The 57,671-nt window shown below is 33.8% G+C and carries 61 protein-coding genes and 5 pseudogenes (1 of these 66 running past the window's edge); 50 read left to right on the top strand and 16 right to left on the bottom strand.

Translation table 11 applies throughout. The features are described 5' to 3' along the window. The 12 genes from BAQ49_RS14305 to BAQ49_RS33545 all read left to right on the top strand — a co-directional run. Positions 1-786, top strand: partial view of a phage distal tail protein gene (locus BAQ49_RS14305; protein WP_071745856.1) — the 3' portion only. 87 nt of this gene lie to the left of the window's left edge; only the last 786 of its 873 coding nucleotides appear in the window; the start codon falls outside the window, past its left edge; the stop codon is at positions 784-786. A 22-nt stretch (positions 787-808) separates the two neighbouring features. After that, a complete protein-coding gene (locus tag BAQ49_RS14300; protein WP_071745855.1) occupies positions 809-1,651 on the top strand; it encodes a structural protein in 843 nt (280 codons plus the stop codon). 11 nt (positions 1,652-1,662) lie between these two features. Further along, a complete protein-coding gene (locus tag BAQ49_RS14295) occupies positions 1,663-2,784 on the top strand; it encodes a siphovirus ReqiPepy6 Gp37-like family protein (RefSeq protein ID WP_071745854.1) in 1,122 nt (373 codons plus the stop codon). Positions 2,785-2,871: 87 nt separating this feature from the next. After that, positions 2,872-4,701 (top strand): SGNH/GDSL hydrolase family protein, encoded by a 1,830-nt coding sequence (locus BAQ49_RS14290; protein WP_244159100.1) that lies wholly within the window; start codon positions 2,872-2,874, stop codon positions 4,699-4,701. Between the two features lie 80 nt (positions 4,702-4,781). Continuing rightward, a complete protein-coding gene (locus tag BAQ49_RS14285; protein WP_071745852.1) occupies positions 4,782-5,765 on the top strand; it encodes a HEPN domain-containing protein in 984 nt (327 codons plus the stop codon). Positions 5,766-6,015: 250 nt separating this feature from the next. Beyond that, the gene (locus BAQ49_RS14280; protein ID WP_071745851.1) at positions 6,016-6,234 is read left to right on the top strand and encodes a hypothetical protein; all 219 of its coding nucleotides are present in this window, start codon (positions 6,016-6,018) and stop codon (positions 6,232-6,234) included. Between the two features lie 75 nt (positions 6,235-6,309). Beyond that, complete coding sequence (locus BAQ49_RS14275) at positions 6,310-7,059, top strand: trypsin-like peptidase domain-containing protein (RefSeq protein ID WP_071745850.1); 750 nt, start codon at positions 6,310-6,312, stop codon at positions 7,057-7,059. 121 nt (positions 7,060-7,180) lie between these two features. Continuing rightward, positions 7,181-7,417: a hemolysin XhlA family protein gene (locus BAQ49_RS14270; RefSeq protein ID WP_084667442.1), complete on the top strand. Its 237-nt coding sequence runs from the start codon at positions 7,181-7,183 to the stop codon at positions 7,415-7,417. Next, complete coding sequence (locus tag BAQ49_RS14265) at positions 7,417-7,656, top strand: holin (protein ID WP_071745848.1); 240 nt, start codon at positions 7,417-7,419, stop codon at positions 7,654-7,656. The genes BAQ49_RS14270 and BAQ49_RS14265 overlap by 1 nt, the downstream gene beginning before the upstream one ends. After that, positions 7,653-8,717, top strand: coding sequence for an N-acetylmuramoyl-L-alanine amidase (locus tag BAQ49_RS14260; protein ID WP_071745847.1), 1,065 nt, complete (start codon positions 7,653-7,655; stop codon positions 8,715-8,717). Before BAQ49_RS14265 ends, BAQ49_RS14260 begins: the two co-directional genes overlap by 4 nt. Positions 8,718-8,871: 154 nt before the next feature. Further along, entirely contained in the window at positions 8,872-9,372 is a 501-nt protein-coding gene (locus BAQ49_RS14255) for a hypothetical protein (protein ID WP_071745846.1), read from the top strand. Further along, a complete protein-coding gene (locus BAQ49_RS33545; protein ID WP_244159099.1) occupies positions 9,362-9,865 on the top strand; it encodes a hypothetical protein in 504 nt (167 codons plus the stop codon). The genes BAQ49_RS14255 and BAQ49_RS33545 overlap by 11 nt, the downstream gene beginning before the upstream one ends. Positions 9,866-9,949: 84 nt before the next feature. On the opposite strand, the gene BAQ49_RS14245 is transcribed toward BAQ49_RS33545, so the two are convergent. Further along, positions 9,950-10,246, bottom strand: coding sequence for a hypothetical protein (locus BAQ49_RS14245; RefSeq protein ID WP_071745845.1), 297 nt, complete (start codon positions 10,244-10,246; stop codon positions 9,950-9,952). Positions 10,247-10,248: 2 nt separating this feature from the next. Further along, complete coding sequence (locus tag BAQ49_RS14240; RefSeq protein WP_071745844.1) at positions 10,249-10,719, bottom strand: hypothetical protein; 471 nt, start codon at positions 10,717-10,719, stop codon at positions 10,249-10,251. 727 nt (positions 10,720-11,446) lie between these two features. Here BAQ49_RS14240 and BAQ49_RS14235 point away from each other — a divergent pair. Then, positions 11,447-13,768, top strand: a complete 2,322-nt coding sequence (locus BAQ49_RS14235) for a DNA integrity scanning protein DisA nucleotide-binding domain protein (protein ID WP_071745843.1) — start codon at positions 11,447-11,449, stop codon at positions 13,766-13,768. Positions 13,769-14,676: 908 nt separating this feature from the next. On the opposite strand, the gene BAQ49_RS14230 is transcribed toward BAQ49_RS14235, so the two are convergent. The 4 genes from BAQ49_RS14230 to BAQ49_RS14215 all read right to left on the bottom strand — a co-directional run bounded on the left by BAQ49_RS14230 (position 14,677) and on the right by BAQ49_RS14215 (position 17,114). Further along, positions 14,677-15,174: a hypothetical protein gene (locus BAQ49_RS14230; RefSeq protein WP_071745842.1), complete on the bottom strand. Its 498-nt coding sequence runs from the start codon at positions 15,172-15,174 to the stop codon at positions 14,677-14,679. A 90-nt stretch (positions 15,175-15,264) separates the two neighbouring features. Further along, entirely contained in the window at positions 15,265-15,522 is a 258-nt protein-coding gene (locus tag BAQ49_RS14225) for a hypothetical protein (RefSeq protein WP_071745841.1), read from the bottom strand. A 60-nt stretch (positions 15,523-15,582) separates the two neighbouring features. After that, a complete protein-coding gene (locus tag BAQ49_RS14220; protein ID WP_425266543.1) occupies positions 15,583-16,026 on the bottom strand; it encodes a DUF7018 domain-containing (lipo)protein in 444 nt (147 codons plus the stop codon). Between the two features lie 254 nt (positions 16,027-16,280). After that, positions 16,281-17,114, bottom strand: a complete 834-nt coding sequence (locus BAQ49_RS14215; RefSeq protein ID WP_071745839.1) for a cytosolic protein — start codon at positions 17,112-17,114, stop codon at positions 16,281-16,283. A 311-nt stretch (positions 17,115-17,425) separates the two neighbouring features. On the opposite strand from BAQ49_RS14215, the pseudogene BAQ49_RS14210 reads away from it, so the two are divergent. The 9 genes and pseudogenes from BAQ49_RS14210 to BAQ49_RS14170 form a co-directional block, all read left to right on the top strand. After that, positions 17,426-17,989 (top strand): annotated as a pseudogene (locus BAQ49_RS14210) (MFS transporter); the annotation flags it as partial. 63 nt (positions 17,990-18,052) lie between these two features. Next, positions 18,053-18,610 (top strand): YdcF family protein, encoded by a 558-nt coding sequence (locus BAQ49_RS14205; RefSeq protein ID WP_071745838.1) that lies wholly within the window; start codon positions 18,053-18,055, stop codon positions 18,608-18,610. Positions 18,611-18,712: 102 nt separating this feature from the next. Next, complete coding sequence (locus tag BAQ49_RS14200; RefSeq protein ID WP_083596022.1) at positions 18,713-19,660, top strand: ABC transporter ATP-binding protein; 948 nt, start codon at positions 18,713-18,715, stop codon at positions 19,658-19,660. Positions 19,661-19,663: 3 nt separating this feature from the next. Then, complete coding sequence (locus BAQ49_RS14195; protein ID WP_071745836.1) at positions 19,664-21,175, top strand: ABC transporter permease/substrate-binding protein; 1,512 nt, start codon at positions 19,664-19,666, stop codon at positions 21,173-21,175. A gap of 213 nt (positions 21,176-21,388) precedes the next feature. Next, a complete protein-coding gene (gene arcD / locus BAQ49_RS14190; RefSeq protein WP_071745890.1) occupies positions 21,389-22,816 on the top strand; it encodes an arginine-ornithine antiporter in 1,428 nt (475 codons plus the stop codon). 76 nt (positions 22,817-22,892) lie between these two features. After that, on the top strand, positions 22,893-23,153 hold the full coding sequence (locus BAQ49_RS14185) for a LemA domain protein (protein ID WP_071745835.1): 261 nt from the start codon (positions 22,893-22,895) through the stop codon (positions 23,151-23,153). Between the two features lie 106 nt (positions 23,154-23,259). After that, the gene (locus BAQ49_RS14180; RefSeq protein ID WP_071745834.1) at positions 23,260-25,077 is read left to right on the top strand and encodes a DUF8727 domain-containing protein; all 1,818 of its coding nucleotides are present in this window, start codon (positions 23,260-23,262) and stop codon (positions 25,075-25,077) included. Continuing rightward, complete coding sequence (locus BAQ49_RS14175; RefSeq protein ID WP_071745833.1) at positions 25,067-26,917, top strand: hypothetical protein; 1,851 nt, start codon at positions 25,067-25,069, stop codon at positions 26,915-26,917. The genes BAQ49_RS14180 and BAQ49_RS14175 overlap by 11 nt, the downstream gene beginning before the upstream one ends. Before the next feature lie 317 nt (positions 26,918-27,234). Beyond that, positions 27,235-27,831 (top strand): hypothetical protein, encoded by a 597-nt coding sequence (locus tag BAQ49_RS14170; protein WP_071745832.1) that lies wholly within the window; start codon positions 27,235-27,237, stop codon positions 27,829-27,831. Positions 27,832-27,932: 101 nt separating this feature from the next. On the opposite strand, the gene BAQ49_RS14165 is transcribed toward BAQ49_RS14170, so the two are convergent. After that, positions 27,933-28,418: a chromosome segregation protein gene (locus tag BAQ49_RS14165; RefSeq protein WP_071745831.1), complete on the bottom strand. Its 486-nt coding sequence runs from the start codon at positions 28,416-28,418 to the stop codon at positions 27,933-27,935. Between the two features lie 363 nt (positions 28,419-28,781). Here BAQ49_RS14165 and BAQ49_RS14160 point away from each other — a divergent pair, with 363 nt between their 5' ends. Beyond that, positions 28,782-30,137, top strand: coding sequence for a hemolysin family protein (locus BAQ49_RS14160; RefSeq protein WP_071745830.1), 1,356 nt, complete (start codon positions 28,782-28,784; stop codon positions 30,135-30,137). Positions 30,138-30,280: 143 nt separating this feature from the next. Then, entirely contained in the window at positions 30,281-31,705 is a 1,425-nt protein-coding gene (locus tag BAQ49_RS14155; protein WP_071745829.1) for an aldehyde dehydrogenase family protein, read from the top strand. 120 nt (positions 31,706-31,825) lie between these two features. Here the strand turns inward: BAQ49_RS14155 and BAQ49_RS14150 are convergent, their stop codons facing one another. Further along, positions 31,826-32,218 carry a YueI family protein gene (locus tag BAQ49_RS14150; protein WP_071745828.1) on the bottom strand — a complete coding sequence of 131 codons (393 nt, stop codon included), beginning with the start codon at positions 32,216-32,218 and terminating at the stop codon, positions 31,826-31,828. Between the two features lie 238 nt (positions 32,219-32,456). Here BAQ49_RS14150 and BAQ49_RS14145 point away from each other — a divergent pair, with 238 nt between their 5' ends. Further along, on the top strand, positions 32,457-33,590 hold the full coding sequence (locus tag BAQ49_RS14145) for a BA2291 family sporulation histidine kinase (RefSeq protein WP_083596024.1): 1,134 nt from the start codon (positions 32,457-32,459) through the stop codon (positions 33,588-33,590). Between the two features lie 33 nt (positions 33,591-33,623). On the opposite strand, the gene BAQ49_RS14140 is transcribed toward BAQ49_RS14145, so the two are convergent. Continuing rightward, on the bottom strand, positions 33,624-34,373 hold the full coding sequence (locus BAQ49_RS14140; protein ID WP_071745827.1) for a DUF4397 domain-containing protein: 750 nt from the start codon (positions 34,371-34,373) through the stop codon (positions 33,624-33,626). A gap of 813 nt (positions 34,374-35,186) precedes the next feature. Between BAQ49_RS14140 and BAQ49_RS14135 the strand changes: the two genes are divergently transcribed. The 10 genes from BAQ49_RS14135 (at position 35,187) to BAQ49_RS14090 (ending at position 44,718) form a co-directional block, all read left to right on the top strand. Beyond that, the gene (locus tag BAQ49_RS14135; RefSeq protein WP_001205875.1) at positions 35,187-36,497 is read left to right on the top strand and encodes an aspartate aminotransferase family protein; all 1,311 of its coding nucleotides are present in this window, start codon (positions 35,187-35,189) and stop codon (positions 36,495-36,497) included. Next, positions 36,494-37,192, top strand: coding sequence for an acetate CoA-transferase subunit alpha (atoD, locus tag BAQ49_RS14130; RefSeq protein ID WP_071745826.1), 699 nt, complete (start codon positions 36,494-36,496; stop codon positions 37,190-37,192). Before BAQ49_RS14135 ends, atoD begins: the two co-directional genes overlap by 4 nt. Then, complete coding sequence (locus tag BAQ49_RS14125; RefSeq protein WP_071745825.1) at positions 37,177-37,839, top strand: CoA transferase subunit B; 663 nt, start codon at positions 37,177-37,179, stop codon at positions 37,837-37,839. Before atoD ends, BAQ49_RS14125 begins: the two co-directional genes overlap by 16 nt. A 15-nt stretch (positions 37,840-37,854) precedes the next feature. After that, positions 37,855-39,123, top strand: coding sequence for a peptidase (locus tag BAQ49_RS14120; protein ID WP_071745824.1), 1,269 nt, complete (start codon positions 37,855-37,857; stop codon positions 39,121-39,123). Continuing rightward, positions 39,120-40,019 (top strand): putative beta-lysine N-acetyltransferase, encoded by a 900-nt coding sequence (ablB, locus tag BAQ49_RS14115; protein WP_071745823.1) that lies wholly within the window; start codon positions 39,120-39,122, stop codon positions 40,017-40,019. Before BAQ49_RS14120 ends, ablB begins: the two co-directional genes overlap by 4 nt. A 192-nt stretch (positions 40,020-40,211) precedes the next feature. Next, a complete protein-coding gene (gene rocR, locus BAQ49_RS14110) occupies positions 40,212-41,597 on the top strand; it encodes an arginine utilization transcriptional regulator RocR (protein WP_084667432.1) in 1,386 nt (461 codons plus the stop codon). 210 nt (positions 41,598-41,807) lie between these two features. Beyond that, positions 41,808-43,226, top strand: a complete 1,419-nt coding sequence (kamA, locus tag BAQ49_RS14105; protein ID WP_071745821.1) for a lysine 2,3-aminomutase — start codon at positions 41,808-41,810, stop codon at positions 43,224-43,226. Further along, the gene (locus tag BAQ49_RS14100) at positions 43,223-43,495 is read left to right on the top strand and encodes a YokU family protein (protein WP_002119088.1); all 273 of its coding nucleotides are present in this window, start codon (positions 43,223-43,225) and stop codon (positions 43,493-43,495) included. The genes kamA and BAQ49_RS14100 overlap by 4 nt, the downstream gene beginning before the upstream one ends. Before the next feature lie 72 nt (positions 43,496-43,567). Next, positions 43,568-43,783: a YozE family protein gene (locus BAQ49_RS14095; RefSeq protein WP_071745820.1), complete on the top strand. Its 216-nt coding sequence runs from the start codon at positions 43,568-43,570 to the stop codon at positions 43,781-43,783. Between the two features lie 272 nt (positions 43,784-44,055). Then, positions 44,056-44,718, top strand: a complete 663-nt coding sequence (locus BAQ49_RS14090) for a germination protein YodN (protein ID WP_071745819.1) — start codon at positions 44,056-44,058, stop codon at positions 44,716-44,718. A gap of 4 nt (positions 44,719-44,722) precedes the next feature. Here the strand turns inward: BAQ49_RS14090 and BAQ49_RS14085 are convergent, their stop codons facing one another. After that, positions 44,723-44,890: a DUF3930 family protein gene (locus BAQ49_RS14085; protein WP_000456534.1), complete on the bottom strand. Its 168-nt coding sequence runs from the start codon at positions 44,888-44,890 to the stop codon at positions 44,723-44,725. Between the two features lie 150 nt (positions 44,891-45,040). On the opposite strand from BAQ49_RS14085, the gene BAQ49_RS14080 reads away from it, so the two are divergent. The 5 genes from BAQ49_RS14080 (at position 45,041) to BAQ49_RS14060 (ending at position 47,784) form a co-directional block, all read left to right on the top strand. After that, positions 45,041-45,220, top strand: a complete 180-nt coding sequence (locus tag BAQ49_RS14080; RefSeq protein ID WP_000658453.1) for a YozD family protein — start codon at positions 45,041-45,043, stop codon at positions 45,218-45,220. A gap of 110 nt (positions 45,221-45,330) precedes the next feature. Beyond that, complete coding sequence (locus tag BAQ49_RS32290) at positions 45,331-45,513, top strand: hypothetical protein (RefSeq protein WP_071745888.1); 183 nt, start codon at positions 45,331-45,333, stop codon at positions 45,511-45,513. Beyond that, positions 45,513-46,334 (top strand): serine/threonine protein kinase, encoded by an 822-nt coding sequence (locus tag BAQ49_RS14070; protein ID WP_071745818.1) that lies wholly within the window; start codon positions 45,513-45,515, stop codon positions 46,332-46,334. The genes BAQ49_RS32290 and BAQ49_RS14070 overlap by 1 nt, the downstream gene beginning before the upstream one ends. Continuing rightward, on the top strand, positions 46,316-47,071 hold the full coding sequence (locus tag BAQ49_RS14065; RefSeq protein WP_071745817.1) for a sporulation protein: 756 nt from the start codon (positions 46,316-46,318) through the stop codon (positions 47,069-47,071). The genes BAQ49_RS14070 and BAQ49_RS14065 overlap by 19 nt, the downstream gene beginning before the upstream one ends. Positions 47,072-47,148: 77 nt before the next feature. Next, positions 47,149-47,784, top strand: coding sequence for a phosphatase PAP2 family protein (locus tag BAQ49_RS14060; protein ID WP_016129318.1), 636 nt, complete (start codon positions 47,149-47,151; stop codon positions 47,782-47,784). Here the strand turns inward: BAQ49_RS14060 and BAQ49_RS14055 are convergent. Both BAQ49_RS14055 and BAQ49_RS14050 read right to left on the bottom strand, forming a co-directional pair. Next, positions 47,774-48,655 (bottom strand): cation diffusion facilitator family transporter, encoded by an 882-nt coding sequence (locus BAQ49_RS14055; RefSeq protein ID WP_071745816.1) that lies wholly within the window; start codon positions 48,653-48,655, stop codon positions 47,774-47,776. The genes BAQ49_RS14060 and BAQ49_RS14055 overlap by 11 nt on opposite strands. Positions 48,656-49,080: 425 nt before the next feature. After that, positions 49,081-49,395 (bottom strand): thioredoxin family protein, encoded by a 315-nt coding sequence (locus tag BAQ49_RS14050; RefSeq protein ID WP_000658777.1) that lies wholly within the window; start codon positions 49,393-49,395, stop codon positions 49,081-49,083. A 630-nt stretch (positions 49,396-50,025) separates the two neighbouring features. Here BAQ49_RS14050 and BAQ49_RS33540 point away from each other — a divergent pair. Next, positions 50,026-50,288, top strand: a pseudogene (locus tag BAQ49_RS33540) (hypothetical protein). 1 nt (position 50,289) lies between these two features. After that, a pseudogene (locus BAQ49_RS34280) lies at positions 50,290-50,473 on the top strand (hypothetical protein). Here the strand turns inward: BAQ49_RS34280 and BAQ49_RS14035 are convergent. Continuing rightward, positions 50,452-51,060, bottom strand: coding sequence for a hypothetical protein (locus tag BAQ49_RS14035; RefSeq protein WP_071745815.1), 609 nt, complete (start codon positions 51,058-51,060; stop codon positions 50,452-50,454). The pseudogene BAQ49_RS34280 and the gene BAQ49_RS14035 overlap by 22 nt on opposite strands. A 55-nt stretch (positions 51,061-51,115) precedes the next feature. On the opposite strand from BAQ49_RS14035, the pseudogene BAQ49_RS14030 reads away from it, so the two are divergent. The 4 genes and pseudogenes from BAQ49_RS14030 to BAQ49_RS14015 all read left to right on the top strand — a co-directional run. Then, positions 51,116-51,538 (top strand): annotated as a pseudogene (locus BAQ49_RS14030) (hypothetical protein); the annotation flags it as partial. Between the two features lie 57 nt (positions 51,539-51,595). Beyond that, positions 51,596-51,931 (top strand): annotated as a pseudogene (locus BAQ49_RS14025) (recombinase RecT); the annotation flags it as partial. A gap of 16 nt (positions 51,932-51,947) precedes the next feature. Then, the gene (locus BAQ49_RS14020) at positions 51,948-52,202 is read left to right on the top strand and encodes a DUF3947 family protein (protein ID WP_071745814.1); all 255 of its coding nucleotides are present in this window, start codon (positions 51,948-51,950) and stop codon (positions 52,200-52,202) included. A gap of 154 nt (positions 52,203-52,356) precedes the next feature. Further along, a complete protein-coding gene (locus tag BAQ49_RS14015; RefSeq protein ID WP_244159098.1) occupies positions 52,357-52,596 on the top strand; it encodes a hypothetical protein in 240 nt (79 codons plus the stop codon). A gap of 16 nt (positions 52,597-52,612) precedes the next feature. Here the strand turns inward: BAQ49_RS14015 and BAQ49_RS14010 are convergent, their stop codons facing one another. Next, on the bottom strand, positions 52,613-53,116 hold the full coding sequence (locus tag BAQ49_RS14010; protein WP_244159097.1) for a hypothetical protein: 504 nt from the start codon (positions 53,114-53,116) through the stop codon (positions 52,613-52,615). Between the two features lie 205 nt (positions 53,117-53,321). Between BAQ49_RS14010 and BAQ49_RS14005 the strand changes: the two genes are divergently transcribed. From BAQ49_RS14005 to BAQ49_RS13995, 3 genes are all read left to right on the top strand, one after another. Continuing rightward, a complete protein-coding gene (locus BAQ49_RS14005; RefSeq protein ID WP_071745812.1) occupies positions 53,322-53,915 on the top strand; it encodes an ABC transporter permease in 594 nt (197 codons plus the stop codon). Between the two features lie 766 nt (positions 53,916-54,681). Beyond that, positions 54,682-55,257, top strand: coding sequence for a C1q-like domain-containing protein (locus tag BAQ49_RS14000; protein ID WP_071745811.1), 576 nt, complete (start codon positions 54,682-54,684; stop codon positions 55,255-55,257). A gap of 138 nt (positions 55,258-55,395) precedes the next feature. Then, positions 55,396-55,953, top strand: a complete 558-nt coding sequence (locus BAQ49_RS13995) for a C1q-like domain-containing protein (protein ID WP_071745810.1) — start codon at positions 55,396-55,398, stop codon at positions 55,951-55,953. Positions 55,954-56,043: 90 nt separating this feature from the next. Here BAQ49_RS13995 and BAQ49_RS13990 read toward each other — a convergent pair whose 3' ends face one another. Then, positions 56,044-56,256, bottom strand: a complete 213-nt coding sequence (locus BAQ49_RS13990; RefSeq protein WP_071745809.1) for a hypothetical protein — start codon at positions 56,254-56,256, stop codon at positions 56,044-56,046. Between the two features lie 253 nt (positions 56,257-56,509). On the opposite strand from BAQ49_RS13990, the gene BAQ49_RS13985 reads away from it, so the two are divergent. Beyond that, on the top strand, positions 56,510-57,013 hold the full coding sequence (locus BAQ49_RS13985) for a MepB family protein (RefSeq protein ID WP_071745808.1): 504 nt from the start codon (positions 56,510-56,512) through the stop codon (positions 57,011-57,013). 355 nt (positions 57,014-57,368) lie between these two features. Here the strand turns inward: BAQ49_RS13985 and BAQ49_RS13980 are convergent, their stop codons facing one another. Continuing rightward, the gene (locus BAQ49_RS13980) at positions 57,369-57,563 is read right to left on the bottom strand and encodes a hypothetical protein (protein WP_071745807.1); all 195 of its coding nucleotides are present in this window, start codon (positions 57,561-57,563) and stop codon (positions 57,369-57,371) included. Between the last annotated feature and the right edge of the window lie 108 nt (positions 57,564-57,671).

The following is a 57,671-nucleotide window of genomic DNA, read 5'->3' as shown; positions in this document are numbered from 1 at the left end:
CTTTCTGGAAGTGAAGCGGATACAGTTCGTACACAAGGGTATATGCAAGAAGGTGTTACAACAGGTGCTGTTACGATGAGAGAAATGCAATATCCAATGGAGTTTTACATTGAGGGAGGAAGTCTTGCAGATGTTTATGGATATCGTAGACATTTAAATAGGATATTAAATCCTAAACTGGGGCCATTTATTATTACTATCACTTTACCACACGGAACTTTTCAAAATACGATTGTTATAGAATCATTACCGAAGTACCGTCCAGAAGATGAACAATTTATGATTTTACAGCAAGGGTTACTTCACATTACCACACCAGACCCGTATTGGAAGAACGAAATAGATATCGAAGTACCGTTATTATCTTGGGAGCCAATATTTAGCTTCCCTTTTTCATTTCGTCCTAAAGTACAGTTCGGGTACAAGGGTGAAAAACAAAATGTAGTCAATAATGGTGATGTTGAAACGCCTGTTAAAATAGAGATATTTGGTCCTTGTACAGATCCGCAAATTACCAATCTTACAACAATGAAGTCTGTAAAAATTAACCGTGATATTCTTGCAGGTGAGCGTTTGGAAATAAATACAGCATATCGACAAAATACAGTTGAACTGGTAGGAATCGATGGGACACGAAGGAATGCATATAACTGGATCGCTCCAGGAGTACGGTTGAATGAATTTAGATTGCAAATTGGCTTGAATATACTAGATTATAGTGCAAATACAGGCAGAGAAAGTGCCACTGTTATAATACGTTTTAGAGAAAGATATATAGGAATATAAAAAAAGGAAGGGGTGAGAACGCATGGCAGGTGAGCGTTCTTTTTTCTTTGATGGTGAAGATAAATTATATAATTCTAATGATTTTGCTCAATTATTTGATATGTTTTTTGGGACTGGGGTCGTAAAAGGCTATTCGGACGAGTTGAGTATGGGACCATTGTCTAATGGGATGAAGGTAGTTATAAACAAAGGATGTGCTGTGATATGTGGTAGAGGGTACATTATAGATGGAGTAAAGATTTTCACTCACGAACCTGCACATACTACGCTGGACCGTATAGATCGTATTGTATTACAGTTAAATCTTGCAACTAGAGCGATTAATCTTACGATAAAAAAAGGTGCAATAGCAGATGTCCCGGTGCCACCAACTTTACAGCAAGATAATATGAACAATGGTGGGATTATATATGAATTACCGATTGCCCAAGTTCGAATTATAAAAGGAAAATCGTTTATTGAAAGTACGCAAATCACAGATGAGCGTACTTTTTGTGATTTACAAGGACAAACAGGTTTATATGCAAAAAAACAATTAACTGGAAAGTTTTTACCGGATTATTTAAATTATTGGTCTGATTTAAAGAAGGATGATTACAGAAACCCTCTTAGGTATTGGGTGGATGGGTACGGGATTTATCACGTAGAAGGTAGTTGCGGAAATGGGGTTTATGGAGCAAATAAAGATATTTGTAAATTCCCTGTGGGACCACCTAAAGCTCAATCTGTATTTGCATGGGGTTCTGACGGGAAAGTACAGTTCTTATATTTACATCCGGACGGATCGCTAAGATTTACAAGTGTTTTTTCAGAAACGAGTACAGTAATTATTCCAGAATTTAGTTTCAGGCCATCAGGATTGTAAGGAGGTAAAACATGATTATATATACACCAGAATTAGAAAAAATCGGAGAAATTAATGATTATGAATCAATGAGCTTTAAGAGAGTGTGGGAAGATGTTGGGACATTTGAGTTCAAAATCCCTAACGATGCTCAATATGCAATAGCTTTATTTGATGACAACTTTGTTTTAATTGACGAAAAGCGTGTGGGTATCATTACTAACTATCATATTGATGAGAATGATAAAAGAACAGTTAAAGGGTATCAACTTAAAGGGATATTGAGAAATCGAATCATTATTCCCCCTTCTCACACAACTCATGATAGGAGGTATGCCGAAGCAGAAACTGTTATGAAACATTATGTAGATAGACATGCTGTGTATCCAGCTGATTCCGCAAGATTGATACCAAATTTAGTTTTAAAAGCAAATCAGAAACGTGGTAATTATCTTCAAGTTGAAAGCCGTCTGAAAAATTTAGCGGAACAACTAAAGGAAATTTCTTTAGCTTCTGGACTAGGGTGGGATATTTATTTAGATGAACAGTCAAGGCAATTTGTATTTGATGTACAAGCAGGAAAAAATCTGACTAGGAATCAACAAACTTATCCGCCAGTTATCTTTTCAACAGGCTTAGAAAATGTATTAAAAAGAGAATTTGAAAAAGATACATCCAGTTATAAAAACACAGCGTATGTTGGTGGACAGGGTGAAGGTGAAGATAGACGAATTGTTGAGACTTATATAGAAGAAACAACTGGACTTGTTCGTAAAGAAGTGTTTATCGACGCTCGAGACATAAGTAATCAAACCGAAGATAAGCAAGAGAAACCTGAATCTGAAATTGTAAAAATGCTTAAAGATCGAGGAAAACAAAAATTAGAAAATGATTTTAGTGAAATTGTTTCATTTTCTTGTTACGTCACTGAAAAACCTGGAATGGAATATGAAAAGGATTGGACACTTGGGGATATCGTAACATGTGAAGATGATAAAATTGGTGTTCAAATGGATGCTAGGATTACGGATGTAGAAGAAGTGTATCAGAACAATAAACGGGAGTTAAAAGTGACTTTTGGAACAACTCGTTTGGATATTAAAAAGCTATTGCAGCGTGAGTTCGCACAAATAAATAACATTATTAGAAACTAAGACCATAGTAGGGGTCTTTTTTTATTTGAAAGGAATGATATGATGGTTAATTCTATATTTAAGACCTACGAAGTTACTGTAGATACTATGAGGGATTCAATTGTTCCGCAAAATATGCGTTACTCCCAAAATGATTTAAACAGTGCAAAAATACTTATTAATGTTAATCATAATGGGAATGAAGAAGACTTTTCTGACGCAACTGCAGTTCGTGTTTCTTTTGAAAAATCTGATAAGAAAATTGTTTATCAAGATTGTCAGCCGATTAACGCTTTGAAAGGTAAATATCAAACTTTACTTACTACACAGAGCCTTACTTCGGTAGGGTTTGTAACAGCAAATGTTCATATTTATTTTCCAAATGGCAAGAAAGTAGAAACGAGATCCTTTACGTTTGAAGTAGTTGAATCAAAAATGAGTGACGGGGTTATCGAATCTACAAATGAATTTGGTGTTATGCAAAAATGGGTTGAAGCTGCCGAAGTATTAAAAGATGTAGAGATACCACCCCTAATTGAATCGAAAATAACAGCAGAAAAAGCATTAGCAAAATCAAACGAGCTTGGTAATCAATTTGGGATTTTATCAGGAACTAAAACAGATAAGGCATATGTTGATACAAAAGTATCAGCAGTAGCAAGTGGCGCACCTAAAGGAGTATACGCAACTTTAACTGCATTGCAAACCGCAAAACCTACTGGAGACAGTGGGGTTTATTTAGTTACAGCGGATGGGAAATGGTATTACTGGAATGGATCAGCTTGGACGCCAGGTGGAACATACCAAGCAACAGGAATAGCGGATAAAACTATTGATGTTGCTAAGTTGCAATTTTTAAATGTTATAAACTTAAATCTTCATAATCCGGCAACAGATACAGCTGGGTCTTATATATCGCAAGCTGGAGGGCTTATTGCTAATGCGAGTTATAAAGTGAGTGACTATATACCTATTATTCCATTAGGAATGTATAACAATTCTAGTACTTTAAGTTGTGCGTTTTTTGATGTTGATAAAAAGTATATCAGTGGTCTTCCTGCTGGATTCACTAATCCATACACAGCGCCCGCAAATGCTGTATATGTTCGTCATAGTTATAACGCTACTGCAACCGGTGTGTTATGCGAAGGGCCTGTCTTGGTTGATTCATCAGCAACGTTCGGCTCACAAAAAATTGTTGTAACAAAAGCTGAATTTGAAAACATGATCCAAGAAATCGTTGTAAAAACGAATACGAAAACAGAGGGTAAATCACTTTTGATTTTCGCAGATAGTACTGGTCAAACAGCAAATATAGCTGACGACTTTTCTTCTCATGTTGATGGATGGAAAACGAATTGGCCTACATTTACAAAAGAAGCACTTAAAATTGGTGCAATATGGAATTACGGAAAAGATGGTGCAGGTTATAAAGAAAGACCTGGTTTATTACAAACGCAGTGGATTACCAATCAAATAAGAGATGCAATTAGCAAGAATAGACCAGGGGACATTATCGTGGTAGCAACAGGAACAAATGATGGAATCACTGATGTCGGTGATTTTGATACTGCTATGAGTAAAACGAAATTAGAAGACTTAGATAAAACTAAGTTATATGAAGCAATTAGATGGTGCTACTGGACATTACGACAGAACTATCCAAATGCAATGTTCTATGTAGGGATTCCACTTCAAAGAACAAGTTACTCGCCGCAAGTTGCTGAACCGATGGTAACAGCGATTAAGAAAATGGCAAATTACTATAATTTTATTATTGTAGATTGCATGTATGAAAGTGGAATTGTGCGAGAGTTCGAAGTGCAAGGTGGACCAGGTAGAGATTTATCTGATGGGCTTCATCCAAATGATAGCAGCGGAAAGAAAAAACATGCAAATTTATTTACTAGAGTCATCAGAAATACGTATACAGGTTAATTTAAAATATATCCATTCAAATGAGCCTATCACTACTATATACTAATAAATAACGATACAGTGTATGGAGGGGAATTATATTGAATCAATTCGTAATAGGCGATATACATGGTTTTGGTTTTGAAGGAAATTTTAAATTACAAGAAGAGCCTGATATTAATTTTATTAATGATAGTACCGAAATTGATGAGCTAATAAAAGATCCTAATTTTCTTGTCAGTATTGGGAATATTGCTTACAGTCAATTATCAGCAAAAAATCTACACTTTTCTATGAATAGATTAGAATTCAAGGACAAGTCAGAATCAGAAAAACAAGCTCTTACTCTAATAGCACTTCAAAAGTTCCATACTCAAACTTTTCTTACTACCTTGTGGCTGATAAAAGATAACTCTGTGAATACAAATAATTTCTTTTGGTGGGATTATGAAACAAAGCATGTTATAGGAGATTTTCCTAAAATTTTGTTTAGTAATTCAAAAGGAGAATATATAGATACTACATTTTCTGCTGAAGAAATAAAGCAAGCTTTAGAGCTGCAAAAAACAGTAATAAAGTATACATCCAATCGTAAACACGATAATGAGGAAAACCCTAGTATAGGTGCCGAATTAAGTGCGATTAATAACTTTAGTAAAAGAAACTCAGTTTTTGATGATGACCGAATTAGCAGAGCATTCAAAATGACTATAAGCGCACGAAGCCAATCGTTTTTACCTGCAAAAATAGCATCTTATATTAGTGCAATTGAAGCCTTAATATCCTCAAATAGAGAATCGTTATCGATGCAGGTATCTGAGAGAGTACCTAAGGTTATTGGAGGTAGCTTAGAAGAGAAACTCGTAATTCACGATAAACTAAAAGACGCTTATAATATACGTAGCAAGTATGTTCATGGAGATAAATTTCCTGAAAAAGTTGCGAAACGATTAGAAGAAGTGTCGGAGGATATCGACGGGGTTTTAAGAAGCTTACTTATTAAAATTATAAATAATTACGAAGAAATTAAAGATTATAATGAAAACACCATGACAAAATGGTATAAAGAAACCTTTATGTTTTAGTGCATACTTGAATGTAGAAGAGAAAGTTTTTAAACAAAATACGGCATTTAAAGATTTTTATAGATTAAGAGGAGCATATATGGTGCTTCTTTTTTTATTGTCTAAAAGGAGAAGAGAACAGTGGAGGAAATGACATTAAGTATAAATATTGGTATTCATGAATGAGTTAAACCGGTAATCGAAGAGGTTCATAAGGTTATTCAAAAAAAATAAAGGTAAATATCTTGTTGGGGAGGACTACAACCAGCTGATGGATGAAATTATTAAAGGTATCGTAAAACAAGCAATATATGTGGAAGGGAATCATTTAGGAATTCAAATACCTAAGCATAACAATAATATTGAAATACCTTCAGAAGGAGTTAGTATCAAACAGCCAATCGAAGTTGACATGCCATCTATTGATGGTGACCCTGTATGTATTTCTTCGCCATCTTCAGGAAAGGGAACAGTAACTTCTAGAACGTAAATAAAGGAGTAAGTATTTACCTTCATATGGAAAATGAGCTATTATATTTATGAAATTACATATGGAGGGGTGCTTATGATTCGCGCAACAGAATCAGTTAAATCTATTTTAATAAAGATGTATTTTAATGAGACACAACTTTCCTCTGGCACAGCTTTTATAGTAGAATCGCAGGCAGGGCCTGTTTTATTAACAAACAGACATAATGTTACTGGGAAGAACAACGATAACAATAGGTGTCTTTCTGAAAATTTAGCAATACCTAATAAGATTGAAATTTTTCACAACAAAAAGGATTTTTTAGGTTCACATATCATTAAATATGAAAGACTTTATTCTGATGAAGAGTGTCTAAATCCATTATGGATAGAGCACCCTACCTTAGGATCATCCGTAGATTTCGTAGCTTTAAAATTATCAGATGTTGAAGGTATAGAAATATATGCATATTCTCTAAATGAAGGAGAAAGTATGACGGTTGGTGTTGCAGAATCAATAAGTGTTATTGGGTTTCCTTTTGGGCTCCAAGTTGGGAAAAATGCTGCTATATGGGCAACAGGCTTTGTAGCCTCTGAGCCAGAGATTGATTATAGAGACTTGCCACTATTTCTAATAGACTGTAGAAGTAGACAAGGGCAATCAGGATCCGCTGTGATAGCTTATCGTCCAAGCGGAGCTTTTAATGCGTCCAATGGTTTTGCAATGGTAGGGGGGCCAGTGACGAAATTTTTGGGTATCTATAGCGGTAGAATTAACAAAGAATCTGATCTTGGTTTAGTCTGGAAGGCTTCAGCAATACAAGAATTAGTTAACAGTATAGTATAAGTTGAATAGGAGGACTCTATTTAGGGGCAAATTAATAAGCGTTTTTAATAAAATAAGAATTTTATAACAAAAGAGGGACAAATAAATGTCTCTCTTTTTATTTTGGAATGGGGTGGTCAAAGTGGAAGGATTACAAGATGTAAGAAGTGATGTCCAAGAGATAAAGCAAGATATCAAGGACATTCGTTTAGAAATTAAAAGTTTAGAGATGCGAACTACAGGTAACGAAAAAGATATTATCAATATCAACAAACAGTTAGATAAAATTAGCGCCAATACTACCTGGATCTTACGACTTATTGTAGGTGGGATTATAGGCGCAGTGCTCACTTTCTTAATGAAAGGAGGTAGTATGTAATGTTTGAAATTACTGTAATGATTGGAATTGTCGTTGGTCTTTCACAGATTGCAAAAACAATTGGATTACAAACAAAATATGTTCCGTTATTGAATTTAACGCTTGGCATTGTGCTAGGCGTTTTATTTTTGGACGGAGATATCAAAACAAATGTATTTCAAGGAATCATCATTGGACTGTCAGCAAGTGGATTATTTGACCACACAAAAATTATGAAAAAGGATGTTGATGCTAAATGAAAAAGACAATGAAACATATTACCTCGTTTCTTATGATTCTAGTACTTGCTAGTTCTTTTGCTACAAGTGCTTTTGCTGATAGAACACTTATTATTCCTGATTTACCTAAACAACCATATCGTAATGGTGTAGGTGCTTATGAGGGCGTTGTAGCACATTCTACAGCAACTCCAGAAGCGCCAGCTATCAATATTCAAAAATATGAGTCTCGTACATGGAGAACCGCATTTGTTCACTATGCGGTTGACTGGAATGAAACAATCCAAATCGCGGATACAAAGTACATTGCTTATGGTGGAGGTCCTTTTGCTAATAAACGCTTTGTACACGTTGAACTTTGCGAAACCGCAGATTACGATAAATTTAAACACAGCTATGATAAATACGTGAAGTTACTTGCTAAAATTCTACGTAATCGTGGTTTATCTGTGGAAAAAGGATTATGGACTCACTATGATGTAACAAAATACCTTGGTGGAACAGATCATGAAGATCCACTTGACTACTTAAAGTCTCATGGCGTTTCAGAAGCTGGATTTAGAGCAGATGTGCAACGCGCATACAATAATGCTAATGTAGATGTTTCTGTACCTGACAAGCCATCTAAACCAACAGAAGTTCCAACAGCTGTAACAGATGGTATCGCTTATATTGAAGGATACAATGTGAATGTACGTAAAGGACCTGGTAAAAGTTATTCTAAGATTCGTCAACTAAACAAACCAGAATCTTATATTGTGTGGGCGGAAAAGGATGGTTGGTTAAATCTTGGTGGAAATCAGTGGATTAAGAATGATCCATCTTATGTGAAGTTTAGTAAGAAAAGTACAGTGGATTCTTCAATTGTAGGGAAGCGTGTGGTTTCAAAAGTTAACAATCTACGTTTCTATGATGCTCCATCTTGGCAGGATAAGGATGTGGCTGGCTCTGTAGATGCAGGATTAGGATTCACAATTGATGCGAAAGTAAGTGTTAATGGTACGCCACAATATAAAGTACACAATAGTAAAGGTAAAACATACTATGTAACAGCGAATGAAGCCTATGTGTATGTGAAGTAAAAAAGAGCCGTCCTATTGGGCGGCTTTTTTGTGTTTTTAGAATAATTATACTTGCAAATACTGAGTGTTTATTCGTAATAAATGGAGAAATATTGAAAAATAGCCTATGATAGATTAAGATTTAGGTATAAGTATCGGATGAGGAGAGATTATGATGGCCTATGAAAATGGATATGAAATAAAAGATTATTTTCAAAGTAATATGGATAGGTATGCAGAGGATCCATTAATTTTCACAAAAGCTTTATCAATTATAAACACATACTTGAACCGTGTGGATTGGCCGTTTTGTATGGAAGAAATGGAAAATACACTCTCACCTATACTTGGAAGTAGTATTGTAGTCTTAGGATTTTGGGGTCATTATTTTTCAGACACAAGAATGGAATGGCCTGAAGGGGATTTTACTAAATATAAAATTGATGCAACGGCATTTCATAAGACAATAAATCCTATTATGGAGCAATTCTATTCTGGTAGAAATCAACCATTTAAATTATCTAGTATTGTTGCCACAGATGAAACAGAGGGTAACTATATTAGGTTCATACGAAATGACGGTCAAAAATTTGATATTGAAGCAACAGAAAACGATTTAAATAATATTGTGTCTATTCTACAAAGAATAATGGAGCGGAAGAAAATTGCACGCTAAAAAAGTGGATTCTAATCAAACAGCTACAGTTTATGTGTTGAATGACGAGCGTAACAAATTTAGTATTGGTGCTAATAATAAAGGTAGAAAAGAAAGTATACATCGCTATACATTACACCAATCGTTAGAAGAAGAAGTTGCTTATTTAAAAAATGAGCAAAAAGCATTGTATGAAATGCTTGTCTCACGAGAAGAGATAGCATCTTCATTTGAGGGGGACGATAACGATATGGAAGATTTAAAGAATAAAATACATGATATGGATAAAAGGTTAGCTATAATTGAAGAACGTACAAAGAAGTTAGATGATCTACCAACAGCAATGGAAATAAAGCAAATAATATCTGATGTTATTGATGGTAAGAATTTAGCGACTGTTGATAAAGTAGAACTAGAAATTAATAAGAGTCGAAATGTACAACTTACATGGACAATTGGAACAATAATAGCGGTTGTTTCATTAGCAGTAGCAGTTTTGAAATTATTACCATAACATTCTCATATAGTCTCCACATGGCTCATAATAAAGCCGATTCCATAAAAAGGAATCGGCTTTATTGTAGTTACTTATTTTGAATTAACCTGCAAAGAATTTCATATAGGTAAATATTAGCCCAGTAACAGTCAAACCTGTCCCTACAATCCATTTTATTGCTTCATTTTTATTTTTTCTATGATAATCGCGTTCTTCAAGAAACATTAATTTTATGTTTTTTTCGGTGAGCTTTAGGCTGTTATCCAATTTGTCTTTCATATCATCTAACTCTTTATGGGTAACATAGTTATTCATTCCGCCCCCACCTCCACCTCCGAGATTATTTTTATCAGGGACTTTTTGATTTCTATATTGTGGTAATTCTACGATTTCTCCCATAATTATAGCACCTCTTCAATCATAAATGGAATTTTAGTTTCAAATATTTTATTTGTTTGAATTGACTCTGAGACTCCCATTTCGTCCGGTTGTTTGTGGGTAAAACTAACCTGTAAATAGTAATAGTTGTCCACAAAGTTAATTCCAGAGAAATCATCATCTATTGGTATTTCTAATTCAGCATGATCAGTATTAGATTTCATATCGATTTTCTGGGGATCAAATTCAAACAAATATCTTCTAACTATAGTAGTCTCTCTTCCGCCAAATTGGTGGTATAGGGTGAAATATACCGCCACATAATCAAGGGTTTCATGAATCAAAGGGATTGTTCTTTGAAGTAATCCTCCGATGCTACATGAAATATGTAAAATATTAACTCGTCCGTCGGTATATAACACCAGTTCTGGAGATCCCGGGTCTGTTTGTAATTGAATAGATGTTAAGGATGGAAAAAAATTATTGGAACTCATGAAAATTTCCTCACTTTTTTTAAATATTGTTTTATCAATCTCTATATTAGCAAGATAAAAAAAGAATTAGTGTCGAAAAATGTCGTGTGGAATAGAATATCTAAAATTTAATATATAAAGTTTGATTATGTAAGATTAATGTGTTAGTTAGAGGGGAAATAAGTTAATACAAAAGAATAGTTTTATGAACAAAAATAGGAGTCGCCTTGATGGGGGCTTGGTTTGTATTTACTAATTCATAAAATTTAAATGAAGCCTTATGTATGTGTAAAGTGAAAAGAGCAGTCTGCTCAAATATATGAATAGACTGCTTTTGTATTTAAGACTATCGTACTATTTATCAATTCATAAAAAAATATATATTTACATTTATATATTAATTATTTTTTACTACTCCACTGGCAACACCGGAAACATCATAGCATCTGCTGTTATATTATATCTATTAATTTTCCAGGTAGAAATTAAGTAATGTGTTAATATTTATTTTTCAGATTTAGATAATTTCAGTCAAAATCCGCCTTACTATTTGTATTAGCTCTTTGTTTTTATAGAAATATTTAAGCTTTTTTCCTTTGAAAATGCAAAAATTCTATTTACAATAAAAGCTACCTTGTATAATGTTAATATCAAAATTAAATGTTTTTGGTTTGATAAATAGAAATGACGAAGTGATTTTATTTATTAATGATCTATTATGACAATTTTATAAGGGGAGAAGAATTAAGTGAATGAAGCAGAAAATATACAAATCGAAATACAGGGATTAATTAAAAATTATATTCAGACGCTTAATCCGATAGTTAATTTAACAGTTGAAACAATTGAATTTACTGGTAAGGTTAGTGAAAAAGATATAGTAATACCAGATAGACTTATTGAATTAAATATTAATAATATTTCATTTTTGGAGAAACAAGAAGAATTACATAACTTAAATAATAAGTTAAATGAGGCTACATTAATTGAATCTGATGGAGTTTTAAAACAAATTCAATTAGATAATAGTGATGATAAAGAGAATAATTCTTTTACAAATTTCGAGAAGTTGAATTACTTGAACTATTTAGAAATTGAAGAGGATAAATATTTATTATTTTATTTAACTTTTACAGATTTTGAAGATGATACAAAGGAAGTGTTTTTAAATATCCCTCATTTTTCATTTTTTAGATATGTTTTGGGTTGCATATTTAAAAAATGTAAGGATTTAGGGCTAAATAAGCTTTTAGAACAAAATATTGATGATTCTATATCTTCTATGGGGAGAGATTTTATCAATAATTTAATTAACCGTGTATGTAACGAAGAGGGTAATGAAAATCATAATTTGTATGATGAATTAAACGTAATCTCAACTTTAAACTATGAAGGTCAAAGTATAAGTGCCAAATTACTTTTAATAGATGAAAAGATAATAGAGAAACATGTCCGCTTTGTTATTAAATTTGATGATGTAATAGCATACAAAGAACACAGAAAGATAAGAAAATTATTGGAGATGACGGATGATAGTATTTATCTTATAGGTGATAACAAACATATTTATGGATTAGGAAATTTAAGGGATTTATATAACCTGAAATTAAAATCAATCAACAAAGTTTTATTGATTGATTTTTTGGGTAAGTTTGAATATAAAGTAAAAGAAATAAAAATTATTCATAATATTAAGGATGGAAAAACTAAAATGGATGAAATAGTCCATTGGTTCTATAAAGAGAATAATGTGTTAAGTGTAAAGCATGGAAAAATGGAATTGGTAGAAAATACATTTTCTGAAATTAGGTTAAAGAAATCTTTGCAAAATATATTTTATGAGTACTTATCTGAGAAAGAAAATAAAGACACGGTTAAGATAGATAACAAAATTACAAATATTATTGAAGTTGTAAAATGTGCATATAGTCAGAAGCATGGGACAATAATAGTTATCACTACACCAGAAATAGCTGAAACCGAAGTGGAAAGATTAAAAGAGCAATCGATAAAAATTAATGTAATAGATACCAAAGAGAGTAGTTATTTTAGACAGGTGGTTGAAAAGATAACCAATATAGACGGTGCTCTGTATATGGATATTGATGGGCATGTTCATGCGATTGGGGTGATATTAGATGGATATGCAAAAATTGGAGAGGGTGACTCATCAAGGGGAGCCAGGTATAATTCAGCTTTAAGATATAAAAATGGAGATGGAATTGAAGGGAATTGTGTAATTGTAGTAATCTCAGAAGATGGTATGATTGACATTATTCCTGAGAGTGAAATAGAGAAACAAATTAGTGAACTAGCTAAGCAAATAAGTACTTTATATGATGAAGGAAAATTTGAAGAGGCTTTAGAATTAGTTACAGTACTACAAGATTTAAATCCAAGAAGACCTGAAACATTTTTAAGTAAAGCACGTATATTAGTGAATATAGATGGGAAACTGGAAGACTCATTAAAAGCTGCAAACTGTGCTATACAGTTAAAGGAGGATTCCGAACAAGCTCATTATTTGAGAAGTTTAATATATATAAAGTTAGATAAAATAGAAAACGCTGTAGATGACCTTAAGAAAGGTATAGAAATAAAACCAACTGCTGCAAGCTATACTAATTTAGGAGATGCTTTAGTAAAATTAAAAAGTAACGAAGATGCTATGGATGCATATAATAATGCAATAAAATTAGATGAAAAATATATAAGAGGATACGTTAGAAAGGTAAATTTATATATTGAACAAGGGGAATATGAAAAAGCATTGGAAGTTGTAAAACCGATTATTGGTAATAGAGAGCATGATTCATTCCTTTATGCAATGCAAGGTTTCATTTATAAGAAATTAAATAAGGATGAAGAGTCTATTGATTCATATAGAAAAGCTTTTAAAGAATATAAAAACTCATCAAACAATCTTACCTATAAATCAACAGCATTTTATAATAACTTTAAAATCGTATGTAAAAAACTATTGGATAGTGCATCTATCGAAGGTGAGAAAATTGAATATCAAGAGTGGATTGAGAAATGTGATCAAAAATTAATAAATAATAATAGTTAGCCGTATATGTGCTCATAAAAATATCCGACTCAATTGAGTCGGATATTTTTATGAGCTCTATAAGGAAAGAATAAACACTGTAGATCTTGATAATCTAAAGCTAGACTTATATAGTTTCATTTTTCAATAAAAAGTTATAAGACTTAATTTAAATTAAATACATATGGATGAAATGAAAAAGTGCTAACAAGTTTGCAAACGAATTTGCTAACACCTATACAAAATAGACATAAATTATCGCTGATATGTCGTCTTTGAAAATAGCTTTAATCAGTTAAATTACACTTATACGAAATACTCATAAATACAGTCTTAATATTTCTTATTCTGTTTCAGATACAGTTTTTGATGCTACAATGAGAGCGCGAATTGATGCTCATTTTGAACTATTTAGATTAAGTAAATTATATGCTGATAATGCAACACGAGAATTTAATGCTAGGGTGTAGTTATTAATTAAAGAATACAATTCTAATCCTGAAAATAAGGCTTTAGATTATATAAATGATAATATTGAAACATATCAAGATGATAAACTTAATTCTTGGCAAACGAAAATGTTTGAGGCATTAAAAAATTCGCAGTGGTTTATAGAAATAGCACTCCCAGAGGTACAAAATTATTATAGAAAATAAATTTAGAAACTAAAGATAAGTATTCTAGTATTTTATATAGTTTTAGATGTAAATATTTTTATGCTAATAGTATCTCTATTTATTAGATTTAGGTTAAATGAAAACTGGCTCTAAATGAGTCGGTTTTTTATTGTATGATATTTAGAATTTACTTATAGATAATGCTTTAAGTATTGGTTTTATAATTAAACTTATTAAACGGAATCCTTTAAATATAGAGCGTACAACCTTCATGAAGATGCCCCCTAAATTAAATAATATATCAAGTATTTATTATTTCTTTTCTTTAACTTCATATTTTGCTTCAACAAAATTCAATACTTTACCTTTTGGATCATCACCCTCAAATTGAACAGCTGTAACTGTATGTATACCAAGTTTTAATGTATCTTCACTTAAAATAATTGATGTTTGAGTTAATTCTGCGACTTGTAAAGTTTCTTTGAAGATTTTATCAACATAAACAAATGTTTGTTTGTCCCCTTGGAAATTAGCATACTCTATACCAAGATGCACCATTATATCATTATTATTTGCAAACAAAACTGGTGCGTTTCCATTTTTAGAGTTTCCTGCGGGTGTACTAACTGTTATCTTTCCTTCTCCAATTAGTGTTGTTTCTTTAGGGAAGGGATATTTACTTGTTTTTTTAGTACTAGTTTCAGATTTTTCATTTTTTGTGGCTGTGTTCTTTGATTCACTTTTGTTATCTGTGGAAGTACAGCCAGCTAAAAGTCCTAATGCTAATCCTGCTACGATAAATTTCTTCATGTTATTTTTCCTCCTGATGTATATTCTGTTATTGAGTATAACAAATAAATAGATTTGGTAGATTGTTAGTTATAATGAAAATTTGTTTTATTACAAATCAGATATCTTTCTAACTTGTTTTTCCTTCTTCTTAAAATTCTTCTTGTACTGTTTAAATTCTTGTTTATCTACTTTGAATTTCTCTCCAGTAGCAACGTTTTGGACTAAGTATGTTTTAGCAAAAATAGATTTTATCCCAAAATAAAGGGCATAGAGTATAAGTGACCATCCTAAAGTAGGAAGTAATAAAATAAACGCAATAACAATAAACCATATTTCAGCATTTGAATTTATTCTTTTTAGAACCAAACGTTATACTTGATGGGTCTTCCATCTCCTTGATGTGTAATAAGTCCCTTTTATTTTAGCTTACCCATTGCTTCCATTGTTTAATAATGCTTTTTCGTATACATCAGGATATTCACTATGTAAAGATGAAAATACTGGTTTCCACATAGACTCCCCATGTTTAATAACATCCATACCTTCTTGTGCTTTCTCTTTACCCTTGTTTCTATTCTCTACATCGCCTTTTTCGTACAGTTTAATCGAGTCTGCTAGTAAATCTAACCCTTTTCTGATTTCATCTACCCCTGATACGAGGTCTTTGTGACTACTTTCATATTTACTAGGTGCTTGAATCTTATCATATTCATCTAACACATACTCTATACTGTCTATTGAATCCATAATTTGACTTACGTTTGCGCCACCATTAAATGCTGATTTCACTGTACTAGAATAACTATCTAGCTGACTCGTAAAGTCTACTAATAATTCAAACACATAATAAGGATATCTTTCCTCAGAAATCTTTTCCTTCTTATCTTCCTTACTTACTGTTTCTGTCTTAGGTTCAGATGATTTTTCTGATACCCCACAACCAACTAATAATAGAACAGGTAATGCTAATGATACGAGTTTCTTTGCTTTCATTATGTATCCTCCTTTTTAAAAGTGTTGTAATTGATTAACATATGGAACCATAACATAAATTAAATAAATAAAATATGCAAATTTTTCATCCTTACTTTTGGAGTCCCCAATGTTTAGCATTTGGGGCTTTTTTATGCTCCCATGAACTTACTATCAAAGTAAAACTTGTCCATTAAGTTATTTACAATACCGTTGAAATAAGCGAATTTACCATTCTTCATTTTTGTGCCGGACTTAAGTTTCATAACAAACTCTTTAATAGCTTTTAAGCCAATAGTAACCTCTTGGTCCTTATCAAATGCTTTATCACCTGTAGAGAAGTTTGTAACTTTATTGCACTGTCTTACGACCTTCCACAGTTCTTGAATTGTTTTAGATTCACTGTAAAAAGAGCTAACTAAAGAAATAAAACGTTCTGGTACCCAGTGGGCAACAAAATCAGCTTCTTTAATGTTTTCTTCAGGTGTAGCTATATTCTTATTACTATTACGTTTGTTTATATGTTTTATATTTTGTTTTAAGGAAATAGGGGTTGTTTTAATGGTAGGACACTTTGTAGGACTTTTTGTATCTACCTTGTTGGACACTTTTTCCACAATCGGTTGAATGATAATAGCATTTGATGTTTGTAACATATCTTTTGTACGCTTCATTGCTACTTGTTTAACCATCTCTAGATCCACAAGTTTCTTCATTAAACGTTGTACAGTTTTATATGAAACTGCCATCTTTGTAGCAATCCTATTTTTGCATAGGAAACTAACACCTACATATTTACAGCTGTGGTGCTTTAAAATTTCAAGTAATGTAATTAGTTTAGATTGTACGTCAGTACGCTTAATATACATACGGATAATGTCTCTGTATGCATGTACAGCCTTATTTAGTTCTTCCACTTTTGTGAATGATGATAAGTTGTGGAAGGATTCTTTAGTTGCGATAACATCGATACGTTTCTTTTCCATATTAATTGACCCCTTTGTATAAACAAAAAAGCAACAGAATGCCAGATGGTAAGCAAACTGTTGCTAAGGAGCCCTTACGTACTGTAAAATAGTCCGTAAGAGTACAGCAAGTGTTTGCCTATCGTGAGTAGGCGGACGGTATAAGAGTGCTACCAACACTACTTATACACGCTGTGCTTTTTTGTTTTGTGGTAACGTTTTGGTAACAAATGTATAAAACCAAACGACTATTTGTGATTTTTATATTTATAAAAAACGTTGATTTATCAGCTTTTTAGTTGATTTTTAGTACATTTGTTTCTGCAAGTATTTTACTAGCGACTTATATGCCGTTTATCGGTGTCATGATGGCAAATTATTTAATCCCAGTATATATTTCAAATATACTCAAAGCTAGTGCCTCTGTATACGCAATTGAAGGTATGATGTACGGTGTCGGAGCGGTTCTTGCAGGAATAAGTATTCCAATCATGATGAAATATGTCAAAACAGAAGTTTCAATCGTTATGACGATGTTCATTTATGTAATTTCAATTACCGCAATGATTATTGAGCCTTCCATTATGTTATTATATGGACTTGCGATTTTTCATGCGATTGGAAATGCTGGAACGAGAGTGGCGAGAAATGTATTGATGATGGAAGAAATACCAAATGAAGTAATGGGACGTGTGGACAGCTTATTTCGACTAATTGGTACAGGAATTCGAATTGTATTATTAATGTTGTTTACGGCAGGCGTATCTAAAGCAGGGGTGATGATCCCGTTTTACGTACTAAGCTTTATATTGATCCTATCATTAGGGATTGCTTTTTATTATGTAATTTCAAAACGTAAAATGGAAGCAAATGTGTCTAATAAATCCATCGTTTAAAAAACACTTCTTACTCCCTTTCTTTTTCTATATAATAAAAAGAAAGGGAGTGCTAACTTATTTATGAACAAATGGATCTTGCTTATAATCTTATTACTACCTCCGCTATACATCATTTATATGACGTTTCGAATGAATAAAGTTGCTCGTGAAACATTGAGTAACCACTCTCCATACGTTCTTATATTAGGTGCAAAGTTATTTGGAGATAGACCATCCTTATCTCTTCAAAATCGTTTGGATATAGCGTTGGAATATTTACATGCTCACCCTGAGGTGAAAGTAATTGTTTCAGGTGGTCAAGGGGAAGATGAAGATATACCGGAAGCTCACAGTATGAGAAACTATTTAATGGTACATGGTATAGATGAGAATCGTATTTTAATTGAAGACCGCTCTACAAATACGTATGAAAATTTAAAGTTTAGTATGGATTTATATGATGTAAAGCATGCGGTAGTTGTAAGTAATACGTATCATTTATATCGAACGAAAATAATTGCAAAGCGTTTAGGGATAAAGATGGAAGCTTTGGCTGCTGAAACACCGAGGCGCTCTAAGAAAAAAGCGTATGTGCGTGAATATGCTGCAATTATGAAAACATTATTGTTCGACCGTTAGAGCTCAAATGAGAGCTCTTTTTTTGTATAATAAAGCGTATCATTTGAAATGAGTGCTATATTCCATCAAAATAAAGGAAACAACATGAAAGGAGCTGTGTCTGTGATTCAATTTAATCATGTGTCAAAATCGTATGAAGATGGCACAAAAGCAGTGGATTCATTGCATTTAGAAATTAAAAAAGGAGAATTTTTTGTTCTCATTGGTCCGAGTGGTTGTGGGAAAACAACGACAATGAAGATGATTAACCGTTTAATTGAAACGACGGAAGGATCAATTTTAATCGATGGGAAAGATATTCAACAATATAACATAAACGAACTACGTTGGAATATAGGGTACGTGTTGCAGCAGATTGCGCTGTTTCCACATATGACAATTGCTGAAAATATTGCAGTTGTCCCTGAAATGAGGAAATGGACCAAAAAGGAAATAAAAGCACGTGTCGATGACTTGCTACAGATGGTTGGGCTCGATCCAGATGTATATCGTGATCGTATGCCAGATGAATTGTCGGGAGGGCAGAAACAACGTGTTGGTGTCGTACGGGCATTAGCCGCAAACCCGAAAATTGTACTTATGGACGAACCATTTAGTGCGTTAGATCCGTTAAGTAGGGAGCAGCTCCAGAAGGATATTGTACAACTGCAAAAAAAAATCCAAAAAACAATCGTGTTCGTAACGCACGATATGCAAGAGGCTTTATCACTTGGTGATCGTATTTGTGTAATGAAAGAAGGAAAAGTTGTTCAATTAGATACACCAGAAGGTATTATACATAACCCGAAAAATGAGTTTGTTGAGGAGTTCATCGGAAATCGTGGACGACCTTGGTATGAGGGGATGAATATAGAAGATGTATTGCCGCTAGACGATAGTACACGAGTAGAAGGGACTGCTTTATCTTTACATTCTCCTTTACAAGAAGCACTAGTCCGCTTACAAGGTGAAGAGTCAGTGCCAGTTGTAGAAAATGGTCAATATGTTGGAGCGTTAACAAGTCGTCATATTGTCAATTATATTGTTGAACAAATGAAGGGGAGAGGCTAATCAGTGACTGATTTTATTCAAACGTTCCAAGAACGAAAAATGGAATTGCTGAGTGCATTAAGTGAGCATTTACAAATATCGCTTATTTCACTATTTTTTGCAGTAATCATAGCGGTGCCGCTTGGTATTTTATTAACGAGAAAAGAACGAATGGCTGAATTTATAATTGGGACCTCTGCAGTTATGCAGACAGTACCATCACTTGCATTACTCGGACTTTTAATTCCGTTAGTAGGAATCGGAAAACTTCCAGCCATAATCGCATTAGTTGTGTATGCACTATTACCCATTTTACGAAATACATATACAGGAATACGGGAATTAGATGAATCACTTATAGAAGCGGCGAGAGCTATGGGAATGAATAGCTGGAGAAGGTTATGGAAGGTGGAGCTTCCTCTCGCATTGCCAATTATTATGGCGGGTATTCGTACAGCAATGGTATTAATTGTTGGAACGGCTACATTAGCTGCTTTAATAGGCGCAGGTGGGCTTGGTAAACTTATATTACTTGGTATCGATCGAAATGACCATGCGCTTATCATTTTAGGGGCCGTACCAGCCGCGTTACTCGCTTTATTCTTTGATATAGTACTTCGGGCACTCGAGAGCCCAAGACGCTCTTCTAAGCGCGTTATATTGACAATATGTATTGTTGTCGTAATGATTGCTTTGCCATTTCTTTGGAATACACAAAAGAACGACATAGTTATTGCCGGCAAACTTGGATCTGAACCAGAAATTTTAATTCAAATGTACAAGCAACTTATTGAGCAGGATACAGATTTACAAGTGGAATTAAAGCCGGGACTTGGAAAAACAGCATTTGTATTTGAAGCGTTAAAATCAGGTGAAGTAGATATATACCCAGAATTTTCAGGAACAGCTTTATCTACTTTCGTGAAAGAAGAACCGAAAAGTACAAATCGTGATGAAGTATATGAACAAGCTCGCACGGGAATGGAAAAGAAATATAATATGGTTATGTTAAAGCCAATGGAGTATAACAATACATACGCACTAGCTATGCCGAAAAAAATAGCAGATCAAAATAACGTAAATACAATTTCTGATTTAGGAAAAATTGCACAGGAAGCTAAAGTAGGATTTACATTAGAATTTGCTGATCGTGAAGATGGTTATAAAGGAATGCAAAAATTATATAACTATAAGTTTTCAAATGTTAAAACGATGGAACCGAAACTGCGCTATAGTGCAATACAATCGGGGGATGTTAACGTAATTGATGCATATTCAACAGATAGTGAATTGGAGCAATATGGGCTTAAAGTGCTAAAAGATGATAAAGGACTATTCCCACCTTATCAAGGAGCGCCATTATTAAGAAAAGAGACGTTACAAAAATATCCTGAACTTGAAAAAGTATTAAATAAATTATCTGGAAAGATTACAGATGAAGAAATGAGAAAAATGAATTATGAAGTAAACGTAAATGGTAAAAGTAGTGAAGAAGTAGCAAAACAATTTTTACAAAAAGAGAAGTTACTCCATTGATTTTACAAAAAATATACAATTTTATATGTTTGAAATGACCGTTCATTACAAAATGGACGGTTTTTTTGTGCATACTTATACATTTTTTCAAAAAAGTATTCCATTTTTCTTCATTTTCTTTTAGAATAAGTAATGTTTTCCTGAAAAAATATAAGAGAAACGTCTATTAGAGAAAAAGGTGACTTTAATAGTTGAATGAACATAGCACCTAGAATGACAGATGGGGTGGTACAAATAGAAAAGAAGTTAGGATTTTTTCCGTTAATCGCATTAGTAGTTGGAACGATGGTTGGTGGCGGTGTTTTTAGTTTACCGCATGATTTAGCAGTAGGAGCAAATAGTGGTGCAACGATAATTGGTTGGTGTATTACAGCGATGGGAATGATTCCACTTGCGCTCGTATATCAAACGTTAGCAAGACAAAAACCGGAGCTTGAGGGCGGAATTTATAGTTATGCACGAGCTGGTTTCGGTGAATATATTGGTTTTAACAGTGCTTGGGGGTACTGGTTGGCAGGGATTTTAGGAAATGTCGCAACCATTATGTTGTTGTTTAGCACATTAGGTTATTTCTTCCCAATTTTTAAAGGAGGAAATAATGTTGCGTCTATCGTTGGTGCATCCCTTTTATTATGGACACTTCATTTTCTTATCTTATTTGGAATCCGTGAAGCTTCCATTATGAATGTTATCGCAACGATTGGGAAATTAGTTCCGATTTTATTATTTATTGTCGTGATGGTAACAGCGTTTCGCTGGGACACATTTACACATGACTTTTGGGGCGAAGGAACAATCACGGTTTCCTCTGTACTAGGTCAAGTGAAAAATACAATGCTTGTAACTCTTTGGGTGTTCATTGGGGTTGAAGGAGCAGTTGTATTATCAGGAAGAGCTAAAAATAGCAGGGACGTTGGAAAAGCGACAGTACTTGGATTAATTTTAGTAATGTCTATTTATATTTTAATTTCTGTGCTGTCAATGGGAGCTATGACGAGAAATGAGCTTTCGGTTTTAGAAACTCCTTCAATGGGACATGTATTAGAGCATGTTGTTGGACCTTGGGGGGCAGTTGCGATTAACATCGGATTAGTTGCTTCACTTGTAGGTACATTAATTGGCTGGTTTTTACTTGTTTCTGAAATCTCTCACGTAGCAGGAAAAGATGGAGTATTTCCGAAAGTCTTTACGAAAACAAATAAGAAGCAAACGCCGCATATGGCATTATGGATTTCAAATATCGTTGCTCAAATTATATTTATAATCGTCCTGTTTTCACAATCGACATATCAAATTATGTATTTTATTGCGTCAACATCTATATTACTGCCGTACTTATTATCAGCGTTATACCAATTGAAATTAGTCATTACGAAAGAGCTGGAAGTTGCGAGAGTGAAAAATGGTTTGTTAGCTTTAATTGCTTCTGTATATTCTGTATGGCTCATTTACGCAGCTGGTTTAAAGAATTTACTGCTTGTTTCAATCGTATATGGTATTGGGATTCTCGTGTATATGTTTGCAAGAAAAGAAAAAGGGAATCGTTGTTTTGCAGGCAAAGAGCGATATGTGATGTGGGCAATTGTTATCGCAGCTATCACGTCAATTTATATGTTAATGTCAGGAAATATAAAATTGTAAAAGTCCTTTAAATTTAAAGGGCTTTTTTCTTAGTTTAGAGAATATTTAATACATAAGATATTCAGGAGGGATGAAAATGGAAGAAAAAGAACAGTTGACTAGAATTATGGATTTAGCTAGTGATTTAAGGAAAGTATTAGTACAAGAATCTTTTTTTAATCATCATCCTGAACTTCGAGGTGTGATTGAAAATTTAGCGAGTTCTGTAGAGAATTTGGCGAGTCTGCAGCAAAATAAAGATGAAAATGCCGAAGATCGATTACGGTACGTACTTGCTAAAATGAAAATTGCTCATAATGCTATTTTACAAGAAAAAAAAGCATTTCCTTCTCTATAATATACGTTTTAATTTTGAACCTGACGGATGACGTCAGGTTTTTTATTTCTAGTTTTAGATTGTAGTTCATACACTAAGAATAGTATGAAAAAAGAAGGTGACTACGTTGAAATTACATAAAGCTCTTCATCCAAGTTTTATAAAGCGAATGTATTATATGAGGTTTATTGGAACGTTTGCAAAAGCGGAGGGAGAGAAGAATGGAGAAAATTTCTTTGTACAATGCCTTTCTCCATTACCCTTAACTTTACAAGAGTTATTTCCGGCTGGAAAATATTTATTTGAAGGGTTATGCAGTAATAAAAAAAATGAAAAAATCTTTACTGATTTAAAGAAGCGTAAATTAGAAAAGCAATTGGTTATGTTTCGTCTTTATTATGATCGAGGAAATTTATTTTTGGAATTAATATGTACAGAAGAGCCTAGGGAGATAGCATCTTCATATAAATTGATTCCTTCACCAAAGGTCTCGAATTATAAAAAGAGAGCGTCTTTGGAACGGAAGTTAAGCAACGGTTATTTATCATTTCTTATGCCTAAATTACCAAAAGACTTTGAGCCTCCAGAATTATTATGGTATGAAGGAAGACTATATGGGAATTTATCGTTAAAATCATCAATAAGTTCAATTTCATATTTTGAGCAAAGAAAAGAATGCAAATATATTGAAATAAACGATTGGATGAAACATGTAGAAATAGCGGTAGATGATCATTTATATTTTGTAAGTGAGAATGTGTATGAGCAACTAAATAAACGAATTGTTGAAGAAGGTAAGTTAGTTGAAGCAGAGGATATTAAAATGCAAAAGGAGGACTGGGAATGGGATGAGCGTGAATCCTCTTTTTTGCAGTATGTACAAAGTATGGTTCGTAAAAAAGGTCTATATTTGGATGATACAGATATATATAATTTTCACATTAGTGTTAAAACCAATATGTTAACGATTGTTGGCGGTATACCAGGTGTTGGGAAATCACGCTTTGTGCAAGCATATGCAGAAGCGCTCGGCTTACGTTATGGTGAAGAATTAATTTGGATTCCGATTTCACCATCGTATCAAGAACCACATGATATTCTCGGCTACCTTCATCCGAATGGTAATTTTATTGAAAGTGAAACGAAGTTAGTTCGGACATTGCTGCAGGCTAAAGAAAACCCAAATCAATTGTATATAATTGTGTTTGATGAAATGAACATGTCACATATTGAGCATTGGTTTACTCCATTTCTATCCGTTCTTCAACTTGAAAAGCAGAATCGTATTTTGAATTTGTATGAGAAAGTACAAGAAATAGAAAATCAAATTCCGCCTTCAGTGGAAATTGGTGAGAATGTTATTTTCGTAGGCACTGTAAATTTTGATGAAACGACGAAAGAGCTTTCCGATCGATTATTAGATCGAACAAATTTGATTACGTTACAAAAAATTCCGTTTTGCGAGATGAGTATAGAACAAGAGAAAGTAGTTCAGCACCCCCCGCTGAAAGTAACAACGGGAGAATTTCGAATTAATTGGTTTAGGAATAAAGAGATGATTGAAGTGTTTACTGAAGAGGAATTAGAGTTATTGGATAAGTTACATGATGTATTATCATCACACGATATATCAAAAGGAATTTCTTTCCGATGTGCAAACGCAATCGCTACGTATTTGCAAAATATACCGTTCCAAAATAATCAGTCCTATATGATTAGCAGGGAAGAAGGCTTTGACTTGCAAATAAAGCAACGCGTATTAACGAAATTAAGGGGGACAGAAATGACAGTGGGCTCTCTATTTTCTGAAGAAGCAAAAAGGGGGGCGATATTGATACCACTTTTACAGTCTCCGCTTGCAAATCGTGTATCTACATTTGAACATTCTTTAGCTTATATTAGACAAAAGCGTAGAGAACTGGAGCTGTATGGATATGCAAAATGAGGAGCGTTATGAAACAGCAATCGTCGATACGAAAGAAACGCTACCGTTTGTATTGAAGCTAATCATTGGTACTGAGGGGAAAGGCGATTTTATCCTTTTAAATCGCCTTTGTACGTCTACTACAGCACTAGTTCAATGTATTTATAAGGTACAGGAATTAAAACCACTGAAATTGCATTTCCATTATCAAAATCCAATGGATATTACATTCATATGGAATAAAGTATATGAGGGACAAAAGAATATAAAAGAGTCGCAATATGAATTAAATGAAAAAAAACAAAGAGTATTAGTGTATGAACATGGAAAAACTGAATTTTTTTATCCGTGGCGCTGTGGCTTATATCATTTTGAAGTGCGTATAGAAGATAAAACTTATTATGGGGCGTTTCAAGTTGTTCCTAAAAACTTTTTTGATGACCAATTTGAAATGATTCAAGATTATGTGAAGTCAATTTTAAACGAGTTAATTTTAGATAGAGGTTATTACAAGAAAACTTTCTCAGCACTGAGCGATATTGAAGATTCTTCTTATTTGGTATTGTTAAGAAAATTGCCACAAAAAATGAAAAGAATAAAACAAATTTTTAAGAAAGTAGAATCGAATGCGGAATTTGTACACGAATTTAATTGGGAAACGAAAGAGCGGAAGACAACGAGAAAAACTGCCATTATGACAGAAAGAAAGCTTTATGCGAAATATTATAATCGTAAATTTAAGGAGCAAAAAAATAGTATTGAAAATGCATTCCTTAAATTTAAAACAATGCAATTCTATTATTATTTACTTGAAGCAGAAAGTTTTGTACGTAAAACGATTGAAATACTAGAAGGAGAAAAAAAGAAAAAATCAGATGAATTCCAAGCTGTTAAAACAATTATGAAAACGATTGAACGAAATGGATCAGTGACGGACAGAGAAAAACAAAAATATAGAAATATACATTTACTAAAAGAAGCAGATTTACGTAAAAGTTCTGTGAAAATACAAGAATATAAAATATTAGCTCATATCGTACATGAAAGCGTGCAATACTTTCGAAATTTATTGTATTCTCCATTTTGGAGGGGAATTTCTGAAACAGCTAACATTAATTCGCACACTTTATCTATACCACATCAACAATTACTCCATCATTTAGAATTGTTACCGCAGCAAACGGAGCAATCCCCATCTTTATTATTCGTATATAAACCAACGTTTTTAGTGTATGAATATTACGCTTTTTTTATCGTTATTTCTATATTAGAACAAATCGGATTTGAAGATAAGAATCCTATCCGTGAACAAATACAAGAACATTTTTATTTAGACGGATTACAAGATGGAACGACAGTTATCTTGCATAGAGATAATATAAAAGTACACGTCGCATTTAATGATCTAATTGAAACACACCCCCTTATTGCACTTAGTAAAGGAAGTAATTTTTATAATGGAGAGGACACAAAGAAGCCAGATATACGTCTAGATTGTTTTGTAAAGGAAGAAGAGAAGTACGTATATAAATCATCTATAATTATTGAAGTGAAATATAGCCCTATGTATAATATTTTTCAGCCTATTGGTAATACGAAAGCGACGGAGCAAATGTATAAATACTGGTCTATTAAATATGTAGAAGAACAAAGTGGAAAACGAGTTTTTCATCGTAGGGCAATTTATGAAGTGATTTGTGTATATCCAGGGAGTCATATGCATAGTAAAAAAATAGAATCTGGTTGTGGTGTGTTTTTACAATTATATCCGTATAAGACGAAGCAAGGAGAAGAGAAGTTGGCGGGAAAGCACGGAATGATTCAAATTTTTGAAAAATGGTTAAAAAGCAATAAAATGTAAAAGAAATCCTTTTTTATAAAGGATTTCTTTCGGTTAAGAAGAATTATATGCCATAAGGAAAGAAGCATAACATGGGTCGAATTTGAAATGGTAATCATCTTTCATTAGAGAAATTAACTTTCTTTGTATGTACGATTGTATAAGAAAGTAAGAAATGGTACGTGCGGGGGGAACAGAGTGTGAAATAGGAATTTAATTCAATTTGCAGAATATAATAAGACGTAAATATTTTTAGTTGCATACGAAGGTTTGTTCTTATATGATAGTAAGTGAAAGCGTTATCAAAAACAGAGCGGCGATGGGAAAGGCGGGTAAATATGTTCCAGCGTGTTCAAACAAAGGAAGAACATTTTTGGTTCGAGCAACTATGGGGAGATTTTTGTGAAGAAAGAAACTTAATGTTTGTAGAACGTAATTTAAATCCATCACGATTTTTATTAATAGAAGATGAACATCATATCGGTACAGTAGAATGTATTAAGTATACAGTACCTGAACAATCAAATTCGGAGTTTTTCTATCCGTTTTCTAAAAATGATTTAGTGAAAGATTTGAAAAATGTATATGAAATAGGAAAGTTAAGCATTGCGAAAACGTCTCGGGGTAGAGGACATTTCAAAAGGCTGGCAGCGATTTTATTTATGCATGCGTTAGAGACGAAAGCTGAATGGTATATTGCAGCAGTTACAAAAAGAATGTATATGTATTTACTTACACTCGGTTTTCCAATTGAGCCGATAGATAGTCCATTCCAGTTTCATGATACTTTACAAGGTGTACCAGTACGGATTCATGCTCGAAAAGGGGCTACACATTTGTATTCTTTGAAAGAATTCCGTGATATTATTCAAGGGAATGCTCATGCGCAGGCACTTATTGCAGAATACAGTAAAAATATTATGTTAACAAAATAAAAATATATGAATATGTATAATATGAAGAAGGGTATCATGTTACAGCCTTCTTTCTTCATACAAAAAGTAGACCCTTATTCTTGTAATAAGGGTCTACAAGTTTATAGTCCAAATATACTAAAAATCATTTTGCGGCGCTTAGGTTTCTTTTCTCTTTCATATGTTGGTTTTGAATCAGGAGTAATATATATTGGTTCTTCTTTTTTTAAGGCAGCTTCTAGTTTTTGAATTCGCTCTAACATTTCCTCCATTTCACGGCGATGTTGTAAAAGTTGGTATGTAACGACATCATTTGCTTTATCTAGCATTTGTTCTTCCATTCGATCTAGTCTTCTCGTTATTGAATTTAATTGAGCTGCTAATTGCTCAAAATCATTTGATGATGTTGTTTGAGTAGGTTGAATGTTGTGAGGTTGGTCTGCCTGAGAACGATGGTATTCTAACATTTGATCTAAATCACCTTGTGTGAAAATAAAATGACCATATTTATTTTTTTCTATCGTAAGATTTAATTGTTGTGCAATCCGGACAACAGCCTTTGGGCTAACACCTAATTTCTTCGCGATAAATGGTGTTTTATATTCCAAAATAATCCCTCCTATATATATCCTGTTGAATGATTTCTAGTTATGTAGTAAGTTCCCTTCAGGTGTGACAAAAGAAGTGTGGAATCGGCAAAGAAAGTGTTTTTTCACGAAATTGAGCTGTTTAGCATATACGATTTATACAAACTATTTTTATTCATCGAAAAATTTAGATTATTATAGTTTGACGATAATAAGCTAATTAGATTATCATAATTATAAATATCTTTTTTATGTATGCATATAATATATAAAAAGGTGGTTGCTAATGTAGAATTTTATTAGAGTATAAGAATGCTTACTTCACTTGAATAAATTTAAGTAGGAGGTGGCTTCCTTGCTTACACTGTAAGTAAGGAAAAGTATTTGGATATATATAGTATAAGCATAGTGATTGTTTTAATTGCCTTAACGGCATTTTTCGTTGCAGCAGAATTTGCAATTGTTAAAGTGAGGAGTTCACGAATTGACTATTTAATTGCAGAAGGAAATAATCGTGCAATATCTGTCAAAACAGTCATTACAAACTTAGACGAATATTTATCAGCTTGTCAGTTAGGAATAACTGTTACAGCTCTTGGGATTGGGTGGTCTGGTAAACCTGCGCTAAAGCACATGTTTGATGTGTTGTTTGCTAATTGGAATGTCCCCACTCAACTCGCAGATATTCTGGCTATAATTTTAGTGTTTTTGTTTATCACATTTTTTCATGTGGTAGTAGGAGAGTTAGCTCCAAAAACATTGGCGATTCAAAAAGCAGAACAAGTGAGTTTCTTTGTTGTTAAGCCACTCATTTTGTTTTATCGTATTGCATTCCCATTCATTTGGCTTTTAAATGGATCAGCTCGGCTAATTACGAAATTTTTTGGATTGAAACCACCAAAAAAGCATGACGAAGTGCATTCAGAAGAAGAATTGCGGTTGTTGGTTTCAGAAAGTTATAAAAACGGTGAGATTAATCAATCTGAATATAAATATGTAAATAAAATATTTGAATTTGACGATCGTATTGCGAAAGAAATAATGGTACCACGAACAGAAATGAATATTTTAAATAAAGAAATGCCTGCCGAAGAGGCCTTACAAAAAATGTCTCATGAAAAATATACGAGGTATCCGGTAGTTGATGGTGATAAGGACCATGTAATAGGCTTTGTGAATTTTAAAGATATATTTACAGATTTTGTGAAGCATCGAGTTATTAGTGAAAAGACAGTGGAGCAATATATTAGGCCAATTATTCTAGTAATTGAATCTATCCCAATTCATGATCTATTTTTAAAAATGCAAAGGGAAAGGACGCATATTGCTATATTAATTGATGAATATGGTGGTACATCAGGTCTTGTAACCGTTGAAGATATTTTAGAAGAGATTGTAGGGGATATTCAAGATGAGTTCGATACTGATGAACAACCGGAAATCCAACAAGTTAGTGAGACGAAAACAATTTTAGAAGGAAAAGTACTTGTTAGTGAAGTGAATGCATTATTAGGTTTGACTATTGACGACGATGATGTCGATACGATCGGCGGCTGGATACTAACGAAAAATATTGAGATCGCCGAAGGAGATACCATTGAAATTGAAAACTATAAGTTTTGTGTGAAGGAATTAGATGGGCACTATATTAAGAGGTTGGAAGTAACGAAACCTTCAGAATCGATTGTTATTGTGGGGGATGAAAAAAAAATTCCGCTCCAAGAACAAATTAGTTCGTAAACTCTGCTTTGTAGCAGAGTTTTTTTGAGCAAAATGTTTTTTGGGGTGTTAGGGCTATGATACAATTACATAAGGCAGACCTTTCACTAGGTGAAATAAATGTAATGTATTATTGTATACATATATTCGGAAGGAGAACCACTATGAAAAAGCATTTATATATAAATGGGGTATGGAAATCAGTAGGGACGTATAAACCATTGTATGCACCATATTCTGAAGAAATGTTAGCGGAGATCGCGCAAGGTACAGAAGATGTTGTAAAAGAAGCGATAGTTTCGGCTAAAAATGCAATGAAAGAAATGAAAAAATTATCTGCATACGATCGCGCAACTATTTTAGAAAAGGTTGCACAAAAAATGGATGAGAGAAGAGAAGAGTTTGCAGTCATTATCGCAAAAGAAGCAGCAAAACCAATTCGTGCTGCACGGGGAGAAGTAGATCGCACTGTTCAAACATATAAGTTTGCAGCTGAAGAAGCGAAGCGAATATATGGTGAGACGTTACCATTAGATGCGGCGCCAGGAGCAGAGGGTCGTATAGCGTATACAATTCGACAACCTATAGGAGTTATTGGTGCTATTACACCGTTTAATTTTCCACTTAATTTAGTAGCACATAAAGTAGGTCCGGCAATTGCGGCTGGAAATACTATAGTGCTAAAGCCAGCCGACCAAACGCCACTTTCGTCATACGCATTGGTGGAATTATTTGAAGAAGCTGGTTTACCAAAGGGAGCTTTCAATATAATTTCTGGACCTGGACCTGTAGTAGGTGAGGCATTAGTGAAAGATGAGAACGTTGCTTGTATTACTTTTACAGGAAGTCCAAAAGTAGGTATTGGAATTAAGCAAAAAGCTGGATTGAAACGAGTGACATTAGAATTAGGATCAAATGCTGCTGTTATCATTGATGAAGACGTTGAATTGACAGATGAAATAATTGAACGTATAAAATGGGGCGCGTTTGTGAATAATGGACAAGTTTGTATTTCTGTACAACGTGTTTTTGTACATGAATGCAAAATAGGTGAATTTATTACAAAATTAACAAAAGCAATGGAAAACGTTGTAGTAGGAGACCCGCTTCATGAAGAAACAGATGTATCAGCACTTATTTCAAAAAAAGATGTAGAACGTGTAAGTTCATGGGTAGAAGAGGCAGTTAAGGCAGGAGCAAATGTTGTATACGGTGGTAACAAACGTGATGCAAGGATCTTTGAACCAACTGTATTAACAAATGTTCCAGAGTATGTATCTGTTCAGTGCCAAGAAGTATTTGGTCCACTCATGACAGTAAATACATTTAAAGAATTTGATGGGGCTATAGAGCAAGTAAATAATTCACGTTACGGTCTACAAGCAGGTGTATTTACAAACAATTTATGTAAAGCAATGCGTGCCATTGATGAATTAGAAGTCGGTGGTGTCATGATTAATGATATTCCAACGTTCAGGGTTGATCATATGCCTTATGGTGGTGTGAAAGAGAGTGGCACAGGTCGTGAAGGAATTAAATATGCAGTAGAAGAAATGACAGAAATGAAATTAGTGTGTATTAAAAAATAAAGTAGATCGAGCTGAAACATCGCAATAAAAAACGAGCAGGAAATGTTTACGATTCCATACTCGTTTTTTATTGTTTGTTTTACGTTTCTCGGAACGATTTCATTTAATCAAGTGTACCTTTTACTTCATTTCTTGTTTGAAAATAGCATCTTCTACATAAATTTGTTCTTTGTCAACAGCAGTGCTATGAGATAGTACTAAACCGATTGGTGTTTCTGTACCTTTATTTTGAACAATTGTAAAAGGAACATTTTTTTCATTTGCTAATTTAATGTATTTTGATAAATGTGGGTAAGCAATGCTACCATTTAGGAATAGTTGTAATGATTGAGAAGAACGCATGCTACCCGTTACTTCTGTATACACATTACTTTGCATTACTTGACCGATTGTTAAAGCGACTTCTACACGCTCACGTAATGTAGTTAAGTACATATTACGTTCTTCTGGTTTGTTTTGCTTTTGGCCATATATGCCTTCTTGGAGATAATCTTCCACATTTTTATTTACCATATTTTTCACACCTTTCAATTCTTATTGTACGCAAGAATTAAAAAGGATGCAAAAAAAAGTAGTTTTGAACAGAAAAATAATTGAAAAATGAGAAAGAAAAAGAGATATATGAATAAAACTTATTTAATAAGAAAGGAAAAATAAATTTTATCAACAGAAATTAACAAAATGTGACAATAATCTATTAACGAAATGTATTTTTTGTGTTAATATTCAAAATATAAAGGGTATTCGTCGTATGGAAATGGAGGGAATGGAGGTTTTTCCAATCGATAAGGATATTAAAGAAGTATTTTGTTCGCACTTGAAAAACAACAAGCACCAATTCGTAGAGAACTGGAAAAACAAAATGATAATTTCCGAAAAAGATCCATTTAAACAAGAAGTAGTTCAAAATGGAGAAGATTTATTAGAGTTAATTATCGAACTTGTTATGGAAGATAAAGATATTAATTATCTTCAACCATTATGTGAGAAAATTGCCATTGAGCGTGCAGGGGCAGATGCGAATATTGGAGATTTTGTCTATAATGCAAATGTGGGGAGAAATGAACTTTTTGAAGCAATGTGCGAATTGGATGTAAGCGCTCGTGAACTGAAACCGATTATGGCCAAAATACATACTTGTTTTGACAAATTAATTTATTATACCGTTTTAAAATACTCAGAAATTATAACGAGAAATTTAGAAGAAAAACAGCAATATATAAACGAAACACATAAAGAAAGGCTTACGATTCTAGGGCAAATGTCGGCTAGTTTTGTCCATGAATTTCGTAATCCGCTAACTTCAATTATGGGATTTGTAAAGTTATTGAAGACAGACCATCCTAATCTATCGTATTTAGATATTATTTCACATGAATTAGATCAATTGAATTTTAGGATTTCACAATTTTTACTTGTGTCGAAAAAAGAAATGTGGAATGAATCTGAACGTTTTTGGCTAAATGACTTGTTTCAAGATATTATACAATTCTTGTATCCAAGTTTAGTAAATGCAAATGTTTTGATTGAAAAAAATTTGCCGTATCCTATTCCACTCATTGGCTACCGGAGTGAAGTGAGACAAGTATTTTTAAATATTTTAATGAATTCAATTGATGCTCTTGAATCGGTGAAAGAAGAGCGGAAAATTGTCATTGATGTATTTGAAGAGGATACCACTATTCGCATTGTTATAAAAAATAATGGGCCTATGATTCCAGCGGAAAGCGTAGAAACCATTTTTGAGCCATTTGTAACTACTAAAAAGCTAGGAACTGGCATTGGACTATTTGTATGTAAACAAATTGTAGAAAAGCATAAAGGATCCATATTGTGTCGTTCGAATAACGACTGGACAGAATTTCAAATTGAGTTTCAAAAGTAAACAGTCTACACCATACGAATGGTGTAGACTGTTTTAATTTGTAAGTATAACGGCCTCTAACTTTGGGTCCTCAGTTGAATAACCTATTATTGAAATTGTGTAAATTGAATTTGGTTCAACGTTGAACTTAGGAATGGTTAATAGTACTTTTTTTGAATCAGCAAGTGAAACTTCAATATCTGCTGTACCAGGGCTAACTTGTAAAAAATCTGTTACTTGTTTAAAGAGTACATTTTCAAATAAATGATCCCCATCTTTCAAATTAACATTTACAACTGGAGTGTCTGGTGAAAAATGTGCAAACCGTATTTTTGCTTGACCAGATGGTAAATGAGTATTATCAAGAATAGGTTGTAATTGGAGGTGATTATCGCTATCCACCGCTGCAAGGGTATAAGTGTGATTCCCCATTATGGGTACTAATGCTGAGAATATTGGAGTTTCGTTTCCAACAGGGACAATATCAATACGGTATTTACCTTGTACTAATGATAAGTAAGGACTTAATTGTTTAAAGGAAATATTTTTAATCACTTTTTGTCCATTTACAATAATATCAACTGCTGGTGTGTGGGGAGCTGTGTGGAAAATTCTCATATGTGACGGCAAAGTCGCTTCTTGTGAATCTCTCTTTTCATATGCTTGTACAAGTTTTGTAATTGCATCATGGTATTTCATATAGAGTTCCACATACTTTTTAGGATTGCTATATTGGTAGTAACGAGCGAGTTGTTCGTAACGTGCAGCTTCTTGTCCGTATTTTTCAATTTCGGATTGAGTCATAAAACATTCCTCCTTCATCATTACAACTATATGCGGAGCTGGAAAGAAGATATGCGAAAAAAACTGTTTTTCTGAAAGGAAAAGTTAAAATAGGGATTTTTTTATTTATAGGCAAACACACATACAAATCGGTAATTGTCCTACATAATTTATAAAGGAAAGGTAGTTTGAGTTTGAAGGAAGGAGAACAATAGGGATGTGGATAATCCCGGGTATGTAGTGTGAATTTAGTTATGGAGGATTTCGTGCTTTAGGCTGTAGTACAAATGTTGGATTTGCACTATAAGTATTTCTATTCCCAATAAGTGAACTGGCTGAAAAAGGTAATATCAGATAAAAGAGCGTCGTGCCGAACTGATTACTGTGGTTAATCGGTTCTTTTTTTTGTTTTAAATAGATGGTACTACTTGTTTAGTAATAGTTACGATAATTGTGGTTATCTATGTAGTGAAGTGAAATGTCGAATTTTGTTTGAAAATATGCAATATAAAGTAGGATATTAGGAAGGAGAATAACGGGAGTTCCGTCGAAGTTTACACAATGTCGGCAATTGAGGGAAGCTGATATTATGTTAAAAAAGCATTTAATTTGTTGTTATCTTAAGTCAAGGAGGGGTGTTTAAGCGTACAGATAAGGGTTGGTCTTCAATTTAAGTTCTGAATTTTCTGTTTTTAAACTAATATTTTGCACTCATTTGTATATTTTATAATAGTTTTTTGATAAATTCACTGCTTTTGCAGAGGGTTCTTTTTTATGAAAGAAACGTCAATTTTCTTCATATATATATACAAATTGGAGAAATGGGGGAGCGCTATGCGCGATTACTTAATTAAACCACTTGTTGGTCAGCCGTATCCAATGATTTCACATGGAAAAGGTGTATATTTGTATGATCAAAACGGAAATAAATATTTTGATGGTTCGTCAGGAGCAATTACGGCAGGTATTGGGCATGGCGTAAAGGAGATTGCAGATGTTATTAAAAAGCAAGCAGAGGAGATTGCTTTCGTATATAGGTCACAGTTTACGAGTGAACCAGCTGAAAAATTAGCGAAGAAGTTAAGTGATTTAAGTGTAGGAGATTTGAACTGGAGCTTTTTTGTAAATAGTGGTACGGAAGCAAATGAAACAGCTATGAAAATCGCAATTCAGCATTTTCAGGAGCGCGGTATTCAAGGGAAACATAAAATTTTGTCACGATGGATGAGCTATCATGGTATTACGATGGGAGCTTTATCTATGTCTGGGCATCCGCTACGTAGACAACGTTTCGTATCTATTTTAGAAGATTATCCAACTATTCCAGCTCCTTACTGTTTCAGATGCCCTGTACAGAAGGTATATCCAACTTGTCAGCTTGCTTGTGCGACTGAACTAGAAAGAGCGATTGACCGAATTGGTGCAGAACATATTGCAGCTTTTATCGCTGAACCGATTATTGGAGCTGCTGGAGGCGCGATTGTCCCGCCGAAAGAATATTATAAAGTAATTAAAGATATTTGTAGTCATTACGATATATTATTTATTGCAGATGAAGTAATGACTGGACTTGGCCGTACTGGTGCATGGTTTGCGATGGAGCACTGGGGTGTAGAACCGGATATTATGACGCTTGGTAAGGGGCTAGGAGCGGGTTATACACCAATGGCAGCGACAGTTGTAAGTGACCGTGTTATGGAGCCGATTTTACGTGGATCACGTTCTGTAATGAGCGGGCATACGCTTAGTGCAAATCCATTGTCTGCAGCAACGGCTTTAGCTGTTATTGAATATATGGAGAAACATAATCTACCTGAAAAAACAGCAGAAAAGGGAGAGTATTTATTAAAAGGTTTACAGAAAGTTCAGCAGCAATCGACAATCATTGCCGATGTACGTGGAAAAGGATTGCTAATTGGAATAGAATTGCAACCGTTTACAAAAGCATCGGAACTTATTTCGGTTGCGGCTAAAAATGGATTGCTCTTATACCAAGCTGTTTCAGGGCAAGCAGGAAAAGAGGATAGTGCACTGCTTGTTGCACCACCAATGACAACTACATATTCCGAGTTAGATGAATTACTTTCAATTTTTGTAAAGAGCGTGGAAGAGATGATGCAAAAAGGAGGGCATAGTATCGCATGACAACTATTACAAATACATTCGGTAAATTAAAAGAAGTAGAGGAAGTAATTTCTTTGTTCCATGATGATATGACATTAATGTTTGGGGGATTTGGAGGGATTGGATCCCCTCCATCTTTAATTCAAGCTGTTTTAGATAAAGGCATTACAAATTTAAATTTAATAGGAAATGATACTGGATTTCCTGATGTAGGAATCGGTCGTCTTGTTACGAATGAAAGGGTTAAATCTTTAGTTACTTCTCATATTGGATCAAACCCAAATGCGGGAAGACAATTAAATGAAGGAAGATTGCAAATTGAATTTTCTCCGCAAGGAACATTAGCAGAGCGTATTCGCGCTGGTGGTGTAGGCCTTGGTGGTATTTTAGTTGATGTTGGTGTTGATACGATTGTAGAAGAAGGAAAACGAACAATTGAAATGAATGGAAAGACATATTTAGTTGAAACAGCTTTAACGGCTGAAGTCGCAATTGTATATGCGAAAAAAGCGGATCCGTTTGGCAATCTGGTATTTGATAAAAGCGCTCGTAATATGAATCCGCACGTAGCTATGGCTGGGGACATAACGATTGTAGAAGCAGAAGAAATTGTTCCACTTGGAAGTTTAGATCCAGAAGAAATTGTCGTCCCGGGTGTATTTGTAAATTATATCGTGCCATCGGAAGGAGTGAATTGGAAATGGGTATGGGCGTAGAAGTGAGAGATAAGATTGCAAGACGTGCAGCGAGAGAAATTCAAAATGGCATGATTGTAAATTTAGGTATAGGAATTCCATCGCTTGTACCGAATCATTTGCCAGAAGATATGAGTGTTATGTTTCACGCAGAAAACGGTATTGTTGGTATGGGACCAACGCCAAGTAAAGGGAATGAAGATGAGAATTTATGTAATGCAGCGGGTTTACCTACATCTCTTATTACAGGAGCAAGTTATTTCGATAGCTGCATGGCGTTTGGAATGATTCGAAAAGGATTACTTGATGTTACGATACTTGGTTCGTTACAAGTAAGTGGAAATGGTGATTTAGCAAACTGGATTGTACCAGGAAAACGCGTTCCAGGTATTGGAGGAGCGATGGATTTAGCGCAAAAAGCGAAGCGAGTCGTTGTTGTGATGAATCATGTTGATAAATACGGAAATGCAAAGATTGTTTCGGAATGTACATTGCCATTAACTTCGAAAAAATGTGTAGATTTAATTATTACAGACATGGCTGTAATGGAAGTGACTCCAAGTGGACTTGTCTTACAAGAATTAATGAGTCCGTACACTGTAGAAGATGTAAAACGACATACGACGGCTGATTTTCAAATAAGCTCAAATTTACTAGTAATTGAATGAGGGGAGCTGTAATATATGGAGCAATTAAAAAAACAAGTTTGTGATTATATTGAGCGTAATGAAGAAGAGAGCGTAAAATTTTTAACACGATTAATTCAAGAAAAGAGTGTATCTGGTGATGAAAGTGGTGCGCAGGCAATTGTTATTGAAAAGTTGCGTGAGTTAGGTCTAGACCTCGACATTTGGGAGCCTGCTTTTAATGAAATAAAAGATCACCCTTATTTCGTATCACCTCGTACAAGCTTTACAGATAGCCCGAACATTGTAGCGACTTTAAAAGGAAGTGGCGAAGGGAAATCTATGATTTTAAATGGCCATATTGATGTCGTGCCAGAAGGGGATGTAAATCAGTGGGACCATCATCCGTATAGTGGAGAGAAAATAGGAAACCGCATATATGGACGTGGAACAACAGATATGAAAGGCGGCAATGTCTCACTTATGCTTGCGATGGAAGCGATTATTGAATGTGGTATTGAACTAAAAGGTGATATACATTTTCAAAGTGTAATAGAAGAAGAGAGCGGTGGGGCAGGAACATTAGCAGCTATTTTACGAGGGTATAAGGCAGATGGCGTTATTATTCCTGAGCCGACGAATATGAAATTTTTTCCGAAACAACAAGGGTCAATGTGGTTTCGTCTACATATAAAAGGCAAAGCAGCACACGGTGGTACACGTTATGAAGGAGTAAGTGCTATAGAAAAAAGTATGTTTGTTGTAGATCATTTGAGAAAATTAGAAGAGAAGAGAAATAGTCGAATTACAGATCCATTATTTAAGGGGATTCCGATTCCGATTCCAATTAACGTTGGGAAAATTGAAGGAGGAAGCTGGCCAAGTTCTGTTCCCGATTCATTAATTTTAGAAGGAAGATGTGGTATTGCGCCGAATGAGACTATAGAGGCAGCAAAAGAAGAGTTTGAAGGCTGGATTGGTGAATTAAAAGAAGTGGATAGTTGGTTTGTAAAAAATCCTGTAGAAGTAGTATGGTTTGGAGCGAGATGGGTTCCTGGTGAACTAGAAGAAAATCATCCGCTTATTACAACGCTTGGGCATAATTTTGTTGAAATTGAAGGGAACGAACCGATTATAGAAGCATCGCCATGGGGAACAGATGGAGGTTTGTTCACACAAATCGCTAACGTACCAACGATAGTATTTGGTCCAGGAGAGACGAAAGTAGCACATTATCCAAACGAATATATAGAAGTTGATAAAATGATTGCTGCCGCGAAAATAATTGCATGTACATTACTAGATTGGTGTGAGGTGAAGAAATGAAATACTATGAATCTTTTAGTGAACAGACAAAGTATTACACAGTAGAAGGGGTATTAGACTATTTTAATAAACGTGTTAGAGTTGATCACTATACAGGAAATGTTGAACGCATTATACAAACAATCGATAAATTAGCAGAGAAACATTCTTTCACTAAATGTATTATTAAAGGAAAGGGAGAGCATGTTTCGACATGGCTCTCTTTCGGTTTCTTATTGGAAGCAACGATACCTCATTATTTTCAAGGACACGATGCGTACTTCTTCGTGAAATATCATTCCAATGAAAGACGAAATAGTATTCATTGGAATGAGGAAGATAGCATTTTAAGTGGTGTAAAAGCAAAAGAAGTGAAAGAAAAAATAGTCCCAGAGGAGTTTGTGTTAAGAAAAGCGACAGAAGAAGACGCGGAAGAATTAGCAATTGTCTTCGGGAAAGTATTTGAAGTTTATCCGACACCTTTAAATGAAGCGAGTTATGTAAAGCAGACGATGAAGGAAGACGATACAATTTACTATGTTTATGAATTCAAAGGGAAAATTATTAGTACAGCATCTGCTGAAATGAATGTGAAAGAAGGTAATGCAGAATTAACGAATTGTGCTACATTACCTGAATATCGAAAACATGGTTTTATGAAAAGTTTGCTAATTAAGTTAGAGGAAGAACTTCAAGAAAGATCTATTTTTTGTTCCTATACAATTGCTCGTTCGCTATCTTTCGGTATGAATGCAGCCTTTCATCAATTAGGCTATACATATACGGGAAGGCTCGCGAATAATTGCTACATTTTTGATAAGTTGGAAGATATGAATATATGGGTGAAAGATTTATCAAGCTATTCGAAATCAGTAAGACTCCCGCTCCAAAATTCGGCTGTAAAGCAAAGCAGTTAGGTGGGAGTCGGGATAATAATCAGTGGGGATGAATAAAGCCCCACTGATTAAAGTTTTACTTAACCATAAATAAGCAATAGAAATATATACAAATTTCATCAAAAAAATAGAACGGAATCGTCATGCTTATAATCGCACAGAGGGATGCCGAAAATCCGGCATGCATTTGCCAGATTTTCGGCAAAAGGGGGGATGACATTGCTAGCAGTTTCGACACAAGAAGTCATTGAAGCGATTTTGGGCAGTATTGATGAGGCTATACACGCAGTGGATGAAAATGGGATTACGATCTTTTATAATACAGTTGCTGCAAAACATGATGGATCCAAAATTGAAAAAGTGTTAGGAAAGCATTTGTTAGAAGCGTTCCCATCTTTAACTAGGGAAACGAGTACATTGATGAAAGTATTAGATACAAAAAAACCAATTGTACATCAAGCGCAGCATTATCAAAATTTAAATGGAGAAGATGTTTGTACGGTAAATACGACGTTACCTATTTTTATAGATGGAAATATTGCTGGTGCTGTTGAAATTGCAAAGGACTATTCTACAATTCAAAAACTTACGGATACAATAGTCGATTTACAGTCAAAAATAAAGCGATCATCTGGCAAAAAAGCGATAAAAAAGCATGTTGCGTTTGAGACGATAGTAACTAATGATGCTCGGTTTAAACAGACGAAAGAATTAGCGCAAAAAGTAGCGCCAACTGATGCAAATGTTTTAATATATGGTGAAACGGGAACAGGGAAAGAGCTATTTGTGCAAGCGATTCATGAAGCTTCTAAACGGAAAAATAAGCCATTTATTGCACAAAACTGCGCAGCTTTGCCAGAGTCGCTATTAGAAAGTTTATTGTTTGGAACGACAAAAGGAAGCTATACAGGGGCAATTGAACGAGCTGGATTGTTTGAACTTGTAGATGGAGGAACATTGTTTTTAGATGAACTGAATTCAATGCCGCTCGATTTACAAGCGAAAATGCTACGTGTATTAGAGGATGGAGTTATTCGTCGCATTGGTGATAATAAGACGAGAAAAGTAGATGTTCGCGTTATTACTGCAATGAATCAACCTCCAGAAGTATGTTTAAGAGAAAATAAAATCCGCACTGATTTATACTATCGATTAAATGTGTTTTCATTATATATCCCGCCACTTCGTGAAAGAACTGAGGATGTACTGTTATTAGCGTCTTACTTTTTGAAAGAATATAATAAAAGTTATAAAAAAGGTGTACTTCAAATGGATAAGGAAGCGAAAGAAAGATTACAAGCTTATCAATGGCCTGGAAATGTTCGTGAGTTAAAACATACGATTGAACATGCTGTCATTATCGCGGAAGGGAGTTCATTAACAGCAAAGTGTTTACCACGTACATTTAGGAAAGAGAAACTTCCGAAGAAGAAAAGTATATTACCGCTTAGGGAAGCTCTACATCAAACGGAAAAGGAATTAATAGATCAAGCGTTAGTTGAAACGGAAGGGAATATTTTGCAAGCAGCAAAAATGTTAGGTATTCCGCGTCAAACGCTTCAATATAAACTGAGCAAGTACGACAAAACCGCCGAATAATCGGCGGTTTTTGTGTGTTTGCACCAATAAAAGAGCGTTTACATATATAAAAGGTAATGAATATGATAGTTAATATTCTGTTATTACTGCACTTGAAAATATTTTTTCTCCTATATAATAGGGTATTTCGCACATTTACTTATCAAGAATACGAAGTTGGCATAACAATTGCTTATATAAAGGATGAGCGTATAAAAAGGGGGAATAGCAATGTTACATGATGTATACAAACCAAATCGTCACTGGAAGGATATTGAATTATGGAAAGAGGTTACAGAAGAACAATGGAATGATTGGGTTTGGCAATTAACGAATACGATCAAAACTTTAGATGATTTAAAGAAAGTAATTAACTTAACACCTGAAGAAGAAGAAGGCGTTAAAATTTCAACGAAAACGATCCCGTTAAACATTACACCGTACTATGCTTGGCTAATGAATCCTGATGACCCACGCTGTCCGATTCGGATGCAATCAGTACCGATTTCGGAAGAGTTATATAAAACAAAATATGATTTAGAAGATCCTCTTCATGAAGATGAAGATTCACCAGTTCCAGGGTTAACGCATCGTTATCCAGACCGTGTACTATTTTTAGTAACGAATCAATGTTCTATGTATTGTCGTTACTGTACACGTCGTCGTTTTAGTGGACAAATTGGGATGGGCGTACCGAAAAAGCAATTAGATGATGCGATTGCTTATATTAGTGAAACACCACAAGTACGTGACGTTTTAATTTCTGGCGGTGATGGACTTCTAATTAATGATAAAATTTTAGAATACGTATTAAAGAATTTACGAGCAATCCCGCATGTCGAGATTATTCGTATCGGAACGAGAGCACCAGTTGTATTCCCGCAACGTATTACAGAAAACCTTTGTAACATTATTAAAAAATACCATCCAGTATGGTTAAATACGCATTTTAACACTTCTATTGAGATTACAGAAGAATCGAAACTAGCATGTGAAATGCTTGCAAATGCAGGTGTTCCAATTGGAAACCAAGCTGTAATCTTAGCTGGAATTAATGACAGCGTTCCAATTATGAAAAAACTGATGCACGATTTAGTAAAAATTCGTGTTCGTCCATATTACATTTATCAATGTGATCTATCAGAAGGTATCGGTCATTTCCGTGCACCAGTTTCTAAAGGTCTTGAAATTATTGAAGGCTTACGTGGACATACATCGGGTTATGCAGTACCGACATTCGTTGTTGATGCGCCGGGCGGAGGCGGAAAAATTGCGCTTCAGCCAAACTATTTAATTTCACAAAGTGCGGATAAAGTTGTACTTCGTAACTTTGAAGGGGTTATTACAACGTATCCAGAACCAGAAAATTATATCCCAGGAAGAGCAGAAGGCTACTTTAAAGAGATTTATCCGACTTATGAAGAGAAACGTTCTGATATCGGCGTTGCAGGGTTGATGAGTGATAAGAAATTTAATCTTGTTCCGGATGATTTACAACGTATGAATCGCCGTAAAGATTATGAAGTCAATGAAACGCATGCTTCTTTAAAAGATAAACGTGATAAGCGTGATCAATTAAAAGATAAAAAATATCAAGCACAAATGGCAAAGTTAGAAGATGACAAAAAAAATGAGGGTGACGCAGTATGAATTGTATGTGGTGTGACAGTACAGAAGCGAAAGAAAGCTTGAATACTGTATATTGGGAATTACCAGATGGTACGAAAGCCATTGAAATCCAAGAGACACCATGTATAACTTGTTCCTCATGTGGAATGGATTATCAATCAGACCATACGGTAAAAGAAATTGAAGACCAGTTGTTTTTAATCTATACGAAAGATTTGCCAAAACAACTAACATACGAAGAGTTGATGGGAAGACCACGTCTATTAAAAAGGAATTATTTTGACTTTTAACCAGCTTTTATGCTGGTTTTTTTCTATTTCGCCTTGTATAATGTACCCAAGTTAGAAAGGTAGGGAATATTTTTGAAAAAGACATTTTACCATTATATGATGAAGCACCGTGCAGCTTTATTTAAAAATGAAATATCAGATTTAGCAGAGGCGATGTACGATGATTTAAGTTTTCCGAAGCAATCTGAAGACTATGATGAAATTAGTTCATATTTAGAGTTAAGTGGAATGCTAGAAAGTATGTCTATATTTGATGAAGCATGGGATTTATATATACAAGAGAGATAACGACATTGCAGTGCTACGTAAATGAAAACATAAGGAATACATTACTTTAAAAAAGTGAAGTATTGCTTATGTTTTTTTATTAAAGTTCGCCTTGCTGTTAGAACATAAATGTTAAGTAAAAGCTAGTATATATACTAGCTTTTTTGAGTTATATACACATTCTACTTTTTTATTGAAAAAATTTATGAATATAAGCTTCTGTGATAAGCGTTTTTATGTAGGTTGCATATACTGTTATCAAAATCACGACGTTAAAAAAAGGAGAGATATAGATGGCAAGGAAAAAACAACCTAAATACAATGTAGGGGACATTGTCGTGATTACGCTATATGGAACCGTTGGAAAAGTTACAAATATGAAGATTTTAGATGGAGTTTACGTATACGAAGTAAATAATCACGATGGATTTTATGTAGAGCAAACTCTGCAGCATGTAACAGAGCAAGAAATGAAAAAGGGCGACACAGAGTGGATTGAATTAAATTATAACTTTACGTTTGGTGATCTCGTGCAAGTAACTGGGTATGATAAAGATGTTTTTCGTATTGTTGGTTTTCGTACAGAAGTATGGAGATATAAAAATGATGCATGGGAAGATACTATATATGAATTGTCACGAATTACGGATGGTGAATGGTTAGAAGCTGATGAATCGGATTTAACATTACTTGCTAATGCACAAACGGCAAATGCAATTTTGAAGAAAATGAAACAAGATAAAGCTGGTATGAATAAATTGGATTTAGGAAAATTGAAGTCAATTAACAATTCGAAAAAAGTAAGTGTAAAGACGAATCGCCAAGAAATTATTGATGGATTATTAGATATTTATAATGATTATCATTTGTTATTCGATACATTTAAAGATGAAGAATACAAAATTGTTATGGATGTTGTTCATAATTATTTAGTTAAATTGACAGAGAAAAAATAGTTAACTAGAAAGAGAGAATAAATTGAACAACAACATATGCAGTATAAGGTATGCCTACAATTATTAAAAAAATAAAAAGCCATTTAATAAGAGAGTCTGCCCATTGATCTTCATGCATGAACTCTTCTTTTGTTTGCCCTACTTCTTGATCTACTTCATATTGGTATTCCATAATTATTTCCCCCTTTTTGATAGCTTGTACTACCATCGTATGCACCTCGTCCAAAAGATATGACCTATAAAAAAAGAAAAACTATTTTTCTAATCTCATATACATAATTTTGAGATTTTTTCATAAAACAGAAATAAAGGAGTGATGCTCATGAAGGAAATTGAAGTCGTAATTGATACGGAAGAGATTGCGGAGTTTTTTTATGAGCAACTAATTGAAAGAGGATACGTCCCAAAAAGAGAAGAAGTTGAGGACCTAGCAGATATTACATTTGAGTATTTATTAGAGAAATGCATGATTGATGAAGTTTTTGATGAAGAGGAAGATTGAAAGTAACGGCGGGCTTAACTCGTCGTTTTTTACTCTTTACAAACTTGTCACAAACAGAGTCTATAATTATTGGTATAATTAAAAGAAAATTTTATACAAGAGGTGAAGGGATGTTCAAAAAAATTATTGATTCTTTATTAGGAAAGAAAAAATATCGTTCGTATTCAAGTAGTGATTATCGCCATAGAGGGCGATCTTATTCAAGTAGCGATTATAAACGACGTTCTTCTGATTATGGGCATCATCATTATAAAAGAAAACGTAAAAGTCGTAGCTTCTTTTCAAGTAGCTGATGAAATGGCGTCGTATACTAGCTTTATTTGATAGACCACTGCGAAAAAATACAATTGTTGCAGAGCGGTATAAGATTGAATCAGTAATTGGAATGGGCAGTTATGGGGTTACATATGTCGTTAATGATTTACAAATAAATAAATATAAAGTTTTAAAACAATTAAGAAAAAGTAAACAAAGATATGAGTCTGGTAGAAAATCATTTGAACAAGAGAAAATGATGTTAAAAACATTAAATCATCATGCAATTCCTACTCTATATGATCATTTCGTATGGAAGAAAAAGAGCTTTTTTGTGATGGAGTATATGCCAGGAGAAAATTTCGAAGATTATATTTTCCTAGATGGGCATGTATATGAAGAACGAGAAGTTTTTGAAATTTTATATAAAATATTAGGAATTGTTTCGGTTTTTCATAGTAAAGGTATCATTCACAGAGATTTACGTATTCCGAATATATTAATGAAAGAAAATCAAATTAGTATTATTGATTTTGGATTGGCTAAATTGAAAGGTGAGGGTGATGAGAGAGCTACAACTTATGAAGGGGAACAAGCTTTGATGCGAGAAGTTCACTTTCGTAGCGATTTTTATGCGCTCGGTCATTTCGTATTATTTTTACTGTATGCTGGTTATGAATCAACTGAAAAAAAAGAAAACCCTTGGTATGAAGAGTTAGTATTGGAAGAATATAATCGCGAAATGCTAATGCGAATGTTACAAATGAAAGCGCCATACTATGAGAATGTACAAGATCTGAAAAAAGATGTAGCTTACGCTTTAGAAAGGATGGAGACCCCATGTTTCAAAAGTTTTTAGCAAGCGTTGGTATTGGTAGTGCAAAAGTAGATACGGTTCTTGAAAAAGATGAGTATATAGTTGGAGAAGAGATAATAGGTAAGGTTCATATAACTGGAGGCTCAGTTAGCCAACAAATTGAAAGCATTTACTTAACGTTATCGACGTCTTATGTAAGAGAAGTGGATGATAAAAAAGTAACGGCAACGTATGATTTAGAGCGAGTTCGTTTAACTGATCCATTTTCTGTAGAGCCAAATGAAAAAGTTGAAATTCCATTTTCGTTTTCAATGCCAATTGAAGCGCCACTAACACTTGGAATGAAAACGGTTTGGGTTCATACAGGTCTTGATATTAAACGTAGTATTGATCCAAGTGACCGCGATTATATTCAAGTGTTGCCGAATGCACTATTGAACAGCGTATTAGACAGTGTAAATCAATTAGGTTTTAAAGCGCGTCATATAGAATGCGAAGAATTACCATATCGATTACGTAAGCAAGTACCATTTGCACAAGAATTTGAATTTATTCCAGTTTCCGGAGAGTATTATGGGGAATTAGATGAATTAGAATTATTAATCTTGCCAATTGCTTACGACCGATTAGAAATTATTATGGAAGTAGATAGAAAATCGCGTGGATTGGCTGGTTTATTCGCAGAAGCGCTTGATCTTGATGAGAAGGTTATTCGCTTTACAGTAACAAGCGAAGATATTCCAACGATGCAGCAAAAAATTAACAATTATATTTTTTAATAAACTATGCATAAAAAAGAAATGGAGAGGAAAACTAAAACAACCGCTCCATTTTTTTGCATAGTGAGGTTATGTATGTGAAACGATATCGACATTTATACTTGTTAAGTTGTACATTACTCATTTGTTTTGTCGCACTATCACTTTCGTATCATACCGCTTGTATTGAAAAAATTGATAATGTAGTCGCACACTTTATTCAAAGTTTCCGAAACGATTATTTGACAACCTATTTTACTTGGATGTCCTTTATCGGTTCAAAAAGAATATATTTCCCGTTACTCATTATACTTGTAATGTATTTTCTCGTTAGAAAAAAACTGCTAAGTGCATTACTTCTAACAATAAATTATTACGGATCTCGTTATTTGAACAGTATGCTCAAACTATGGTATGAACGGGCAAGACCAGATGTGACACAGCTTGTTACGGCAACTGGATATAGCTTTCCGAGCGGGCATACGATGAATGCTACTGCTTTTTTAGGATTTATTGCATACGTCACAATTACAGAAGATCGTATTTCATTGCATAAAAAGTTGCTGATTATTTTTATAGCGAGCTTTGTTGTATTATCTATTTCAGTTAGCCGAATTTATCTTGGCGTGCACTATCCATCTGATATATTAGCCGGATGGGCAGCGGGCGGTAGCTGGCTCGTTTTATGTGTTATATTTCATAAGGCGTTCATCAAAAAAGAACCTATGTCATAATAGGTTCTTTTTGCATGGGCTCCACATGAATATGAGCATGGTATATTCCGAATTTCTTTCGAAGCATTTCCTCAATATTGTCAGTGATACAATGGCTTTCGCGTACATCCATTCGAGCATCAACCTCAATTGTAATATCTACATACGTTTGATTTCCATACATACGAGCGCGAATATCTACAATATGTTCTACACCTGAAATACGCCCGATAGCATCAGCATATTCATCCATTTTTTCAGGGTCAATTCCATCCGTTAGCATATGAGAGGCTTCTACGAAAATTTCCCATGCGGTTTTACAAATAATAAGGCCGACAATTAAAGCGGCAATAGGGTCTAAAATAGGCATTTGGAACTGTGATCCGACAATACCTATTACTGTACCAATACTTACGAGTGCATCTGATAAATTATCTTTTGCAGCGGCTTCTAACGACTTACTCTTTGTTTGAATCGCAATCTTTTTCGTATATTTATATACGAAATACATTACGACGGCAGAAAATAAGGCAACCCACGCAGCGAGTACATTAGGCGCTGTTTGTTTCGGATTTAAAAACGATTGAATTGCACTAATCACAACTTCTAATCCGACCGTTGCCATAATAAAAGAAGCAACAAGTGATGCGATTTGTTCTGCACGCGAATGCCCATATGGATGATCTGGGTCGCGAGGCTTACGAGAAATTTTCAGGCCAATTAATATTGCTAAAGAAGCACCAATATCCGTTAAGTTATTCAATCCATCAGCACGTAATGCGCTAGAGAGGGTAATATAACTGATGATAATTTTCATAGAGGATAAAAATATGTAGGCCATAATGCTGACAATAGCACCTTTATCAGCTTCTTTATGAGAAAGAGAATCCATTTTAATCACTCACCTTCCTATTAGGAATTTCTTTCTATACATAGAGTATCAAACGAAACTCGTGTGGGTCTATACAAACATTGTTGACGTTTTATAGCTTTTTAAGAAGGGGGTAACAAAGTTTCGTTAAGGAAAAAAATGTTGAAAAGTACAAAGCGGAAAGTTGTTTAAACAATTAACGATGATTATGGCATAGGAGAAGGTGGCGAGAATAATGATTCGCATAATTCCATTCAGGTATATATTTCACAAAATGACTCTTCGTAATTCCTCGTGGGAGTAATATATAAGAAATGATAAAAAAATTTAGTGAATAAGAAGAGGAGAATAATATAAAAATGTTCATTTTCTAAAAAGAGAAAAATACAAAGAACATTTTGAAAACGAAAAAACCTCTGAAAATATTTTCAGAGGTTTTTCGTTTCTTAGTATGCTTCTAAAAACTCAGTAACTTGCTCTTCAGTTTTTGCGTTAGCACTATGTAAGTGGCCAAGCTTCTCGCCATTTTGATAAACAAGTAGGCTTGGAATACCCATTACTTGATACTCTTCCGCAATACTTGGGAACTCATCTTTATTAATAGAATACCATTCAAACTTATTGAACTCTTCCATTACATCTCCGATAAAGTTGTCCATACGCACGCAATCCGGGCACCATGTAGTAAAGAACTTAACAACTACTGGCTCCTCGCTTGCGATGATGTCTTTGAATTCTTGTTCAGATTTGATTTCTTTCATGTTTTTGACTCCTCTCAATGTCACACGGATAAGCTGGTATTTTTTATGCAAAATCCGTAATTGCAAAATCTTCGCCTGTTTTTTCTTGTAGGTCTGGTACACATGTGAGTAGGTGTCCAATGTGATGCCTACTCTTTTATGTCCTAATCGTTCACTTACGATTTTCGGATTTACGCCTTATATCCTGCAAACGAATATTAGGAACCTCACTTTCTTTATAAGCTTTTTCTTGAGCTGTGTCAAACTTCTGAAATTACAGGGGTTATCGTTATATGTTGGGCAAACCAAATCGTAGTCATTATAGCCTTCGCCATATCGCTCTTTTTCCTCAGAAATTTTTTGCAGATGGTCATTTAGTGCTATTAAAGTAATGTCAGGCAGAACAAGTAATCTCTTTCTAGATGATGTTTTTGGTTCATGGAAACCCTTTGTAATATGAGAGTGGGAGCGATTAACAGATAACGTTCGTCTCTCAAAATCCATGTCTTTCTATTGCGGGCCTAAAATTTCACCTTTACGCATTCCGCATGTAATTGCAAGAAGGTAAGCGGTGGATGATTATTACTTATAAATTTTATGAGTGGATCGAACAACAAGCTGGAAATACAAAAATGATGTAGGGGTATATGTATGAATTTAGAGGAATCGTTAAAAGAACTTATTCGTGAAGTTGTGAGAGAAGAGATTAGAGCAGCAATTGCTGAGTTCCAACAACAATCACAACCAAACAAAGTAATGCGAGCGAAAGAACAGCACGATACGGAACGTGAGAAACGTGAAAGGGATCGTAAAACATTCCCGGAATCATTCAGCGGTTAAGAAGTCAGGGCATAAACGCTGATGTAGTGGAAAGAGCTCATTACATCACTCTTTCGGAGGAGGAGGTAAGTTAGGATGGTGAATTGGGTGAAGAAAATATTTTTGAAAAAACACCCACCCTGCATTGTTTGTGATGAACAAGAAGGTGAGCTTCAATTAAACGAAACTGATTGGATTTGTGAAAATTGTGCCTAAATTATGCATGAACAAGGTAATGAAAGAGGTGAATAGTACCCTTTACATCTTATTCCATATATAACAAAGCTGGTTAGCTTCTGATTCAAGTGCTATTAAATGATCATTATTAATAGAGTTATTCGTATACATTCTGTTCTTTTGGATGTTAAGGACCGTATAATTCACATCGTTATGTTCATTTGAAAATATTGATTCATTTAATAATGTCAGTGTTGAGTTGATGTTGTATTTATCAATTCGCTCTTTTTTTCCTTTGAAAAACAGTTTGATAAGATGAGGCTCATTATTAATGAGTAAACCAAGTTCGGGTGATGAGCGAACAATTAAATCATCTGATATCCAATGTGATTTACCTGGATCGAACCAAGAGACATCTTTGTTTTTAATAAATTTTCTGTACTGCTTTATAACATCAATGTAGTTTTGCTTTTTCTTCTGATCAACCGTTTGCACTAATGTTTCAAAACATTCAAAAGGTAGTTTGTTTTGATGAAATTTAATAACAGTTTCTCGTAATTGTTTCCAGTAATCAAAAGCTGGTTGGTATTCAGATTGGGATTTTAGATTTTTTACAAAGTTTGTTTTAGCTGCACTACTTTTCAGTGTGAAGTCTAGAAACTGTGTAAGTCCTACTTTTATTTCTGCCATGTTACACCCCCTTTCCAAGCATTACTAATTCGATAATGGAAAGGGAAATCCTGCATTAGTTGGTGGTAATAAATTCGTTACAAAAGAAATTGAAAGAGATGATGAATTGATTGGTTATCTAGCAGATATAGCGAAAGAATTTTGGCTAAACAACGTTGAGAAGAACGTACCACCGATGTTTGATGGGTCGGATGCATCGACAGAATTACTTAAACATATATATCCAGAATCCATTGCGGATAGCTTTGTCAGTTTAGGCAAGCAAGAAGAACTTCTCATTGAAGCGAGTGATCAAGTAGACCGAGAAATAAAAGTACTCCAAGAACAAAAGGCAGAGTACGAAAACAAAATCAAAGCAAAGCTCGGCATCAATGAAGCTGGTGGGACTGAGAACTACAAAGTGTACGGGAAGTCATACACAACAAATCGTTTTGATAGCAAGCGATTTAAAGCAGATCACCCTGATTTGTATGAGTAATATGTTAAAGAATCTCAAACGAGAAAATTCACGGTTAAATAAGGGAGGAAATGAACAATGTTTACAAATGAAAAAGTTAAAAATCAATTAGCAAATCGCTAGGTAAACGCATCTGCAACACCGGATAAATTGGTTGAAGGTTATATGAAGAAAATGGCTCCACGTTTTGCAGAAATATTACCAAAGCACATGAGTATGGAGCGCATGAGTCGTATTGCACTTACAACAATTCGTACGAATCCAAAGTTATTAGAATGCGAAGTTCCGTCATTGATGGGGGCTGTAAGGCAAGCAGTGCAATTAGGAGTAGATCCAGGTTTACTCGGTCATTGCTATCTACTACCGTCCAAAAACAAAAAGCAAAACAAAATGGAAGTCCAGTTCATTAATGGAAGTGAGTTGAATAATAATGCATTATTCATATTTTAATACCCGAGCTAGAATGTGGCCTGCATATGGTACGGCGGGTATTACGTATAGCGGAGCACAAAGTACAATTCAAGCTGTTCAACAAGCGTTACAAGCACAGCAGCAAATGCAACACATGCAACAAGGTATACAACCGTACTATTCATCTATGGAATATTATTATCCAATGCATCATATTACGCCATACGGAATTGCTTTTTCAACAATTCCATATGGAACTGTATACAATTTATAAAAATATGCGGGGGAATAAAATTGAGTATTTAAATAAGGGCGCAAGTACAGAGCGCCCTTATAAGAAATGATTCGTGTCTGATGAAGTAATATGTAATTAAATGTGTAATTAAGATTAATATAAAAGTTTCATTTTGTAGAAAAGGGGAATGGAATTGGGAAACGATTGCAATTTATATGTATCACTTAAAAGTAATGATGAACAACAAACGTTTTTCAGTAACGAAAGTTTTAGAGATATTATGGATTATCTGAATGAAGAAAAATTTATCATGCTTGTTGTTCTGGTGGATGGGTTATACCTACCATTTGCATTGAACACGGATGACATCAGTAATATACAGAGGAAAAGAATAAAAGAGCAGCTAGCAAAAGCTAACTGCTCCAACCAGTAATATTATTCCAAAAGTATTATTTTTCAAACTCGTCTAGTGCTCTTGCTGCAATTTTGACTTTAGAAAATGCACCACTGTTATTTTTAAATACAATCTGGTACTTACCACCAGGAAGCCAATCAGACCACTCAGTACTAAATTCATTAATAGTTTGTTGTCCAGGTTTTAACTTTCCGTTTGATAACCATCCACCTTTAGAATTATATAAATCATAAGTGAAAGTTTCATTACCAATATTTTTCAGGAAAACTCTTAGATCCTTCCCGCCTTCATGGTGAAATTTATAAATTCCTGAACCGTAAAAAGCGAACTCTTCATTAGCCTCTAAAGCATATTGAACTGGTGGAAGTTGTACTTGATTAGATTCAGTAATTTTAGGGCTTACATTTGATTCTTCGGTTGCCGCGGATGTTGAAGTTTGACCTAAGCCGATAAGAGATACAGCAATTACAGGGATAACTAAGAAATTTTCAAGATAAACACTCCTTATGGTTTTTAATTGAGATTTGTTATCAAACAAATAATAACCAATTAAGATTAATAAATTAATAGATAAATGTTATGTTTTACAAAAAATAATCAATAATTTACAAATAACCCAATGTATTAACAAAAAGTTAAATAAAATAATCCATTAATTCTCTTAATAATAGTAAAAGCTTGTCCAAACTGTTTTTATCTACCTTACATAGCATGTAGTAATAAAATGAAAGGAGGAATTTAGTATGTCTTATTACTACTGTGATTATTGTAAGGGGTATAAAAAGAAATATCATGATTGTCATAAAAGCAGTAAGTGTTATGAAAAATGTGATAAAAAGCATGAGGAAAAACCTGGGGTGAATGTGAAAGGGGATTGTTGTGATGATAAAGGGGACATGCTTGTAAGAGCGTCTGCTTTTAGGGCTAGAAATACGTTGGATCAAACTGTTCCTGCTAATACTTTTGTAAAAGTTTTATTTCAAAATGAACAATTTGATTTAGCGAATGAATATAATCCAGCTATCTCTATTTTTATTCCAAAGACAAGAGGCGTTTATTCTGTAATTGGAAAGATTGCTTTTGCTCCTAATAACACAAACTTAAATTATAGAGCACGAGTGGAAATTCGTGTTAATGGAAATCCAGCAATTGCAATAGATAATGACTTTTTCGGTCCAATAAACTTTACTAATGCTGTAGCTGTTTCATCAATAATTCAATTAAATGCAGGAGATTTAGTCGAGGTATTTGCGCAAAGTAGTATAGCGGGCGTTATTAGCGCTGCAGAAGATGGTGCACATTTTGAAGCAGCCAGATTCCCGTCTCCAAAAGTATAAGTGGTATGAAACCTTCCAATAAAAGGTGATTTATTTGTAGTGCATGGAGTGTTTTAACGATGTCTAAGCTGTTTTGAAAGTACTGGATAAATGAACGATGTACTATTAAATATTGCCTGATGATTGTAAATGAAACAGTCGAAGAAGAGCAGTGTTGTATGTAAGAAATACATGATGTTCAGGTAATGAAAGCTAATTAGTAAGGAACTTTTACCGATTTAGTTTATGAAAAAAGGCCCTGTTGTCTCCAACAGGGCCTTTCCTAAAATGGCAAAGAGTAACTCTTACCTTACTCCTTGTCCATAGAATACACAAAATTCTTACGTTTGTACAGGTAAATAATTTACAATAATAATATTAGAATATAATGTTTAACAGTAATTCTGTAAGATGGAATATAATTTGTTATAGAGAGATTGTTGATTTCATAGGGGATTTAAGAGAATATTATCATTTTATCGATAATAAAAGGATATTAAAATAATAAAATATGAAATATTGCATATCGTACTGAATGTTGAAATCTATTTAATAATAATAAAATTGTACGGAGGAGAAGGCTGGAAATACGAGTTGATGAAACGGGATAATTGATATTAGTGATATAATCAAAATTTAAAATACAGCTTTGTTTTTTAGTTATATTTTCTCTTCAAGCTGTCTTATGGTAGCACGTTCTCATTTTTGTAATAGCAGAACATTAGTCTAAACCTTCCAAATCTAGCTTGCATAATATGTAGTAATAGAGTAGAAAGGAGCGATATATATGTCTTGTTATTACTACTGTAAGAATTGTGGGAGTTACAAAAAGAAAAATCATGATTGTTGTAAAAAAAGAAGTGACTATAATAATAAGTGCAGTGAAAAATATGATGATTGTTCTTGCGATCATAAGGAGAAAAACCTTGTAAGAGCATCCGCTTTTAGAGCGGTAAATACAGTTGATCAAAACCTTCCAGCCAATACTTTTGTCAAAGTATTATTTCAAAATGAACAATTTGATTTAGCGGATGAATATAACCCGGCAACATCAGAGTTTACTCCGAAGACTAGAGGCGTTTATTCCGTAATTGGAACGATTGGTTTCTTTCCAAACGATACAAATGTAAACTATAGAGCGCGTGTAGAAGTTCGAGTGAATGGAAATGCGGCAATTGCTATAGATAACGACTTTTTTGGTCCGATAAATTTTGGGAATGTCGTAAGTGTTTCAACAATACTCCAATTACATGCAGGTGATATTGTTGAGATTTTTGCGCAAAGTAGTATAGATGGGGTTATTAGTAGTTCAGAAGATGGTTCTCATTTTGAGGCTGCTAGATTTCCATCTCCAATTGTATAAATATTAAAAAGGAAAAAATTATATTAACTCTGCTTTTCGGTGGAGTTTTTTTAATTTCATATTAGCAATAGCTCGTCCAAACTTTTTAAATTTATTTTGCATAGTATACAACAATAGATTTAGAAAGGGGATATAAATATGTCATATTATTATTGTAAGCATTGCAATGGCTATAAAAAGACACAGCATATTTGTTGTAAGAAGAGTACAGATTATTACGATAAGTGTTGTGATAATGAGAAAGATAAGCTTGTAAGGGCATCTGCTTTTAGAGCTGTTAGTACAGTAAATCAAAATGTCACTGCAAATACTTTTGTTAAAGTATTATTCCAAAATGAACAGTTTGATTTAGCGAATGAATATAATCCAGTAACATCAGATTTTATTCCGAAGACTAGAGGAGTTTATTCTATTATTGGTACAATCAGCTTTGCACCTAATGATAGTAATACGAATTATAGGGCGCGTGTAGAAATTCGGGTAAATGATAATCCAGCTATAGCGATAGATAATGACTTTTTTGGTCCACCCAATTTTGCAAATGTCGTAGCTGTTTCAACAATACTTCAATTACATGCAGGAGATGTAGTTGAAATTTTTGCTGAGAGTGATGTAGATGGACTGATTATACAAAATGATCCAGGATTTATTAGTACGCATTTTGAAGCTGCAAGATTCCCATCTCCAATAAAATAAAAGACATGTTTGTGATTTATGGACTATTTAAAAAAAAGACTCTACCTTATGGTAGGGCCTTTTTTTTAAAGATGTTAAATTGGTAAAATATTAAAATAAGTTCATAAATACTTGATAAGCAACACCTAGAGTTAATACGATAGCTAATAGTTTTGCTACCCAACTCGGTGCATTTAAATTTAGTAAAAGGGAATGACATATACTAAATGTAATGCCGAGTGTTAAAAGAAGTGCGATAAGATATAAAAATAATAGGAAGAAAGGGTGCTCTATGGAGCCAAAGTCAATTTTGAATTGGGTCATATAATATGTACCTCGTTTTTGTTTATATATTAATATAATAATAAATAACACGAAAAATTGGGAGAGTTATGTAATAAATACTATAAAAGTAAATTTGAAGTTATGGATGGAGTAGATAAAATAATCTTTGAAAAGACGATACAAAGCTATCATTCGTTTAAGTATCTTTACAGCGGTTTTTGATTAAAGTTTAAGTTCGATATACAAGAACAAGTGTTCTTGATATGCTGGAAAATAAAAAAGGTGTGTCTACATGATTGATTTTAGTAATATAGTTGGAAAACTAGATGAAAGGATTTACCAACCTAATAATCTATTCATCACTAACCAAAAAGAAGAAAAACAAAATTCAGAATATGCAGGAGGGATATTCCAGCTAAATAATAGAAGTATACGGTTTAGGGTATCAAAAATTACGCCTAATAAGATTGGACAATTTGTTTCTTTTTGGGAGAAAGGGGCTTCCATGAGAAATCAGGCATTTTCTTATGATTTGGCTCCTGATCTTTTAGTTATTACTTGTATAGCGGATAATAAACTAGGACAATTTATTTTTCCAAAAGAGATTCTTCTAAAAGAAAAAATATTAAAAACTCAAAACCAAAAAGGAAAAATGGCTATGAGGGTTTACCCTATTTGGGATAAACCTGCTAGTAATCAGGCTAAGAAGAGTCAACTATGGCAACTTCAATATTTCGTCGATTTAAGTGATGCTGAAAATGTAGCTATCGATAAATTGTTAAACTTATATTCATAGCGATTAATAAGAAGATGATTTTTTGAAATACTCGATGTTTGTATGGGTGATCTTCGGAAATATGAACAGGGTAATGGTAAGTAAAGAATAAAAAAAGAGTATACAAATAAAGTATACTCAAAAGAAAGATAGGTTTTATGAGTGGAGTAACTCCATACGATAATATATGCGCATTTTATTAATATGTGTAAAATATCAACGAAATATCAATAGAATATCAATTAATGAGTTATTTTAGTTTATTATTGAAGTTATGTTTTGTGAAATGAAAAAGAGCCGTTTCTTTAGAAAGACTCGGCTCTTTCTATTTTTTTATTATCGAACGGTTCGAAATGAAAAATCACAAATTATATGATTAACAATTTGATAATGATCGGACTTCAGTTATATATTTCTTGAAGTCTGGATATTGAGATACAGTCTGGCAGTTAGGGATGAGTAGTTGATTAATTAAAGATACGTTTGTAATTACTTCGTTACAAGGACCGTAGAATGTAACTTTTAGCTTTGAATTCGGGGGAACTTTGAATACGATAGGCATTTTTTTCATTGAATCAACTCCTTATATAATAGGGGTTATAATTTTATTACTTTTTAATTAGAAAGACATATTAATATAATATATAATTTTATTGTATTTGATTATTATATATACGAT

It is taken from the genome of Bacillus proteolyticus (genome assembly GCF_001884065.1).
Taxonomy (GTDB): domain Bacteria; phylum Bacillota; class Bacilli; order Bacillales; family Bacillaceae_G; genus Bacillus_A; species Bacillus_A proteolyticus.
This window is presented reverse-complemented; position numbering and strand designations above follow the sequence as displayed.

Bases quoted from the DNA above. Each gene is read 5' to 3' on its own strand.
- BAQ49_RS14300 (WP_071745855.1), top strand. From the start codon at position 809: ATGGCAGGTGAGCGTTCTTTTTTCTTTGATGGTGAAGATAAATTATAT.
- BAQ49_RS14295 (WP_071745854.1), top strand. From the start codon at position 1,663: ATGATTATATATACACCAGAATTAGAAAAAATCGGAGAAATTAATGAT.
- BAQ49_RS14290 (WP_244159100.1), top strand. From the start codon at position 2,872: ATGAGGGATTCAATTGTTCCGCAAAATATGCGTTACTCCCAAAATGAT.
- BAQ49_RS14280 (WP_071745851.1), top strand. From the start codon at position 6,016: ATGGATGAAATTATTAAAGGTATCGTAAAACAAGCAATATATGTGGAA.
- BAQ49_RS14275 (WP_071745850.1), top strand. From the start codon at position 6,310: ATGATTCGCGCAACAGAATCAGTTAAATCTATTTTAATAAAGATGTAT.
- BAQ49_RS14265 (WP_071745848.1), top strand. From the start codon at position 7,417: ATGTTTGAAATTACTGTAATGATTGGAATTGTCGTTGGTCTTTCACAG.
- BAQ49_RS14260 (WP_071745847.1), top strand. From the start codon at position 7,653: ATGAAAAAGACAATGAAACATATTACCTCGTTTCTTATGATTCTAGTA.
- BAQ49_RS14255 (WP_071745846.1), top strand. From the start codon at position 8,872: ATGGCCTATGAAAATGGATATGAAATAAAAGATTATTTTCAAAGTAAT.
- BAQ49_RS14245 (WP_071745845.1), bottom strand. From the start codon at position 10,246: ATGGGAGAAATCGTAGAATTACCACAATATAGAAATCAAAAAGTCCCT.
- BAQ49_RS14240 (WP_071745844.1), bottom strand. From the start codon at position 10,719: ATGAGTTCCAATAATTTTTTTCCATCCTTAACATCTATTCAATTACAA.
- BAQ49_RS14230 (WP_071745842.1), bottom strand. From the start codon at position 15,174: ATGAAGAAATTTATCGTAGCAGGATTAGCATTAGGACTTTTAGCTGGC.
- BAQ49_RS14215 (WP_071745839.1), bottom strand. From the start codon at position 17,114: ATGGAAAAGAAACGTATCGATGTTATCGCAACTAAAGAATCCTTCCAC.
- BAQ49_RS14205 (WP_071745838.1), top strand. From the start codon at position 18,053: ATGAACAAATGGATCTTGCTTATAATCTTATTACTACCTCCGCTATAC.
- arcD (WP_071745890.1), top strand. From the start codon at position 21,389: ATGACAGATGGGGTGGTACAAATAGAAAAGAAGTTAGGATTTTTTCCG.
- BAQ49_RS14185 (WP_071745835.1), top strand. From the start codon at position 22,893: ATGGAAGAAAAAGAACAGTTGACTAGAATTATGGATTTAGCTAGTGAT.
- BAQ49_RS14175 (WP_071745833.1), top strand. From the start codon at position 25,067: ATGCAAAATGAGGAGCGTTATGAAACAGCAATCGTCGATACGAAAGAA.
- BAQ49_RS14170 (WP_071745832.1), top strand. From the start codon at position 27,235: ATGTTCCAGCGTGTTCAAACAAAGGAAGAACATTTTTGGTTCGAGCAA.
- BAQ49_RS14155 (WP_071745829.1), top strand. From the start codon at position 30,281: ATGAAAAAGCATTTATATATAAATGGGGTATGGAAATCAGTAGGGACG.
- BAQ49_RS14150 (WP_071745828.1), bottom strand. From the start codon at position 32,218: ATGGTAAATAAAAATGTGGAAGATTATCTCCAAGAAGGCATATATGGC.
- BAQ49_RS14145 (WP_083596024.1), top strand. From the start codon at position 32,457: ATGGAAATGGAGGGAATGGAGGTTTTTCCAATCGATAAGGATATTAAA.
- BAQ49_RS14140 (WP_071745827.1), bottom strand. From the start codon at position 34,373: ATGACTCAATCCGAAATTGAAAAATACGGACAAGAAGCTGCACGTTAC.
- BAQ49_RS14135 (WP_001205875.1), top strand. From the start codon at position 35,187: ATGCGCGATTACTTAATTAAACCACTTGTTGGTCAGCCGTATCCAATG.
- atoD (WP_071745826.1), top strand. From the start codon at position 36,494: ATGACAACTATTACAAATACATTCGGTAAATTAAAAGAAGTAGAGGAA.
- BAQ49_RS14125 (WP_071745825.1), top strand. From the start codon at position 37,177: ATGGGTATGGGCGTAGAAGTGAGAGATAAGATTGCAAGACGTGCAGCG.
- BAQ49_RS14120 (WP_071745824.1), top strand. From the start codon at position 37,855: ATGGAGCAATTAAAAAAACAAGTTTGTGATTATATTGAGCGTAATGAA.
- ablB (WP_071745823.1), top strand. From the start codon at position 39,120: ATGAAATACTATGAATCTTTTAGTGAACAGACAAAGTATTACACAGTA.
- rocR (WP_084667432.1), top strand. From the start codon at position 40,212: ATGACATTGCTAGCAGTTTCGACACAAGAAGTCATTGAAGCGATTTTG.
- kamA (WP_071745821.1), top strand. From the start codon at position 41,808: ATGTTACATGATGTATACAAACCAAATCGTCACTGGAAGGATATTGAA.
- BAQ49_RS14100 (WP_002119088.1), top strand. From the start codon at position 43,223: ATGAATTGTATGTGGTGTGACAGTACAGAAGCGAAAGAAAGCTTGAAT.
- BAQ49_RS14090 (WP_071745819.1), top strand. From the start codon at position 44,056: ATGGCAAGGAAAAAACAACCTAAATACAATGTAGGGGACATTGTCGTG.
- BAQ49_RS14085 (WP_000456534.1), bottom strand. From the start codon at position 44,890: ATGGAATACCAATATGAAGTAGATCAAGAAGTAGGGCAAACAAAAGAA.
- BAQ49_RS14080 (WP_000658453.1), top strand. From the start codon at position 45,041: ATGAAGGAAATTGAAGTCGTAATTGATACGGAAGAGATTGCGGAGTTT.
- BAQ49_RS32290 (WP_071745888.1), top strand. From the start codon at position 45,331: ATGTTCAAAAAAATTATTGATTCTTTATTAGGAAAGAAAAAATATCGT.
- BAQ49_RS14070 (WP_071745818.1), top strand. From the start codon at position 45,513: ATGAAATGGCGTCGTATACTAGCTTTATTTGATAGACCACTGCGAAAA.
- BAQ49_RS14065 (WP_071745817.1), top strand. From the start codon at position 46,316: ATGTTTCAAAAGTTTTTAGCAAGCGTTGGTATTGGTAGTGCAAAAGTA.
- BAQ49_RS14055 (WP_071745816.1), bottom strand. From the start codon at position 48,655: ATGGATTCTCTTTCTCATAAAGAAGCTGATAAAGGTGCTATTGTCAGC.
- BAQ49_RS14050 (WP_000658777.1), bottom strand. From the start codon at position 49,395: ATGAAAGAAATCAAATCTGAACAAGAATTCAAAGACATCATCGCAAGC.
- BAQ49_RS14035 (WP_071745815.1), bottom strand. From the start codon at position 51,060: ATGGCAGAAATAAAAGTAGGACTTACACAGTTTCTAGACTTCACACTG.
- BAQ49_RS14020 (WP_071745814.1), top strand. From the start codon at position 51,948: ATGCATTATTCATATTTTAATACCCGAGCTAGAATGTGGCCTGCATAT.
- BAQ49_RS14005 (WP_071745812.1), top strand. From the start codon at position 53,322: ATGTCTTATTACTACTGTGATTATTGTAAGGGGTATAAAAAGAAATAT.
- BAQ49_RS14000 (WP_071745811.1), top strand. From the start codon at position 54,682: ATGTCTTGTTATTACTACTGTAAGAATTGTGGGAGTTACAAAAAGAAA.
- BAQ49_RS13995 (WP_071745810.1), top strand. From the start codon at position 55,396: ATGTCATATTATTATTGTAAGCATTGCAATGGCTATAAAAAGACACAG.
- BAQ49_RS13990 (WP_071745809.1), bottom strand. From the start codon at position 56,256: ATGACCCAATTCAAAATTGACTTTGGCTCCATAGAGCACCCTTTCTTC.
- BAQ49_RS13985 (WP_071745808.1), top strand. From the start codon at position 56,510: ATGATTGATTTTAGTAATATAGTTGGAAAACTAGATGAAAGGATTTAC.
- BAQ49_RS13980 (WP_071745807.1), bottom strand. From the start codon at position 57,563: ATGAAAAAAATGCCTATCGTATTCAAAGTTCCCCCGAATTCAAAGCTA.